Annotated in this window: 41 protein-coding genes (1 of these 41 cut by a window edge); 17 read left to right on the forward strand and 24 right to left on the reverse strand. The window is 71.9% G+C overall.

Annotated features, from left to right (window positions below):
• Positions 1-42 precede the first annotated feature (42 nt).
• The 8 genes from HS99_RS23240 to HS99_RS23275 all read left to right on the forward strand — a co-directional run bounded on the left by HS99_RS23240 (position 43) and on the right by HS99_RS23275 (position 12395).
• Entirely contained in the window at positions 43-798 is a 756-nt protein-coding gene (locus HS99_RS23240; protein WP_030557954.1) for a G1 family glutamic endopeptidase, read from the forward strand.
• A 212-nt stretch (positions 799-1010) separates the two neighbouring features.
• The gene (locus HS99_RS23245; protein ID WP_232790742.1) at positions 1011-2006 is read left to right on the forward strand and encodes a carbohydrate kinase family protein; all 996 of its coding nucleotides are present in this window, start codon (positions 1011-1013) and stop codon (positions 2004-2006) included.
• Between the two features lie 19 nt (positions 2007-2025).
• Complete coding sequence (locus HS99_RS23250; RefSeq protein WP_050366382.1) at positions 2026-4239, forward strand: trehalose-6-phosphate synthase; 2214 nt, start codon at positions 2026-2028, stop codon at positions 4237-4239.
• Positions 4240-4376: 137 nt separating this feature from the next.
• Positions 4377-5660: an MFS transporter gene (locus HS99_RS23255; RefSeq protein ID WP_030290485.1), complete on the forward strand. Its 1284-nt coding sequence runs from the start codon at positions 4377-4379 to the stop codon at positions 5658-5660.
• Entirely contained in the window at positions 5657-6799 is a 1143-nt protein-coding gene (locus HS99_RS23260) for an aminotransferase class V-fold PLP-dependent enzyme (RefSeq protein ID WP_030557958.1), read from the forward strand. The genes HS99_RS23255 and HS99_RS23260 overlap by 4 nt, the downstream gene beginning before the upstream one ends.
• Positions 6800-7104: 305 nt before the next feature.
• Positions 7105-9645 (forward strand): tetratricopeptide repeat protein, encoded by a 2541-nt coding sequence (locus tag HS99_RS45145; protein ID WP_030557960.1) that lies wholly within the window; start codon positions 7105-7107, stop codon positions 9643-9645.
• Positions 9642-11072, forward strand: coding sequence for a leucyl aminopeptidase (locus HS99_RS23270; protein WP_050366384.1), 1431 nt, complete (start codon positions 9642-9644; stop codon positions 11070-11072). Before HS99_RS45145 ends, HS99_RS23270 begins: the two co-directional genes overlap by 4 nt.
• Positions 11073-11267: 195 nt before the next feature.
• A complete protein-coding gene (locus HS99_RS23275) occupies positions 11268-12395 on the forward strand; it encodes an NADH:flavin oxidoreductase (RefSeq protein WP_030290481.1) in 1128 nt (375 codons plus the stop codon).
• A 172-nt stretch (positions 12396-12567) separates the two neighbouring features.
• Here HS99_RS23275 and HS99_RS23280 read toward each other — a convergent pair whose 3' ends face one another.
• The 5 genes from HS99_RS23280 to HS99_RS23300 all read right to left on the reverse strand — a co-directional run bounded on the left by HS99_RS23280 (position 12568) and on the right by HS99_RS23300 (position 23947).
• The gene (locus HS99_RS23280; protein ID WP_030290480.1) at positions 12568-13902 is read right to left on the reverse strand and encodes a GH1 family beta-glucosidase; all 1335 of its coding nucleotides are present in this window, start codon (positions 13900-13902) and stop codon (positions 12568-12570) included.
• A 533-nt stretch (positions 13903-14435) separates the two neighbouring features.
• The gene (locus tag HS99_RS23285) at positions 14436-16841 is read right to left on the reverse strand and encodes a ricin-type beta-trefoil lectin domain protein (RefSeq protein ID WP_030557963.1); all 2406 of its coding nucleotides are present in this window, start codon (positions 16839-16841) and stop codon (positions 14436-14438) included.
• 93 nt (positions 16842-16934) lie between these two features.
• Positions 16935-19244, reverse strand: coding sequence for an RICIN domain-containing protein (locus tag HS99_RS23290; protein ID WP_078938858.1), 2310 nt, complete (start codon positions 19242-19244; stop codon positions 16935-16937).
• 872 nt (positions 19245-20116) lie between these two features.
• Entirely contained in the window at positions 20117-20875 is a 759-nt protein-coding gene (locus HS99_RS23295; protein WP_030290478.1) for a DeoR/GlpR family DNA-binding transcription regulator, read from the reverse strand.
• A 252-nt stretch (positions 20876-21127) separates the two neighbouring features.
• Positions 21128-23947 (reverse strand): TIM-barrel domain-containing protein, encoded by a 2820-nt coding sequence (locus tag HS99_RS23300; protein WP_078938800.1) that lies wholly within the window; start codon positions 23945-23947, stop codon positions 21128-21130.
• A gap of 307 nt (positions 23948-24254) precedes the next feature.
• Here HS99_RS23300 and nagA point away from each other — a divergent pair, with 307 nt between their 5' ends.
• Positions 24255-25475 (forward strand): N-acetylglucosamine-6-phosphate deacetylase, encoded by a 1221-nt coding sequence (gene nagA / locus HS99_RS23305; RefSeq protein ID WP_370863289.1) that lies wholly within the window; start codon positions 24255-24257, stop codon positions 25473-25475.
• Between the two features lie 218 nt (positions 25476-25693).
• Here nagA and HS99_RS23310 read toward each other — a convergent pair whose 3' ends face one another.
• From HS99_RS23310 to HS99_RS42705, 4 genes are read right to left on the reverse strand one after another with little or no spacing between them, the layout of a single operon-like run.
• Positions 25694-26536, reverse strand: coding sequence for a class II fructose-bisphosphate aldolase (locus HS99_RS23310; protein WP_030557968.1), 843 nt, complete (start codon positions 26534-26536; stop codon positions 25694-25696).
• The gene (locus HS99_RS23315) at positions 26536-27468 is read right to left on the reverse strand and encodes a 1-phosphofructokinase family hexose kinase (protein WP_030557969.1); all 933 of its coding nucleotides are present in this window, start codon (positions 27466-27468) and stop codon (positions 26536-26538) included. Before HS99_RS23315 ends, HS99_RS23310 begins: the two co-directional genes overlap by 1 nt.
• Positions 27465-28391, reverse strand: coding sequence for an ROK family protein (locus tag HS99_RS23320; RefSeq protein ID WP_030290474.1), 927 nt, complete (start codon positions 28389-28391; stop codon positions 27465-27467). Before HS99_RS23320 ends, HS99_RS23315 begins: the two co-directional genes overlap by 4 nt.
• Complete coding sequence (locus HS99_RS42705; RefSeq protein ID WP_030290473.1) at positions 28388-29260, reverse strand: SIS domain-containing protein; 873 nt, start codon at positions 29258-29260, stop codon at positions 28388-28390. Before HS99_RS42705 ends, HS99_RS23320 begins: the two co-directional genes overlap by 4 nt.
• A gap of 510 nt (positions 29261-29770) precedes the next feature.
• On the opposite strand from HS99_RS42705, the gene HS99_RS23330 reads away from it, so the two are divergent.
• Genes HS99_RS23330 through HS99_RS23340 form a run of 3 tightly spaced genes read left to right on the forward strand, consistent with a single transcriptional unit; the run spans position 29771 to position 32864 of the window.
• Complete coding sequence (locus tag HS99_RS23330) at positions 29771-31030, forward strand: extracellular solute-binding protein (protein WP_030290472.1); 1260 nt, start codon at positions 29771-29773, stop codon at positions 31028-31030.
• Between the two features lie 29 nt (positions 31031-31059).
• Positions 31060-32016, forward strand: a complete 957-nt coding sequence (locus HS99_RS23335; protein ID WP_030557970.1) for a carbohydrate ABC transporter permease — start codon at positions 31060-31062, stop codon at positions 32014-32016.
• Complete coding sequence (locus HS99_RS23340; protein WP_046385497.1) at positions 32016-32864, forward strand: carbohydrate ABC transporter permease; 849 nt, start codon at positions 32016-32018, stop codon at positions 32862-32864. Before HS99_RS23335 ends, HS99_RS23340 begins: the two co-directional genes overlap by 1 nt.
• Positions 32865-33127: 263 nt before the next feature.
• Here HS99_RS23340 and HS99_RS23345 read toward each other — a convergent pair whose 3' ends face one another.
• The 5 genes from HS99_RS23345 to HS99_RS23365 all read right to left on the reverse strand — a co-directional run bounded on the left by HS99_RS23345 (position 33128) and on the right by HS99_RS23365 (position 40759).
• Positions 33128-35614, reverse strand: a complete 2487-nt coding sequence (locus HS99_RS23345; RefSeq protein ID WP_030290469.1) for an RICIN domain-containing protein — start codon at positions 35612-35614, stop codon at positions 33128-33130.
• 90 nt (positions 35615-35704) lie between these two features.
• Positions 35705-37591, reverse strand: a complete 1887-nt coding sequence (locus tag HS99_RS23350) for a DUF5107 domain-containing protein (RefSeq protein ID WP_050366386.1) — start codon at positions 37589-37591, stop codon at positions 35705-35707.
• A gap of 11 nt (positions 37592-37602) precedes the next feature.
• Complete coding sequence (locus tag HS99_RS23355) at positions 37603-38448, reverse strand: carbohydrate ABC transporter permease (RefSeq protein ID WP_198429402.1); 846 nt, start codon at positions 38446-38448, stop codon at positions 37603-37605.
• 47 nt (positions 38449-38495) lie between these two features.
• Entirely contained in the window at positions 38496-39461 is a 966-nt protein-coding gene (locus HS99_RS23360; RefSeq protein ID WP_223885887.1) for a carbohydrate ABC transporter permease, read from the reverse strand.
• Between the two features lie 2 nt (positions 39462-39463).
• Positions 39464-40759: an ABC transporter substrate-binding protein gene (locus HS99_RS23365; RefSeq protein ID WP_141763792.1), complete on the reverse strand. Its 1296-nt coding sequence runs from the start codon at positions 40757-40759 to the stop codon at positions 39464-39466.
• Between the two features lie 286 nt (positions 40760-41045).
• Between HS99_RS23365 and HS99_RS23370 the strand changes: the two genes are divergently transcribed.
• The 5 genes from HS99_RS23370 to HS99_RS23390 all read left to right on the forward strand — a co-directional run bounded on the left by HS99_RS23370 (position 41046) and on the right by HS99_RS23390 (position 46531).
• On the forward strand, positions 41046-42065 hold the full coding sequence (locus HS99_RS23370; protein ID WP_030557974.1) for a LacI family DNA-binding transcriptional regulator: 1020 nt from the start codon (positions 41046-41048) through the stop codon (positions 42063-42065).
• Between the two features lie 42 nt (positions 42066-42107).
• On the forward strand, positions 42108-44507 hold the full coding sequence (locus HS99_RS23375; RefSeq protein ID WP_050366388.1) for a glycoside hydrolase family 95 protein: 2400 nt from the start codon (positions 42108-42110) through the stop codon (positions 44505-44507).
• 305 nt (positions 44508-44812) lie between these two features.
• Positions 44813-44998 (forward strand): hypothetical protein, encoded by a 186-nt coding sequence (locus tag HS99_RS23380; protein ID WP_030290462.1) that lies wholly within the window; start codon positions 44813-44815, stop codon positions 44996-44998.
• Entirely contained in the window at positions 44988-45602 is a 615-nt protein-coding gene (locus tag HS99_RS23385; RefSeq protein WP_030290461.1) for a cytochrome b N-terminal domain-containing protein, read from the forward strand. The genes HS99_RS23380 and HS99_RS23385 overlap by 11 nt, the downstream gene beginning before the upstream one ends.
• Positions 45599-46531: a hypothetical protein gene (locus tag HS99_RS23390; RefSeq protein ID WP_030557977.1), complete on the forward strand. Its 933-nt coding sequence runs from the start codon at positions 45599-45601 to the stop codon at positions 46529-46531. The genes HS99_RS23385 and HS99_RS23390 overlap by 4 nt, the downstream gene beginning before the upstream one ends.
• A gap of 295 nt (positions 46532-46826) precedes the next feature.
• Here the strand turns inward: HS99_RS23390 and ddaH are convergent, their stop codons facing one another.
• The 10 genes from ddaH to HS99_RS23440 all read right to left on the reverse strand — a co-directional run.
• Positions 46827-47657 (reverse strand): dimethylargininase, encoded by an 831-nt coding sequence (ddaH, locus tag HS99_RS23395; RefSeq protein WP_030290459.1) that lies wholly within the window; start codon positions 47655-47657, stop codon positions 46827-46829.
• A gap of 99 nt (positions 47658-47756) precedes the next feature.
• Positions 47757-49040, reverse strand: a complete 1284-nt coding sequence (locus tag HS99_RS23400; RefSeq protein WP_030290458.1) for an MFS transporter — start codon at positions 49038-49040, stop codon at positions 47757-47759.
• On the reverse strand, positions 49037-50323 hold the full coding sequence (locus HS99_RS23405) for an ATP-grasp domain-containing protein (RefSeq protein WP_046385496.1): 1287 nt from the start codon (positions 50321-50323) through the stop codon (positions 49037-49039). Before HS99_RS23405 ends, HS99_RS23400 begins: the two co-directional genes overlap by 4 nt.
• A 43-nt stretch (positions 50324-50366) precedes the next feature.
• Positions 50367-51200: a phosphodiesterase gene (locus HS99_RS23410; protein WP_030290456.1), complete on the reverse strand. Its 834-nt coding sequence runs from the start codon at positions 51198-51200 to the stop codon at positions 50367-50369.
• Complete coding sequence (locus HS99_RS23415; protein WP_030557981.1) at positions 51190-52449, reverse strand: ATP-grasp domain-containing protein; 1260 nt, start codon at positions 52447-52449, stop codon at positions 51190-51192. Before HS99_RS23415 ends, HS99_RS23410 begins: the two co-directional genes overlap by 11 nt.
• Before the next feature lie 33 nt (positions 52450-52482).
• On the reverse strand, positions 52483-54150 hold the full coding sequence (pyrG, locus tag HS99_RS23420) for a CTP synthase (RefSeq protein ID WP_063737913.1): 1668 nt from the start codon (positions 54148-54150) through the stop codon (positions 52483-52485).
• A 70-nt stretch (positions 54151-54220) separates the two neighbouring features.
• Positions 54221-55573, reverse strand: coding sequence for a cation:proton antiporter (locus tag HS99_RS23425; protein ID WP_030553492.1), 1353 nt, complete (start codon positions 55571-55573; stop codon positions 54221-54223).
• A complete protein-coding gene (locus HS99_RS23430; RefSeq protein WP_030283427.1) occupies positions 55560-56090 on the reverse strand; it encodes a dCTP deaminase in 531 nt (176 codons plus the stop codon). The genes HS99_RS23425 and HS99_RS23430 overlap by 14 nt, the downstream gene beginning before the upstream one ends.
• Positions 56087-56650, reverse strand: coding sequence for a hypothetical protein (locus HS99_RS23435; protein ID WP_030283426.1), 564 nt, complete (start codon positions 56648-56650; stop codon positions 56087-56089). Before HS99_RS23435 ends, HS99_RS23430 begins: the two co-directional genes overlap by 4 nt.
• Positions 56647-57671: the 3' portion of a hypothetical protein gene (locus HS99_RS23440; RefSeq protein WP_030553494.1), read on the reverse strand. It continues 61 nt past the right edge of the window; the window shows 1025 of its 1086 coding nt (coding positions 62-1086); its start codon lies beyond the right edge, outside the window; it ends in the stop codon at positions 56647-56649. The genes HS99_RS23435 and HS99_RS23440 overlap by 4 nt, the downstream gene beginning before the upstream one ends.

Below are 57671 nucleotides of genomic sequence, written 5' to 3' on the forward strand. Positions count from 1 at the left end.
GTCGGCGTTTGGTCAACTCCGCCCCCGCACAAGGGACTAGTCATGCCCAAAGTCCGCCGGCACGCTCTCGTCGCCGCCGCTTCCCTGCTGGCACTGCTCGGCAGTGCCTCCCCGGCGCTCCCCGCCGCTCTGCCCGTCGCCGCCCCCGTCCTGGCCCCGATCACCGCGCACCACCACGGCAACGGCGTGCTGCACGGCACCAGCTCCAACTGGTCCGGGTACGCGGCCACGGGTGGCAAGTTCACCAGCGTCAAGGCCAGCTGGGTCCAGCCCGCCGTCTCCTGCACCAGCGCCGACGCCTGGTCCGCGTTCTGGGTCGGTCTCGACGGCGACGGCAGCAAGACCGTCGAGCAGATCGGCACCGAGGCCGACTGCTCCAGTGGCTCTCCGGTGTACTCCTCCTGGTACGAGATGTACCCGTCCTACCCGGTGAACTTCAGGAACTCCGTGCAGCCCGGCGACCACTTCACCGCGAGCGTCACCACCGACGGCGCCGGTTCCTTCACCCTCACCCTGACCAACGCCACCGCCGGGTGGACCCGCTCCGTCAACAAGACCCTCCAGGACGCGACCCTGGCCTCCGCGGAGGTGATCGCCGAAGCCCCGTCGAGCCTCTTCGGTGTTCTCCCGCTGGCCGACTTCGGCACCGTCGACTTCACCGGTGCCGACGTCAACGGGCAGAACCTCGGCGCTTCGAACGCGTCGAGCATCGACATGGCGGAGGGAGGCGTCACCCGTACCACCACGTCGGAGGTCGGCAACGGCACCGACTTCTCGGTGACCTGGCACCACAGCTGACGCTCCTCCGGTAGCACCGTGCCGTCGGCCAGCCCGGTGGTGGTCGACGGCACCGCACCAGAAGGAGCCCCGCCGGGAGCCTTGCGCCGAACCGTCCGTGCCCCGAACCATCCACGGACCGAACCGACCACACGCCGAACCATCCGCGCGCAGAACCACCTGCCGGACCCGCCCCAGGGCCGTATGCTCACCGGATGGAGGCCAACCCAGCGGTGCGATCGTACGAAGTGCTCGTCTCCGGGGCCTACTTCGCGGATCTGGTGTTCCACGGTCTGGCCCGGCCGGTGCAGCCGGGCACGGAGGTCTTCGCCGACGGCTTCGGCCTGGTGCCGGGCGGCGCGTACAGCCTGGCGATGGCGCTGCACCGACTGGGACGGCGGGTCCTCTGGAGTGCGGACTTCGGCACCGACCCGTTCAGCGCCCACGTGCTGGCCTGCGCCAGGCAGGAAGGGCTGGCCGAGGGTGCCTTCCGCCACCACCCCTTTCCGGTACGCAGCCTGACCGTCGCCCTCGCCTGCGCCGACGACCGGGCGATGGTCAGCTTCCAGGACCCGGTCGACGCCCAGCCGCTCGCGCCCCTGCTCGGCCGCCTGCGCCCGCGCGTGCTGGTGCTGCCCCAACTCCGCTGGGACGAGGACACGGTGGTGGGACTCCGGGCGGCGCGACAGCTCGGCACGCTGGTGGTCATGGACTGCCACGACACCCCGGCGACGCTCGACGACCCGGCCGTGCGCGAGGCCCTCGCCCTGGTCGACGTCTTCACCCCGAACGACGCGGAAGCCCTCCGCCTGACCGGTGCCGACGGCCTGAGCGGCCTGGACGGCGCGATCGCCGCGCTCACCGCCCTGGTGCCCACCCTCGTGATCACGCGTGGCGCGCAGGGCGCGGTCGCGGTCCGGGAGGGCGAGCGGCACGACGCCCCGTCGGTCCGCTCCGGCGCCGCAATCGACCCGACGGCGGCGGGCGACTGCTTCAACGCCGGCCTGGTGCACGGGCTGCTCAACGGCTGGAGCCTGCCCGACTGCCTCGCCGCGGCGACCCTCTGCGGAGCCGCGGCGACCACCGCCCCCGGCTCCAGCGCGGCCCTGGACGCCGCGGAGCTCGCCCACCAACTCGACCGCCACCTCGACCGGCCGCTCGACCAGGACCAGCACCGGCCGTCGCGGGCAACCACCAACGTGGGACGAACACTTCACCACCGGACGTGATCGTGTTAGCGTCCCTCGGATGTCGAGGATTCTGGTCACCGATCTGGACGGCACACTGCTCGGCGGCACCCCGGACGACCGGATCCGATTACGGGATGCCCTGGCCCGTCACCCCGAGGTCACGACGGTCTTCGCGACCGGCCGGGGACCGGCCTCGATCCGTGAGGTCCTCCGGGATCCGCTCGTCCCCCGGCCACGGTGGATCATCGCCGACGTGGGCGCCACCGTCATCGACGGCACCGACTTCACCCCCGTCGACCCGGTGCAGGAGCAGCTGCGGGCCGGCTGGCCTGGCCCCGACCGGGTCCGCGCCGCACTGCGCCGCTTCCCCGCGCTCGCCTACCAGCAGGGCGTCGTCCAGAACGGCCGCTGCTCCTACCACGTGGACCCGGACGGGCTCACCGACGAACTCACCGGGGCCGTCGAGGCCCTCGGTTGCACCTGGGTGTACTCCGCGGACCGCTACTTCGACGTCCTGCCGCCGAGTGCCTCCAAGGGCAACGCCCTCCGCGCCCTGGCCGCGAAGCTGGGCTGGCAGCGCGAGCACATCCTGGTCGCCGGGGACTCCCTCAACGACCTCTCGCTGTTCCGCCTGGGCACCCACGCGGTGGTGGTCGCCGGGGCGGAACGCGCCCTGCTCACCGCCCTCGCCGAGGACGCCCTCGTCCACCGCGCCGACCGGGCCGGGGCGGGCGGCATCCACGCGGCGCTCCGGAAGCTCCGCTGGCTCTCCGCCGACCGCGACCCCGACCCCGACCCCGCGCCCGGCTCCACCTCCCGCCCCGGCTCGCGGCACGCCGTCGGTCCGAACTCGCTCGTGGTCGCCTACCACCGCCCCCCGCTGCACTGGAACGGCGACGACTGGCAGCCCCCCAGCAGCCCCAACGGCATCCTGCCCACCCTGAGCAGCGCCTTCGCCGACGGCCTGCCGGGCGTCTGGGTCACCGCCCTGACCGGACGCGACCGGCTCGCCCCGCTCCCGCAGCCCACCACCCTGCCGCTGTCCCCCGTCCCGCTGGACACCGCCACCTGGCACGGCTACTTTCACCGCGCCTGCAAGGAGACGCTCTGGCCGGTGCTGATGTCCGAGCCGGACCGGTCCGTCCACGACGAACGGGCCTGGGCCGACTACCGCAGGGTCAACGCGCGCTTCGCCGAGCACATCAGCGGCCAGGCCGCGCCCGGCGCCACCGTCTGGCTCCACGACTACAACCTGTGGCTCGTCCCCGGCCTGCTGCGCCGCCTCCGCCCCGACCTCAGAACCGGGCTGTTCCACCACACCCCCTTCCCGGCCCCCGAGGTCTTCGACACCCTCCTCGTCGCCGACGAGCTGCGCCGGTCACTGGGTTGCCTCGACTGGGCGGGCTTCCACACCGAGGACTTCGCCGAGCGCTTCCGCCGGACCCTGGCCGGACGGTCCGACCCGCCGCACACCGCCGTCCACCCCCTGGGGATCGACCGGCCGTTCGTCGAGGAGCTCGCCCGCCGCCGCGCGGCCCACCTCCCCGCGGCCCACCTCCCCGCGGCTCACCGCCACCCGGCCTCCGGCCGCCTGGTGCTGTCGGTCGAACGCCTCGACTACGCCAAGGCCCCGATCCAGAAGGTCGACGCCATCGACCACCTGCTCTCCCAGCGGCCCGAGCTGCGAGGCCGGCTCACCTTCCGGCTGGTCTGCCCGCCGCCCGAGCCCGGCATCACCGCCTACGACACCACCCGCCGCCGCCTCGAACAGCGTGTCGCCGACGTCAACGCCACCTGGAAGAAGGGGACTTGGCTGCCGGTCGACTACCTGCCCCGCGGCCTGTCCGCCGCCGAGGTGATCGACGAGTACCTGGCCGCCGACGTCCTCTGGGTGACGTCCCTCCAGGACGGGATGAACCTCACCGCCAAGGAGTTCACCGCCGCCCAGGCCGCCCTGCTCACCGACCCCCGCTCGCGCACCGGCCCGGGCCCGGGCGTCCTGGTGCTCTCCCGCCACACCGGCGCGGCCGCCGAACTCGGCCCGGCCGCCCTGCTCACCGACCCCCGCTCGCGCGACGACCTCAGCGCTGTCCTCGCCCGCGCCCTCGACCTCGGCCCCGCCGAACGGCGCGCCCGGATGGACCGGCTCTCCCGGCTCCTCGGCCACGAACGCCCGGCCGACTGGGCCGCCCGCATCGTCGACGGCATCCGCACCTGCACCCCCGGCCGCACCCCTGCCGGCACCCCCGACCCCGCCGCACCAACGGCCTGACTCCGCCAATCCGCCGATCCGCCAACACCTGCACGGTTCACGGCCCGGTCCGAGCGTTCTCATGAACTACCTCTTGCCCGTGGAGGCTTGGTGAGGGAATCATGACAGCCCTCACACAAGCGGGGAGTTGAGACCTCATGGGCGCCGTGATGGCCGGCACCGAAGTGGCACGGCAGGCGGCCTCGGCGAGTCGCCGTCAGCTGGCGGTCCTCCTGACCGCCAAGACGATCTCGGACATCGGCTACGCGCTCGACTTCATCTGCCTGTCCGTCTTCGTCTGGGAGCACAGCCGGTCGACGCTGGAGACCGGGCTGGTCAGCGTGGCGCTGTACTCCGGTGCGATTGTGGGCGGCCGACTCGGGCACCGCTACGGGGACCGCTGGGACCGCCGTCGGATGATGATCGGCGCCGACCTCGCCCGGGCCGGCATGCTGGCTCTGCTGGCCGTCCTGCCGACGGGCGTGCAGAACTGGTGGCTGTACCCGGCGGTGGTGGTGATCGGCACCGGGCGCTCGGTGTTCGAGGCCACGCTGTCCGCCGCCACACCCGTGCTGGCCGGCCCGCGCACCCCGTCGGTGAACAGCGCGCTGGCCGGCCTCAAGGGGGTGGCCTTCATGGTCGGCATGGGACTCGCCGCCGTCCTGGTCCCGGTGGCCGGGTACCGCTGGGTGTTCGGGCTGGACGCGGCCAGCTACACGCTCTCCGCGGTGGTGCTGCTCGCACTGCGCCTGCGGATGCGGGAGCCGGACGGCCGTGCCGCCGCGGCCCGGGACCGCTCCGGCGCCTGGCCGCTGCTGGTGGCGGCCGGCGTGGCCGGCCTGGTCGTGCTGCGCGGGCTGGACGCGTTCGGCAGCGCCTCCCAGCACGTCGGACTGCCCCTGCTGGGCACCGAGCTGCGCCCGACCGAGCCCGCCGTGGTCTCCGGTGCGGTGTGGGGCAGTTGGGCGGCCGGGTTGCTGCTGGCGAGCTTCGTGCTGCGACCGCTGGCGAAGCGCCTCGTCGAGCGCGCGCCGGCCCCGGTGTACTGCGTCGCCACCATGGTGATGTCGCTGGGCTTCATCGGGGTGTTCTGGCTCGACGGCTGGTGGCCGCGGCTGCTGGCGGCCGCCGGGGCCGGGCTGGGCGACGCGCTGAGCGAGATCACCTACAAGCAGTCCCTCCAGCAACTGCCCGACGGGCGGCGGGGAAGGGCGTTCGGGCTGTCCCAGATCACGGTCAACGCGGGCTTCATGTCCGGCCTCCTGGTCACGAGCCTGGTCCTGCAACCGGACTGGGTGGCGCAGTGGGTGCTGCTGCTGCACGGCGTGCCGCTGCTGGTGGCCGGCTGGATGGCGGTCGGCGCGGCCCGCACCGCCCGTACGGCCGCCCGCGCCGTCGGCACGGTCGGGCCCGCCGCCGGCACGGTCGGGCCCGCCTCATGAGCGGGAGACGCCGACAGGGCGGTCCCACCGGCGACGTCTACCTCGACTACGCCGGGCTGGGCCGGCTGCGGCCCGCCGCCGTCGCCGCCATGCGCACCGCCCTGGACGAGGTGCTTCCGTACGGCAGTGCCGAGGTCGGCCGCCTGTTCGGCGCCCGGAACGCCGCCCGGCAGTCCGTCGCCCGGCTGCTCGGCTGCACGCCCGAGGAGGTCGCCTTCGTCCCGAACACCTCGACCGCCATCCACCTGGTGGCCGACGGACTGGACTGGCGACCGGGCGACCAGGTCGTGCTGTTCGACCGGGACTTCCCGGCGAACGTCCGGCCCTGGCTGCGACTGCGCCGCTACGGCGTCGAGCCGGTCTGGGTGCCGATGCGTGACGGCGGCTACCGGATCGAGGACGTGGCCGCGGCCGTCGGCCCGGCCACCCGCCTCGTGGCGGTCAGCCACGTCAACTTCGCCACCGGCTTCCGCTCCGACCTCGACCGGATCTGCGAACTGGCCGCCGAGGTCGGGGCGCTGGTCTGCGTGGACGCCGTGCAGAGCTTCGGCGCGCTGCCGCTGTCGGTGGCCGGGACCCCGGTGGACTTCCTGGCCGCGGGCGCGCACAAGTGGCTGTGCGGGCCACCGGGCACCGGGGTGTTCTACTGCCGGGCCGACCGGCTGGAGCTGCTGCGCTCCACGCCCACGGGCTGGTTCGGCTACCAGGGCGCCGCGGAGGTGTCCAAGGGGCCCGGGCACCTGCGCTACGACCTGCCCGAGCGGGCCGCGACCGCCCGGGTCGAGGGCGGGATGTACGACCTGGTGGGCATGGCCGGGCTCGCCGCCGCACTGGCCGAGCTGGAGGAGACCGGCATCACCGCGGTCGCCGAGCGGGTGCGGACCCTGGCCGACCGGCTGCGCACCGGGATCGCCGGGCTCGGGTACGAGCCGGCGCTCCCGCCGGACGGCACCGGGCACTCGGGCGTCGTGAGTTTCACCGGGCGCCGGACGGAGGGCGTGGATATCGTCCGGCGATTGACGTCGGCCGGAATACACGTCTCCGTTCCGGACGGCTGGGTCCGCGTCTCCCCCCATTTCTGGACAAGCGATGAAGAAGTGTCGGAGATTCTCTCGGAGCTTGCCGTGCACAAGCCTTGACGGCACCGTTCCGGTCCGCGAAGAATATCGCTCAACCGCTTCGCCGGTCCGAATAATCCGGACCGGCCCGTGAAAAGAGAGGGGTTGCGAAATGGCTTACGAGACCTGGGAGTCCCTGGAGGACGAGGTCGAGATCAGCACTGGTGCGGCGGACTGCTGGACCTGTCTGATCGACGACGCCGGCGTCTGATTCCGGCACTCCACGAATACCCCGCGATGGAATTCATGGCTCGCTCGGAATTCCATCGCGGGGCATCTTGCCGATCGCCCGGAGCCCGGCCCACGAAAAGCAGAGGAACTACCGCGTGAACCGGTGGGAATTCAGTCACGGAATCGTCGGTGTCAACGCTCCGAGTTGGCTCACCTACGAGGTGCACCGCCCGTACTTCGACGGCGCCGAATCACCGGCCACGGTCATTCAGGCACGGTCTGCGGTCCTCGCCGCCCGGCGTTTCGAGAACCGCTCTCCGGGCGCGCTGCGGTTCGGCATGACGATGCCCGCGAGCTACCGCCGGCTGCTGGTGCAGGAGTCCCGGCTGACCGCCTACCGGGCGACGGTCCCGACCGACCTTCCCGACGAACTGGCCTCCCCCGCCTGGCGGCGGATGACCGGGGCGTACCGGCGGCACGCCGAGCTGGACCAGCTGGACCGGTCCGGCCTCGCGCACTGGCTGGTCGCGGTCTGCCTCCCCGCCGCGGTTCTCGAAGTCGTCCCGGCGGACCTCGACCCGGCGGCCTGTCAGGACCAGGTGACGGCCGCCGTGCAGGCCGCCCGCGCGGCCGCCCTGTTCGGCTCCGAGGGCCTCTCCGAGCGGACCACGGCCGCCTACCGGGTGCTGGCCGACCACCCCGCGCCCACCGTCGCCCACGTCCAGGCGGTGGCCGGCTGGGGCTACCTGCTCGCACGCCACGCGGGGGACGATTCCGCCGCGCCGCTCTTCCTCGGGCGCGCCCGGGAGTTGCTCAAGGACATCGCGGGCGAGCTCACCCGCTTCACCCACACCGTCCTGACCGCTCGGCTGGCACTGCGCGAGGTGATGTACGCCGAGCGGCAGCGGGACTTCGGCAGCGCCCGGGCTCTGCTGGCCGACGTCCGGGCGAGCGTCGCCGAGCTGACCGCCCCCGACGGGGACGACGAGCTGGTCCTGCTGGAGACCCGCCGGCGGCTGCTCGACCGGCACCTGGAGATCGCCGTGCGGACGGGCGACACCGAGGCCGAACGCGCCGCCGTCGAGGAGGGCGTGGCCCTCGACCCCTGGGACGTGAAGATCCGGATGCAGGCGGCACAGGCCCACGAGCGCGCGGGCGAGCACGAGCAGGCGCTGGCCGGCTACCTGCACGCCGCCCGGCTCGGCCCGTTCGGCACCGGCTTCGCCCTGCTGCGGGCCGCCGACCGCGCCCGCGAACTCGGGCACACCGAGTTCGCCCGGGTTCTCAACGAACGGGCCTTCCGCGCCGCCCCGCGCGCCGGCGCCACCCGGGACGCGCTGCTGGACGCCTGCCGGCGGGACGGCGACCGACCCCTGGCCGAACTGACCGAGCGGGCCGCCACCCGGGACCGGGAGCGGCCGTACGCCAACAACTGGCACTACCGGATGTACGCCTCGTACTTCAACCTGGGCGAGTCCGAATCGCCCGGCCTCTACGCCCGGCTGCCCAGCCTGGCCTACGAGTTCGCCGAGCGCGGGGGCGAGCGCGGGGCCGAGCGGGCCGAGGTCAACTGGCAGCGCCTGATGCCGCCCGCCTTCCGGGGCAACCTGATCCGCGAGTCCGGGCTGACCGAGTTCGCGGTCGACCACCCCGCCGACCTGCCCGAACACCTGCGCACGCCGCGCTGGAACCGGCTGTGCGAATGGCTGGACGACTTCGGCGGTCAAGGACCCGAGCGGCAGCAGCAGGTCGCCATGGTGCTGTACCGGCTCGGATTCGCCAAGCTCGTCCTGGAGTTGATCCCCGCCGTGCCGGTCGACCGGCTGCGGACCCCGGCCGAGCTCCGGCTGCACCACTGGCGCGACCTGGTGCGGTACGTCGCCTCCGTCGGCACCCGGGTGGCCGCCCCGGAGACCTCCTTCGCCATCGCGGAACACCCGGCCTGCCCGACCAACCTCCGGTTCGTCATCGCCGTGGTGGCGGTGGTGTTCCACGCCCGCGAGACGCGTTCGCTGGAGGAGGCGACGCGCTGGCGTGAGATCGGCGCCCGGGCGCTGGAGGAGCTGCTGGCGGAACCGGACCGCTCCCCGTTCGAGAAGATGATGGCGGAGAGCCGGTTCTACCGCAGCGTCAGCTTCGTTCCGTTCCTGGCCGGGGACCGCGGCTGGCTGGCCCGCGACATGGACCGTGCCGAGGAGCTCGCCCGGGCGGTGCCCGCCGAAGGGCCGTACCAGGAGTTCCTCAAACGGGAGAACCTGCGGGCCTGCGTGGAGAGCCGCTCCAAGGAGTGCTACGCCTTCGGCGAGGACGAACGGGGCGACCGGCTGGTCGCGGAGGCGCTGGCCCTGGACCCGTACGAGCCCAAGACCCACATCGAGGTGGCGGAGGGCCTGCTGCGGCGCGACCTCCCCCGGGAGGCGGCCGACAGCTACCTGCGCACCGCCCGGCTCGGCCCGGTCTCCACCGCGTTCGGCTACGCGTCGGCGGGCGAGTGCTTCCGGCGGGCCGGGCGGCCGGTCCTCGCCGAGGACTGCTTCCTCCAGGCCCTCCGGCTGGACCCGTACGCCATCTCCGCGGCCCGCGGCTGGGCGGCGGTCGGCGCGGCCAACGGCATGGGCGAGCTGGCCCGCACGTACCTGGCCGACCTGGAGGCCTGGGGAGCGGCCCGGCTCGCGGCCCGACGGGAGCGGCCGTGAGCGTCACCTGGGTGCTGCGCCCGGACACGGGCCCCGAGGCGGAGGCCGAGGCCGAGGCCGTCGTGCGCCCGGTGCGGGCCGGCGAGCCGCCCGCCGACCTGCCCGCCGCGTACCTGGCCGGCACCGGGTTCAGCGGCGAGGTGGGCCAGGTGCTGCAACTGCCCGGCGCGCCCGTGACCGTACTGCTCGGTGTCGGGCCGCGGGCCCGGCCCGACCGGGACGCGATCCGGGCCGCTGCGGCCGGGCTCGCCCGAGCCACCTCCGCCTACCGGCGGCTGGCCGTCCACGCGCCGAGCCCGGACCTCCGGCCGCTGGTCGAGGGCTACCTGCTCGGCGGGTACCGGTTCACCCGGTACCGGAGCGGCGCGGCCGCGCCGACCGACCAGCTCATCGAGGTGCTCGCCCCGGAGACGCCGGACGCCGCCCGCGGCCTGTTCGAGGGCCGCCGACTGGCAGAAGCCGTCCTCCTGGCACGGGACCTGGTCAACGAACCCGGCGAGGCCCTCACCCCGCCCGCCTTCGCCGAACACGCCGCCAGGATCGCCGCCGAGACCGGGCTGGACTGCGAGGTCTGGGACGGCCTGCGGATCGCCGACGAGCGGCTGGGCGGACTGCTCGGGGTCAGCCGGGGCTCCCTGGTGCCGCCCAGGCTGGTCAAGCTGGGCTACCGGCCGAAGCGCTGGACCGAGCGGATCGCCCTGGTCGGCAAGGGCGTCACCTTCGACGCCGGCGGCCTGTCCCTGAAGCCCAACGCGCACCTGGCCGGCATGAAGGCCGACATGGCCGGAGCGGCCGCCGTCCTCGGCGCGATGTCCGTCCTGGGCGCGCTGGACTGCCCCGTCGCGGTGGACGCCTGGCTGCCGCTTACCGAGAACATGCCCAACGCCGATCCGATCCGGGTCGGTGACGTCCTGGTCATGCGCGACGGCACCACCGTCGAGATCTGCCACGCGGACGCCGAAGGACGCCTGATCATGGCTGACGCACTCGTCCTGGCCGCCGAGACCGGACCACAGGCGATCATCGACATCGCCACCCTCACCGACGCCGCCGCGATCGCCCTGGGCCGCCGGGTCGCCGCACTGATGGGCACCGACGACACGCTGATCGAGCGCCTGCGCGCGGCCGGCGCCCGGGCCGGCGAACCGCTCTGGCCACTACCGCTCCCCGACGCGTACCGGCCCCAACTCCGCTCCCGGATCGCCGACCTGGTCAACTACACCCTCGGCACCCGGCACGGCACCGCCCTGCTGGCCGGCCACTTCCTCCGCGAGTTCGTCCCGCCCCACATCCCGTGGGCCCACCTCGACATCCAGGGCACCGCCCTCTCCGACACCGACGACGCCGAATGGCCCGCAGGCGCCACCGGCTTCGGCGTCCGCACCCTCGCCGAACTCCTCACGGCCCGCCCCGGCCCGACTGCCTGACTGCACGGGCGCCTTCTTCCGTCGGCGCGGAGGCCTGGAGTGGCGTGGAGGCGAGGGGGCGCGGGGGCGCGGAGTGGCGCAGATCACGGCAGGAGTCGTGCGGTGGGCGAAATGCGGGGGCCGTCGAGGTGGTTGGCACGGGCAACCGTTTTCGTCCCGGCACAGTCCACTGCCCGCCATCCGCGAGGAATCCCCATGACCGTCACCGAGCCCTCCGTCTCCCGCACGACCGAGATCCTCTCCCGCCCCGTCAGGATCAACGGGCTGACCGTGCCCAACCGCATCGTGATGGCGCCGATGACGCGCAAGTTCTCCCCGGGCGGCGTGCCCGGCGAGAACGTGCGCTCGTACTACGCGCGCCGAGCTGCGGCGGGCGTCGGTCTGATCGTCACCGAGGGAACGTACGTCGGCCACGAGTCCGCCGGTCAGAGCGACGACGTCCCGCGCTTCCACGGCGAGGAGCAGCTGGCCGGGTGGGCCCGGGTCGCCGAGGACGTCCACGCCGCGGGCGGCACGATCGTGCCGCAGCTCTGGCACGTCGGCATGGTGCGCAAGCAGAGCGACCCGCCCTTCGCCGGTGCCCCCGCCGTCGGCCCGTCCGGCATCCGGCTGGACGGCACCGAGGGAACCGGGCGGGCGATGACCCGGGCCGACCTGGACGCCGTCATCCACGCGTTCGCCGAAGCCGCCGCGGCCGCCGAGCGGATCGGCTTCGACGGCGTCGAGCTGCACGGCGCCCACGGCTACCTGCTCGACCAGTTCCTGTGGGCCGGCACCAACCGCCGCACCGACGCCTACGGCGGCGACCCGGTCGCCCGGACGAAGTTCACGGCCGAGCTCGTCGCCGCGGTGCGCGAGGCCGTCTCCCCCGAATTCCCGGTGATCTTCCGCTACTCGCAGTGGAAGTCGGAGAACTACGACGCCCGCCTCGCCGAGACCCCCCAGGAGCTGGAGGCGATCCTCGCCCCGCTCGCCGAGGCCGGCGTCGACGCCTTCCACGCCTCGACCCGCCGCTACTGGACCCCCGAGTTCGACGGCTCCGACCTCAACCTGGCCGGCTGGACCAAGAAGCTGACCGGCCGCCCCACCATCACCGTCGGCTCCGTCGGCCTCGACGGCGACTTCCTGGCCGCCTTCGCCGGCCAGGACTCCCCGGTCCAGGGCATCGACAACCTCCTCGACCGCCTGGAGCGCGACGAGTTCGACCTCGTCGCCGTCGGCCGCGCCCTCCTCCAGGACCCCGAGTGGGCCGCCAAGGTGCTCGACGGCCGCTTCGCCGACCTCCGCCCCTACGACGCCTCCGCGATCCGCAGCCTGAGCTGACCGCCGCACCCGCTGGTCTTGCGGGACGGGCCTTCGGGAGCGGGCCTTCTGACGGCCCCTGCTCCCCGGCGGTCGCCACCCGGAGCGGCCGCACACCTACCGGCGCGGAGCGGGAAGTCGGCCCGTCCGACTTCCCACTCCCAGGGCGACCCACCCACCTGGGCTAACCCGCCTACCTCGCCCGGTGGTTGGCGATCAGGTCGCGGTACCAGGCGTACGAAGCCTTCGGGGTGCGCCGCTGCGTCTCGAAGTCGACGTGCACGAGGCCGAACCTCTGACGGAACAGCCCCTCGGCCCATTCGAAGTTGTCAAGCAGGGACCAGGTGTAGTAGCCACGGACGTCGACGCCTTCGGCAACGGCCTCGGCGACGGCGTCGAGGTGGGCGGACATGAAGTCGATGCGGGGCTGGTCGGGGGTGGTGGACTCCTCGACGGAGCAGCCGTTCTCGGTGATGGTGATCGGCGGGAGGGCCTTGCCGTACGACTCGCGCAGGTGGAGGAGGAGTTGGCGGAGGGCGTCGGGGACGACGGGCCAGCCGAAGGCGGTGTGGGGGGCGTCGGGGATGTCGACGAGGGTGAAGGGGAGGCCCGGGTCGGTGGGGGCGGCGACGCGGGTGGGGTTGTAGAAGTTGAGGCCGAAGCCGTCGAGGCCGGGGGTGTGGATGAGGTCGCTGTCGCCTGGGTGGACGGCGCCGTAGATGTCGTCGGGGACGCCGAGGGCGGAGAGGTCGGGGTAGCGACCGAGCAGGACGGGGTCGGTGAACAGGCGGTTGTGGAGATCGTCGTAGGCCGCGGCGGCGGCCAGGTCGGCGGGCGAGGAGGAGGCCGGCTGGACCGGGGTGAGGTTGTTGGAGAGCATCACCTCCAGGCCGCGCTCGTGCAGGACCGAGGCGGCCAGGCCGTGACCGAGGAGCTGGTGATGGGCGGCGGGAAGCGCCTCGAACATCAGGGTGCGGCCGGGGGCGTGGGTGCCCAGGGCGTAACCGAAGACGGTGTGGACGAAGGGCTCGTTGAGGGTGATCCACGCCGGGACGCGGTCGCCGAGGCGGTCGGCGACGACGGCCGCGTACTCGGCGAAGCGGTACGCCGTCTCGCGGTTGAGCCAGCCGCCGAGGTCCTCGAGTGCCTGTGGGAGGTCCCAGTGGAAGAGGGTGGGGAGGGGGGTGATGCCGGCGTCGAGGAGTGCGTCGACGAGGCGGTCGTAGAAGGCGAGCCCGGCCGGGTTGACGGTGCCGGCGCCGGTGGGCAGGACCCGGGGCCAGGCGATGGAGAAGCGGTAGCCGTCCAGCCCGAGGCCCTTCATCAGCTCGATGTCCTCGAGGTACCGGTGGTAGTGGTCGCAGGCCACCGCACCGGTGAGGCCGTCGCGGACGGCGCCGGGGCGGGCGCAGAAGGTGTCCCAGACGGACGGGCCGCGGCCGTCCTCCCCCACCGCCCCTTCGATCTGGTAGGCGGCGGTGGCGGCGCCCCAGCGGAACCCCGCCGGCAGGTCGTAGCGATCCGGCATGGCAGCCTCCTGACAAGAATGTGAGGAGCCCTCATGTTATCGGCGCGACGCCAAAGCACCAGAGGACGGTCGACCACGCCCGAAGACCCCACGATCGCTCTCCCAGAGTTCGCTTGCCCCTTAGTCAAAGAAGCACTTCCGGAGACACTCGTCTGCACTGTCCGAATCCCTCATGGCAGGAACTCGACATATTCCACGCGTCAGCGGTAGTCCTCTGGGTGACCACCTTCTGCGTCGTGCTCTGCCACGTGCTGTGCGGGCTCTGGACAGGAACGTCGACGGCGCCTGTCGGTGCGGCCCTCGTGGTCGCGGGCGAGGCGGCGTGAGCGCATCAGACACGCGGTTGGGTCGGCCGCGCGGCGAGGTGCCTGCCCGTGGCAGGTCCTTTTCCGCGCGGCCTCCCGCCGAACCGGACATGCCGGTCTCCCGGTCATCCGGCTCTCCAGTGATCACAACGTGAATAATCCGGCCGTTCGCGCCGCACGGATGCGGTCATGACGGCCGGAAGGGGACGGGTCCGGGCCGTCAGGGAACTACGGCAGGGTCCACCGCTGGTTGGCGCCGCCGTTGCAGTCCCAGATCTCCAGCGGGGTGCCGTCGGCGGTGGCCCCGGCGGGGTCGTCGAGGCAGCGGCCGGACTGGGCGCTCATCAGGCTGCCGTCCGGCTGGGGCGCCCACTGCTGGTTGGCGCCGCCGTTGCAGTCCCAGAGTTCGACCGGGGTGCCGTTGGCGGTGCCACCGCCGGTGACGTCCAGGCACTTGCCGTTGTGGGTGAGGGTGCCATTGGTGCGGGTCCACACCTGCTGGGCGCTGCCGTCGCAGGCCCACAGCTGCACGGCGGCGCCGCTGGTCCCGGCGGTGGGTCGGGCGCAGGTGCCGGGCAGAGCGGAGGCGATCGGTCCGGTGTGGGTGGTGGGGGTGCCGGGGGTGAGGGCGAAGTTGTCGAACTGGTCGGTCTGGTAGCCCGTCACGCCGAGACCGGCGCGTCCGTTGGTGAAGCTGGTGTCGGTCGTGCTGCCCACGGCGGTGCCGTCGATGCTCGCGGTGAGGGTCGCGTTGTCCAGGGTGAGCGCGACGGTGTGCCAGCGGCCGGTGCCGAGGGCGGTGGTGGTGCCGCTCGCGAGGGTGGTGAAGTGCCAGCTGGTGTCGCTCTTGTCGATGGACCAGGCGCCGGTGTCGCTGACCCGCAGGTGGTAGGCGTTCAGGCCGTTGTTGTTGCGGCCCTGCTGGTTGACCCGGCCGAGGAGTTCGACGGTGCTCGACTGCTCGAACATCGTGTCGGCGGTGACGGTGTAGTTGGACCAGCTGCCGTCGCCCATCATCGTGTACGGGGCGTTGTACGGCTCGTCGGTCCAGTTGATCGGCCTGGTCGGGGCCATCTGGCGCAGGCAGGTGCCGGTGCGGCCGCCGCCGCAGGCGACGGTCTGGAAGGCGCCGTTCATGTCCGCGAAGTACTTCGGCGAGGTGGTCGTCGCGGGCGTCTCGAAGCCGTCGGCGTAGGGCAGCTTCATCGGCGCGGCAGGCGGCGGGGTGGCGGTGCCCTTGCCCTGGCCGGTGGTGGTGGTCACGGTGTAGACCCGGCCGGGCTGCAGGGTGAGGGTGTACGTGCCGTGGGCCGGAGTGACGTCCTGCTGGTGGACGAACCAGTCAGCGGGGTTGGTGGAGTTGAGGTCGGTGGACCAGACGTGGACGTTGCCGGTGGACAGGCCGCCCTTGACGGTGAAGCTCGCGGTCTGGGCGGCGGTGGCGTCCAGGGTCTCGATCACGGTGCTGTAGTCGCGGTTGTTCACGCCCTTCAGCGTGACGTAGCTGCCGTTGGTGCGGGCACCGCCGAGGTAGCCGCTCGCGGAGTCGATGTAGCGCCAACCGGGCTTGGTGAACTGGGTGGTGTGCGCGGTGACCCAGGTCGTCTTGCCGATGCTGTAGGTGCCGGACCAGGGCTGGTTGGCGATCGACATCCCGTCGGTGGAGAAGAACAGGTCGGGGTAGAGCGAGGCGATGACCGGCCAGTTGATGAACGAGGTCATCTTTCCGTCGAGGTAGCCGCGGTTGATCCCGCGCGCCACCGCCGGGGCGCCGCCGTCGGCGTCCTCGGAGCCGTTCTCGCTCGCCCACAGCGGCTTGCCGAGCGCCTGGGCGTTCGCCGGGCTGGGGCAACTGCTGAAGTCGCTCATGTACCCGCAGGGGTAGTGGACGCCGACGACGTCGACGGCGTTCTTGAATGCCGGGTCGGTGGCCATGGCGTCGGCCACGTCCCAGGTGTCGTCGGCGGCGACGACCTTGGTGGCGCCGTAACCGCGTGCCACGAGCGCGCTCTTCAGGTTCTCGTACCAGGCCTTGTCGAAGCCGCGCTCGTTCCACCCGCCGAGGTATGACACGTTCAGGTGGTGCCGGGTGGCGCAGCCCATCCAGTCCATCAGGTAGTTGACGCTGTCCTGGGACCAGAAGTGGCCGCCGCTGCCGGTGTTGCCGATCCAGCCGGGGGCGCCCCAGGAGAGGCCGTAGAACTTGATGTCGGGGTTGCGGGCCTTGGCCTGATCGGCCAGCCACCACTCGTAGCCCTGGTTGCAGTCGACGGTGCCGCGGGTGTGCTCAATGCTGGGTTCGGCGCCGTCGGTGGAGTTGGTGTCGCCGCCGATCTCCAGCTTCAGCACCTGCAGCGAGGCTCCGTACCCGGGCTTGAACAAGTAGTCGAGCAGTTGGCTGCGCTGGGGCTCCGGATAGTCCACCAGCAGGCGGGAGTTGCCGCCGCCGCCGGAGATCGCGCCGACCCCGTCGAAGGTGAGGCCCGGCTTGGTGCCGTCGATGGTGACGGCGGTGGGGGTGGGGGTGGCGGCCTGGGCGCCTGACGGCGCGATCAGGCCGCCCAGCGCGCCGGCGAGGACGAGCGCCGCGCTCAGGGCGGTGCGCCAGGTCGATGACAGGTGTTGACGGCCCATGGGCGTCTCCTGGGTGTGGGGAGGGGTGGCGGTCCGTGCCGGGCGCCCGCAGGCGCCCGGCACGACGTGGGGGCAGGGGCTTCGCCGGTCCCGTTACGAGACGGTCCACTCCTGGTTGGCTCGGCCGGTGCCGCAGGTCCACTGGACGACCTGGGCGCCGTCAGCGGTGGAGGCACCCGTGACGTCCAGGCACTTGCCGCTGTTGGCCGACACCAGCTGGACGCGGGCCCCGGCGACCGGGACGAGGGTCCACTGCTGGTTGGCCTTGCCGGCCCCGCAGGTCCACTGGACGACCTGGGCGCCGTCGGCCGTCGAGGCGCCCGTGACGTCCAGGCACTTGCCGCTGTTGGCGCTGGTCACGGTGTGGGTGGCCGGTGCGGCCAGCGGCGTCACGGTGGTGTTGGCGAAGTCGGCGTGCTGGAAGCCGCCGACGCCCAGGCCGATCTGGCCGGTGCCGTGGCCGGCGTCGGCGACCGAGGCGACCTGCACGCGGTCGATCGACGCGGTGATGTTCTGTCCCTGCACGGCCAGTGTGAGGTTGTGCCAGGTGCCGGCACCGGCGCCGGGGTAGCTGCCGCTCGCCAGCACGGTGTCGGCTCCGGCGCGGTCCTCGGTGAACAGGCTCCAGGCGCCGGTGTCGTCGATCTTCAGGTGGTAGCCGGAGCGGTCGTGGTCGACGTGGTCGATGCGGCCGAGCAGTTCGGCGGAGGTGTCGGCCTGTTCGAGGACGACGTCGGTGCTCGCCTGGTAGTGGGCCCAGGACGGGTCGCCCAGGAGGGTGAGCGGGGTGTAGTTCATGTCGTCGTGCCACGGGATGGGCGCCCGGGTGATCACCTGGCGCAGGCACATCGGGGTGGTCGCCCCGGACGGGCAGGGCGCGGTCTCGAAGGCGCCGGCCCAGTCATGGAAGTAGCGGGCGGTGGCCCCCGTGGTGTACCCGCTGAGGTCTGCCCGGTAGGGCAGCGGCATCGCGGTGGACGGGGGCGCCACGGCGGTGCCCTTGCCCTGGCCGGTGGTGGTGGTCACCGTGTAGACGTAACCGGGCTGCACGGTGAGGGAGTACGAACCGCCCTTCGGCGTCAGGTCCTGGGTGTGGACGAACCACCTCGACGGATCGGTGGAGTTCATGTCGGTGGCCCAGACGTGCACCGGGCCGGTGGACAGGCCGCCGGCGACCTTGACGTTGACGGTCTGCGCGGCGGTGGCGTCGGTGGACTCGATGACCGTGCTGTAGTCCCGGCCGGACTTGAGCGTGACGTAACTCCCGCCGTGCGGGTCTCCGTTGGCGCCGGCACCGGCGAGGTAGCCGCTGGAGGCGTCGAGGTACTGCCAGCCGGGCTTCGCGAACTGGGTGGTGTGCGCCATCACCCAGATGTCGCGGCCCACCGCGTAGTTGCCGGACCAGGGCTGGTCGGCGGCCATCAGGCCGGCACCCGCGTAGGGCAGCTCCGAGGGCCAGGAGCTGACCACCGCCCACTTGATGTCCGAGGTGATCCGGGCGTCGAGGTACTCGCGGTTGACGTTGCGGGCCAGGGCGGCCGGGTCGGCTCCGTAGCTGTCGTTGTCGTCCTCGGAGGCCCACAGCCGCTTGCCCAGCCCGGTCGCGGTGCTGCTTCCCGGACAGGCCGTGTAGACCGGCGTCGAGTGCCAGCAGGTGCCGTGCAGGCCGATCACTCCGACGGCCTCGGCGAAGGCGGGGTCGCTCGCCATGTCCGCAGCGATCGACCAGTGCTCGTCGTCGCTGTCGGAAGCGACCAGGACGGTGCCCTGGTGGCCGTGGCCGTCCAGGTCGGCACGCAGCCTCTCGAACCAGGCCTTGTCGTAGCCGCGCTCGTTCCAGCCGCCGAGGTAGCCGACGTTCAGCCCGTGCTGGTGGGCGCACCCGAGCCAGGACTCCAGGTAGGCGATGTTGTCCTGGGACCAGATGCCGCCGTTCAGCCAGCCTGGCGCGGCCCATTCCAGACCGTAGAACGTGATCTTGGGGTTGCGGGCCTTGGCCTGCTCCATCAGCCACCACTCGTACCCGCGGTCGCAGTCGACCTTGGTGGAGGTGCGCATGTGGGACGGCTCGGGGCCGTCGGAGGAGTTGGCGTCGCCGCCGATCTCCACCTTCAGCGTCTGCAGGGAGGCGCCGTAACCGGGCCTGAACAGGTAGTCCAGCACCTGGCTGCGCTGGGGTTCGGGGTAGTCGACCAGCAGGCGCGAGGTGGCGCCGCCGCCGCTGATCGCGCCGAGCCCGTCGTAGGCCCGCCCCGGCGAGGAGCCGTCGATCGTCACGGACTGCGCCGTGGGGGCGGGCGCGGCCTCCACGGCGGGCGCGGCCGCGACGACGGTGGCGACGCCGAGTGCGAAGGCCGCCAGGGCGGTGACGCCCCGGCGGAACGGATGGGGTGGTGTGCTCATCGACTGCTCCTGCTCCTCGGGCCGGGCCGGCAGGGGGATGGGGGTCCCCAGCACCGGAGTCACGGACGAACCGCCGGGACGGGCGCTGGCGGGTGCATGCGGACCGCCGGGGAGGACAGTAGACCCAGCTTTCAACAACAATCAACAACTTCGAATGAAATGCAACACTTCCGGGGCGCCATGCCCACCAAGCCGGACAGTTGATCCGTGCCGCCAGGCAGGGCCACCACCGATCACCGCCACTACCCTGCCGCGTGCCATTGACGCCGCTCCGGCTTTGCTCGAAGCTGTCCAGGGCGACAACCTGCCAATCGGCAGTTTGCTCGAACACACCCATGACCTGGGCCGATCCAGGAGGTCGCACTCGATCCAGCGACTCCGGGCCAAACCCCGCGCCAAGCCGGGAGCGCAGCGACATAACGAGATGGCCTCAATAGCTCCCAGAGGGAACAATGAGCTTGACTCACCTCGTGGCCGGGCGCTTTCTCTCGTCCATCGCGTTCGATCGCAATGCTTTATGATCGATTCTGTTGCTTCTCGCCGGTGGCCGCCTGGCCTCGATCACCGCGCTGAGCCTGGTCACCTCCTTCGGCCTGGCCGCCTACTCCACCGGGCAGACGTCCTCCAACGGCGCGGACGCCCCGGTCGCGCCCGTGGCCCGCAAGGTCTCGATCACCTACCTGCAGAAGCAGGGCAACCATCAGTACTTCGTGGACGAGGCCGCGGGTGCCAAGGCCAAGGCCGCCGAACTGGGCGCCGACCCGAAGGTGGTGAACCTCGGGCTCCGTCACCGCCCTGCAGAACGCGCCGCGTCGAGCCGCCGGTGCGGCGGGCGGGCACCGGCCCACCACACCGGCGTCGCGAGAACCGCGTCAGGCCCGGTGCACCTTCACCCCGCAGTCCGCGACGGCCTTCTCCTGGGCGTCCGTAAGGCCGTCGTCGGTCACCAGCTCGTGCACGTCCGAGAGCGGGCAGATCGAGGCGAAGGTGACCCGGCCGATCTTGGTGCTGTCGGCGAGGACGATCGACCGGGTGCCGCTGCGCAGGAAAGCGCGGTCGGTCTGCGCCTCCATCTCGTCGTGGGTGGTGCAGCCCTCCTGGGCGGTCAGTCCATCGACACCGATGAAGGCGATGTCGACGTGGTACTGGGAGAGCATCCGGTCGGCCGCGGGCCCGACCAGTTCGTAGCTGGCCGAGCGGGCGATGCCGCCGATCACCACCAGCCGGACCTCGGGGCGCACGATCAGCTCCGCCGCGATGTTCACGGCGTTGGTCACCACGGTCATTCCACCGCGTTCTGCCAGGATGCGGGCGAGTTCGGTGGTGGTGGTGCCGCCGGTGAGGCCCACCACGGCGGCGTCCGGGACGAGTCCGGCCGCGAGGCGGGCGATCCTGCGCTTCTCCTCCTGCTGCTTCCCGCTGCGGTGCCGTAGCGGGAGTTCGAGGTTGACCGCCCCTGTCACCGCCCCGCCGCGGGTGCGGTGCAGCAGTCCCTGGTCGTGCAGTTCCTGGAGGTCGCGGCGTACGGTCGCGCCCGAGACTCCGAGCAGTTCGGCCAGTGCGTGCACATCGACGCTCCCGGCCGCGGCGACATGGGACAGGATCCGGGCGGCGCGATCAGCTTTGAGCATGAACGGAGTGTAGCTCCGGCCTGAACCGGCCGCCCGGACTCTGCGGTTTCCGGCATCGCCGCTCGTCAGCCGAGGTGGCGGCGGAACGCGCGAAGCCACTCGACATGCCGTGCACTGATCAATTGTGTGCACGGGCGGAGCGACGAGGGTGCGAGCCGAAGCGGAAGAGGGAGCGGGTCCGAAGGGACCGCCGGACGGCAGCCGTGCACGGGCGCACCGGGGATCCGGGCGCCCGCACACGGAGCGGGGAGCCTACGGCACCGGTACTCCGGTCGCGCCGAGTTCCGCGGCACTGGTCCAGGGGCCGCGGTCGCCGGCTTCGCTCAGGGCGCGGAGCCTCAGGTACCGGCCGGACACGGCGGGGAACGACGCCGTCTTCGGTGACGCGGTGTCCGCCCAGGTGCCGGTGGCCACCGGGGTGCCCCAGGACGCGGGCGAGTCGGATACGTAGACCTCGTACCGTCCGATGCGACCGTTGACGCCGCCGTCCTGGCGGGGCAGGTAGCGGAACGAGTCGACGGCGTAGCGGGCGCCGAGGTCGATCTGGATCTCGTGCGGCAGCGGGTCAGGGGTGCCGGAGGACCAGGCGGTGTGCCAGATGGTGCCGATGTCGCCGTCGATGGCGTTGGCGGCGGCACTGTTCCCGGCGGAGGTCTCCTGACTGTCCGCGGAGATCAGCTTCCAGGTCGACTTGTCCAGGACGGGCGAGCCGCCGGCGTCGGTGGCGGGAGTGGGGAGGGTGGCGCCGGCCAGGGTGACGGTGAATGCCCCGGACCGGTTGCCGGCCTTGACCCACAGGACGCCGCCCCGGTCGGCGGGGTCGAAGTACCAGCCGGTCTCCGCCGCGTCGTACGCCGCCTTGGAGGAGACCCGGGCCAGGGACGTGGAGCCGAGCGCCACGGTGGTGGGCGCGCCGGCGAGGTGGACGTTGAGCTCGTAGCCGCGGCTGTCCGGCTTGCCGGCGTAGGAGCCCACGCTCGCACCGACGTTCACGGTGACGGTACCGGTGCCGGAGTTCGGCGCGTCCACGGTGACCTGCTGCCTCGCCGAGGCACCGCGCTGGTAGGCGCGCGTCACGCCGTCGTCCTCGTACAGGCTGAACTTCGACGTCCCGGCGGGGTACAGATCGTAGGTGAGCGTGGAGACCGGCTTCTCCCCGGTGTAGTTCATCTGCGGCCACATCGGGACGATGCCTCCGCCCCTGACGAACACCGGAGTCTCGTCGAGCGGTGCGGCGTAGCCGTTGAGCGTGGTCGGGCCCTGGTAGACCTTGCCGGTCCAGTAGTCGGTCCACGTCCCGGCGGGCAGGTAGATGCCGTCCCGGGTGGTACCGCTGGAGGTCATCGGCGCGACCAGGAAGGAGTCGCCGGCCATGAACTCGCCGGAGGTCGCGTTGCCCTGCGCCACCGGGTCGTTCGGGTACTCGAGCACCAGGGCGCGGGTCGAGGGCACACCGGTGGTGCTGGCGACCTGGCTCATGGTGTACATGTACGGCATCAGCCGCATCTTGGTCTGCAGGGCCTTGCGGTTGGCGGACAGGTAGGGCTCGGAGAACCGCCAGGGCTGCTTGTCCTGATAGCCGGCCTGCGGGTTGGTGGCGCCCCAGCCGGACATCGTCATGAACGCCGGGGTGAAGGCCTTCCACTGGAGGTCGCGGGTGTAGGTCTCCGGGCTGCCGCCGAAGATGCCGTCGACGTCGCCGGAGGCGTAGTTGAGACCGGACAGCCCGGCGCCGACGACGGCGGGGACGGTCCAGTCCATGGTGGGCCAGTCGCCGTTGGTGTCGCCGGTCCAGACGACGGCGTTGCGCTGGGTGCCGGCCCAGCCGTCGACGGTCCACACGAAGCGGCGGGCGTCCGAGTTCTTCTCGATCCCGGCGACGGCCTGGTTGACCCCGTCGAAGGCGTACTTGTAGCCGCCACCGATCCAGGCCACGTCGGTCTTGACGCCGCGCGAACCGTCCACGCCGACCTCGGTGGCGATGTCGTTCAGGCCGGTCGAGGTCCACAGGCCGGTGTGGAAGCCGAGCCCCTGGAGGTCGCCGACGGTCTGCTTGAGGTCGGTGTAGCCGCAGCCGTAGCCGTCGTTGGGCAGGATCCAGCCGGAGGGCATGTCCGCGTTCCGGGCGTCCTGCGCGTAACCGACAACGTCGGGCGTGGTCTGGTGGCGCGCCCGGGTGTGGTCGCCGTTGTAGGCGGGGTTGGAGGCGTTGAAGCAGTCTGCGTTGCCCAGCTCGAGTCCCCACATCGGGGCCAGGAACGGCTTGCCGGTCACGTCGGTGTAGGCGCCCAGCACACCCTTGAGCGAGTCGGCGACGAAGTAGTAGGCGTCGAAGCGGTTCTCGTCCTCGGTCGTGGCGACCGGGTCGGTGAACGCGTACGAACCGGGTGCCCAGGTGTTGCGCAGCACGCCGTAGCCGTTGGAGGACATGTAGAACGGCGCCGGGCTGGCGTTGGTGTTCCGCTTCCAGGTGTTGTCGACCGAGATCGGCACCGTCATGTCCCGCAGCGCCCACGGGCCCAGCCGCAGGCCGGTGCCGTAGAACTGCTCGGTCGCGCCCCGGGCGAGGTGCTGGGTGGTCTGGGTTCCGGTCCAGGAGGTCGGCGAGGATTCCCGCCACAGGAGCGTGCCGTCGGGCCGGTAGGCGGCGAAGGCCAGCGACTTCTTGGCGGCCCGCAGGGTGACCGAGCCGGTGGCGATCTCGTAGTAGGCACCGCGGTCGGCGGTGCGGACGGCGGGGGTGCCGAACGAGGTGTTCAGGGCGATGTCGGCGCCCGCCGGGTCGGTGAACCTGCCGTCGGGCGCGATCTGGATCCGGAAGACGTCTGCGCGGACGAACTCCACCCGCACCGCCGCGCCGGAGGATGTGGCGATGGTCGCGGTCGCGCCGGTGTGGCTGAAGCGGGTGATCCGGCCGGCGGTGCTCGATGCGGCCGTCGCACCGGGAGCCACGCCGACCAGGGCCGTGGACAGGACGGCCACCACCACCGCGGCGGGCAGGGGGCGATGACGGAGGACGCGGCTGACCGCGCGGGTCAGCCGACTTCTGACGGTGCCGCTCGATGGAGGCATGGGGGTCCCTCGGGTCGGGAGTCAGGGGCGGGAAAGAGCCAGACCTGCACACGGATTGCACCGGCTGTGCGCGCTAATGTCAATGAGTTGCGCATTTCAATCAGAAATGAGCATCTTGCGTGCAGGGCCAATCGGTGCCGAACTCGGCTTCAGGACGCCCGGCGGGCGGTCCCCCTCCGCCGTGACCGCCCGCCCCGGCGCCGAGGCGGCGGCCGGTGTCGCGAGCTCGGGGTCATCGACCAACAAGCGGCGTTCCGCCCGAGCGCCTGACATCCCACCAGCCGCTCCGTTTAAAACTGACTATGATTTGGAACATTCAAGCAACTTCAAGCAGCACCTGGAGACGAACGTGAGCGTGGCGGAGCACATCGCCCTGGCCGGCGCCCGACTGGTCCTGCCCGTCGGCGTCGTCGAGGGGGACCGCCTCGCCGTCGAGGGATCCCGCATCGCAGCCATCACGAGCGGTGGGACCGAGCCGGGCGACCTCGACCTGACCGGGTACACCGTCGTGCCCGGCTTCGTCGACCTGCACGTCCACGGCGGCGGCGGCGCCTCCTACGCCTCCGGCATCGCCGAGGAGGCGCTGCGCGCCGCCCGCACCCACCTGGAGCACGGCACCACCACCACGATCGCCTCGACCGTCACCGGCGAAATCGACGAGGTCGCCCGCCAGGCCGCCGTACTCTCCGAACTCGTCGAGGACGGCGTCCTCGCCGGCATCCACTTCGAGGGCCCGTTCATCTCGCCGGGCCGCTGCGGGGCCCACCGCGCCGACCTGCTGCGCGACCCCGACCCGGCCTTGGTCCGCAAGCTCGTCGACGCCGCCCGCGGCCACGCCAGGATGGTCACCCTCGCCCCCGAACTCCCCGGCGGCCTCGACTCCGTACGCATGCTCGCCGACCTCGGCGTCATCGCCGCCGTCGGCCACACCGACTCCGACTACCCCACCACCCTCGAAGCCATCGACGCCGGCGCCACCGTCGCCACCCACCTCTTCAACGCCATGCCCGCCATCGCCCACCGCGCCCCGGGCCCGATCGTGGCCCTACTGGAGGACGAACGGGTCACCGTCGAGCTGATCAACGACGGCGTGCACCTGCACCCCTCCGTCCTCGGCCTCGCCTACGGCACCGCCGGCGCCTCCCGCGTCGCCCTGATCACCGACGCCATGGGCGCCGCCGGCATGGGCGACGGCCTCTACCCCCTCGGCCCCCTCCAGGTCCAGGTCAAGGACGGCGTCGCAATGCTCCCCGACGGCAGTTCCATCGCGGGGTCGACGCTGACCCTTGATCGCGCCTTCCAAAGGTCGGTTCAGGTTGACAACTTGACGCTCAACCAAGCCGCCGAGTCGCTCTCCACCACTCCGGCCCGCCTCCTCGGCCTCGCCGACTCGATCGGCACGCTGGAGATCGGCAAGCTCGCCGACCTGGTCGTGGTCGACTCCGGCACCCTCGACCTGGTGGCCGTGATGCGCCACGGCCGGTGGGTCCTCGGCGACGAGAAGTTCGCCGTCGTGCGGCCTGTCTGAGCATTCATGCAGTAGTACCGGCGCGCGATGGCGGCATCGTCGGCGGAGAGCACGGCGGGACGGCGGGACGGCGGTGCGCACGCATCGGCGGGCAGTTCCGCCAGCGGCCAGGTCGCCGCCCGCCTCGACGGCGGACGGCGACCACGGGTCATCAGACGGGCAGGACCCAGATCGCGAGGCCCGCCCCGTTCGGGACAGGCCTCGTCTCGTCACCGCCCTCAGGCCGTCGGTGCCTTGAGGACGCGCAGCAGGCGGGTGACCTCTGCCGCCATGGCGGTGCGTCCGGAGCCGAGGTAGCGGCGGGTGTCGACGAGCGACGGGTCGTCGTCGAGGGTGCGCCGCACGGCGCCGGTGAAGACCTGGTTGAGGTGGGTGGCGATGTTGACCTTGGTCATGCCGTGCTCGACCGCGCGGGTCAGGTGCTCGTCGGCCACGCCGGAGGAGCCGTGCAGGACCAGCGGTACCGGGACGGCCGCGCGCAGCCCGGCGATCAGGTCGAAGTCGAGGACGGCGTCGCGGGTGAGCATGGCATGAGAGGTCCCGACGGCCACCGCGAGGGCGTCCACACCGGTGGCGGCGACGAAGGCTGCGGCCTCGGCGGGGTCGGTCCGGGCGCCGGGGGCGTGGACCCCGTCCTTGCCGCCGACCTCGCCGAGTTCGGCCTCCACCCACACGCCCGCCGCGTGGCAGCGGGCGACCACCTCGGCGGTGGCGCGGACGTTCTCCTCGCAGGGCAGCACGGAGGCATCGAACATGACGGAGGAGAAGCCGAGTTCGACGGCCTCGGTCACCAGGTCGGCGGAGGTCGCGTGGTCGAGGTGGACCGCGACCGGCACCGAGGCGGTGCGGGCGGTGGCGAGCACCGCGGACGCTATCGGGGTGAGCGCCCCGTGGTAGCGGACGGCGTTCTCGCTCAGCTGCAGGACCACCGGGGCACCTACGGCCTCGGCGCCCGCCACGATGGCCTGGGCGTGTTCGAGCTGGATGACGTTGAAGGCACCCACCCCGCGCGCGGCGTCCGCCGCGGGGGTGACGATGGTGCCGGTTCCGGCCAGGGGCATCAGGAACTCCTCTGAGAGTGGAGGGGTTGAACGTCCACCAGTGCCCGTAGGCGGCGGTGGACGTCGGGGTCGAAGTCGCCGGCCAGCGGGGCTGCGACGGCGGCGGCGGACAGCGCCACCGCCTCGGCCAGCCGCTCCGGCCAGGGGGTGGCGTCGACCAGGCCGAGGGTGAGGGCGGCCACCGCGGCGTCACCCGCTCCGGTGGGGTTTCCCGCCAGTTGTTCCGGCGGCATGGCCCACCAACTCCCCTGCGGTGTAACGGCGATGAGGCCGTCGGGGCCGAGCGAGGCGACCACCGCCCCGGCGCCGGCGTCGACCAGCGCACCCGCGGCGGCGACGGGGTCCGCCAGGCCCGTGGCGGCGGCGAGTTCATCGGCGTTCGGCTTGACCAGGTCGGGGCCTGCGGCCAGCGCGGCCCGCAGAGCGGCACCGTCCGCGTCGACCACCGCCGGGACCCGGTGTGCGTGCGCCAGCCGCACCAGCCGGCCGTACGCGTCCTCGGGCGCGCCCGGCGGCAGGCTGCCGGAGAACACCGCCGCCGAGGCCTGGGTCAGGAGTCGGTCGACGTGATCGAGCAGCCGGGCCCAGTCCTCGGTCGGAACGGCCGGGCCCGGTTCGAGCAGGATGGTGGTGTCTCCGGCGCTCTCGTCCACCACCGCCACCGTGCGGCGGGTCTCCCCCGCGATCGGCAGCAGGCGTTCGGGCAGGCGGGCGGCGGCGAGGTCGCGCCGCAACGTCTCGCCCGCCGCCCCTCCGGCGAATCCGGTGACCACGGTCTCGCGGCCGAGGGCGTGCAGCACCCGGGCGACGTTGATGCCCTTGCCGCCGGCCCGCTCGGCCGTCGACCGGACGCGGTTGCTCCCTCGCGGGCGCAGCCGGTCGACCCGGTAGGTGACGTCGAGCGCGGCGTTGAGCGTGAGGGTCAGAATCACCGGCTGACCTTCGGGTGCGGCAGGTCGTGGGCCAGTAGGTCATGGGCCAACAGGGCGGCCCCCTGGCAGCCGGCCTCATGACCGAGTTGGGCGGGCAGGAGCTGCGGCAGTGTCTGGAAGGTGAGCCGTTCGGCGACCGCCGCGCGCAGAGGGGCGAAGTACGGGTCGCCGGCGCGGGCGAGGCCGCCGCCGATCACGATGCGTTCGGGGTCGAGCAACGTGATGGCGGCGGTCAGGGCGTCGGCGAGCGCCTCGATCGCTTCGTTCCAGACCATGACAGCGGTCTGGTCCCCGGCGACGGCGCGCTCGCCGACGTCCTTGGCGGTGACCCCGCCCTCCCCGGTGGCGGCGGTGTAGCGGCGGGCGATGGCGGCCGCCGAGGCGACGGTCTCCAGGCAGCCCCGGCCTCCACAGGGACAGGCCGGCCCGCCGGGCCGGACCACCAGGTGTCCGAGTTCCCCGGCCCGTGCGTGGCTGCCGGTCACCGACTGCCCGTCGGACATGAGCGCCGCCGCGATGCCGGTGCCGACCGGGACGAAGAGGAAGTCCCGGCTGCCGCGTCCCGCACCGATGCGCGCTTCGGCCAGGCCGCCGGCCCGCACGTCGTGGCCCAGCGCCACCGGAAGGCCCAACTCCTCGGCGAGCCAGTCCCGAACGGGCAGTCGGTGCCAGCCGAGGTTGGCCGCGAGGACGACGGCGCCCGCCGCCTCGTCAACGATGCCCGGCACCGCGATGCCCGCCGCCGCCGGGCGGTGCCGGTCGGCCAGCTCGCGGGCCGCCGACAGCACCGTCTCCAGGACCGCGTCCGGGCCGCGCTCGGCTCCGGTGAACCACCGGTCCGTCTCCCGCAGGACGCCGTCCTCGCCCGCCGCGCCGCCCTTGATATAGGTGCCGCCCACGTCAAGGGCGATCACTCTGGTCACGGCTGGGCCAGCACGATCGAGCGGGTCAGGTTGCGCGGCTGGTCGGGGTCCAGGCCGTCGGCCTTGGCGAGTTCCACAGCGAGGCGCTGGGCGCGTACCAGGTCGGCCAGTGGGTCGAGGGTGGTCACCGAGGTGACGGCGCCGATGCCCTGCACCTGCTCCAGCAGTCCGGTCGGCGGCTCGCCGAAGAACCAGACCACCCGGTCGGGGGCGGCGATGCTGATCGGGCCGTGCCGGTACTCCATCGCGGGGTAGGACTCGGTCCAGGCGCCGGAGGCCTCGCGGAGCTTGAGCGCCGCCTCGTTGGCGAGGCCGACTGTCCATCCGGTGCCGACGAAGGTGAACTGGCCTGCCGCTACGGCGCCTTCGGGCAGGTTCTCGGCCAGCGCCCGCGCGGCCTGCTCGGGCAGGTCGGCCGGGGCCAAGCCGAGGTGGCCGCGCAGCAGCGCCAGCGCCGTGGTGGCGAAGCGGGTCTGCACCACCGACTTCTCGTCCGCGAACTCCAGGTCCACGACGGTGTTCGCGGCCGTGACGATCGGCGTGTCGAGGTCACCGGTGAGCGCCACGCTCGGGATGTGCCGGGCGCGGGCGAGGGCGGCGAGCACCTCCGTCGTCGTGCCGGAGCGGCTGATGGCGACCAGCCGGTCATAGCCGCGGGCGGCCGGGAACTCGGAGGCCGCGAACGCGTCGGTCTCCCCGAGCCCGGCGGCCTCGCGCAGCGACGCGTACGCCTGCGCGATGTACAGGGACGTTCCGCAGCCGATCACGGCCACCCGTTCACCCCGCTCCGGGAGACCCGCGGGCTCCAGCTCCAGCGCCCTGCTCCAGCTCTGGGGCTGACTGGCGATCTCCCGCTCGACGTGGCTCATTCAGGACTCTCCTCGGTAGGGGCTCGGGGCGGTACTCGGGCGTCGATCCGTCCCGAGCGCTCGCTCAGACTGCAAGCAGAATGCTTGAAACTGATCTATTCATAGCTCAATACGTCATCTATGAGCAACGCTCATCGCGGGAAGCACCGACTCGCCGCCAGCCACTGGCGCGACAGGAGTGGACTGGTCGCAGGAGTGGGGGCCTTGCCCTCCGACTGACTGAAGTCGATGCCGCCCTCGACCCGTTGCGCGACGCGATCGACACGTCGAGCGACTTCAGACGGCCCGATTTCCTACGTCAGGACATCGGCCCCTGCGGCTCCCTCGACTCTCGACTGCAACGCTTCGGTAACACGGCTGGCCTGCCAGGTTGGCAACGGTGCACACTCTGGTAGCGCCGATGATCGATATTGACAAAATATCGAGCGAACAGCGCATCTTCGCGCAACTGCGCGATCCCCCACCAGGGCCGCCGCTGGGTCGGCCCCAGCTGCAAAGGCGGTATCAGAGATGAAGCGGCGTCTGCTCTCCCTGTCGGCGGCCACCCTGGCCGGAGCGCTCGCGCTGTCGGGGTGCAGCAAGGGGTCGAATTCCGGTTCGACCTCCGCCGACGGCGTCACGACGATCAAGTTCGTCGCGGCCGACTACGGCTCCAACGGACAGAACCCGACCCAGGCGTACTGGCAGGGGGTCATCTCCGCCTTCGAGCAGCAGAACCCCAAGATCAAGGTCGACCTCCAGGTCATCAACTGGAACGACATCGACACCCAGGTCAAGACGATGGTGCAGAACGGCAACCAGCCGGACATCCTGCAGACCGGCGGCTACGCCGACTTCGCCAAGAACGGCCAGCTCTACCCGGCCCAGGACGTCCTCTCCGCCGGCACCACAGGCGACTTCCTCCCCGCGATGGCACACGCCGGCGAACAGGAGGGTACCCAGTACGGCATCCCGTTCATCTCCAGCGCCCGGATGTTCCTGATCAACAACGAGCTCTTCAAGAAGGCCGGCCTCGACCCCGCCAACCCGCCCAAGACGTGGGCCGACATCACCGCCGACGCCACCGCGCTGAAGAAGGCCGGCGTCGAGATCCCGCTCGGTGTACCGCTGGGCAAGGAGGAGGCCCAGGGCGAGTCGTTCATCTGGATGCTGGAGAACCACGGCGGCTACCAGGACGACAAGGGCAAGTACGTCATCAACTCGCAGGCCAACATCGACACCTTCACCCAGCTCAAGAGCTGGGTGGACGCCGGCCTGACCGAACAGAGCCCCGCCTCCGTCAACCGCACAGACCTGGCCAAGGACTTCGCCTCCGGCAAGGTCGGCATGCTCAACGGCATCCCCACCCAGCTGAACGACGTCAAGAACATGGACGTCACCTGGACGTCGATGCCCGGCAAGGACGGCGCCTCCAAGGCCACCCTCGGCGTCGCCGACTGGGTGATGGCCTTCAAGAAGGGCGGCCACAAGGAGCAGATCAAGGCCTTCCTCGACTTCGCCTACAGCAAGGACAACACGGTGAAGTTCGACAAGGAGTACAGCCTGCTGCCGGTTACCCAGTCCGCGCTCACCGCACTCCAGGCCGACCCGGACCAGAAGGCCCTGACGCCGTTCCTGCAGATCCTGCCCACCGCGGTCTTCTACCCGCTCAGCGACCCGACCTGGCCCGCCGTCTCCGCGCAGGTCAAGACCCAGATCGGCAGCGCGGCCACCGACCCGAAGAAGACCCTCGACGCGCTCCAGCAGGCTGCCCAGCAGGCCGGCGAGTGACCGGCGCGACCGCGAAAGGAATCCCCGCCGTGTCCTCTCGCAGCACCACAGACGTCCGGCCGGGCGCCCCCTCTCGGCCGCCCGCACCGAAGGCGGGCCGGCCCGCCGGGCGCCGTTCCCTCTTCTCCCGGCTCGGGGCACTGCCCTGGCTGGCCCCTGCCGTCGTGCTCATCCTGGGCGTGGTCGTTTGGCCGGTCGTCGAGATGGTCAGTACCTCGCTCCGCAGGATCGACACCACGGGCACGGACCACGGCCCGGCCGGACTGGTCAAGTACCACAAACTCTTCAGTGACCCCCGACTGCCCGGCGTCCTCACCTGGACCGCGGTGTGGACGATCGCCGTCGTCGGCCTGACCATGCTGATCTCGCTCGCGCTGGCCCAGTTGTTCAACCAGAACTTCCCCGGCCGCCGCCTCACCCGCTGGGCGCTCATCGCCCCCTGGGCGGCCTCCGTGCTGATGACCGCGATCGGCTTCCGCTGGATGCTCGACCAGGTCGCCGGCGTGTTCAACCGCCTGCTGCTCGACCTCGGCCTGATCGACCACTCCCGGGCATGGCTCGGCGATGCCGCCCACGCCAGGCCCTGGCTGGTCCTCGTCGCGGTCTTCGTCTCGCTGCCGTTCACCACCTACACCCTGCTCGCCGGGCTTCAGACCGTCCCCGGCGAGGTCTACGAGGCCGCCCGGGTCGACGGCGCCACCCCCTGGCAGACCTACCGCAAGGTCACCCTGCCGCTGCTGCGCCCGGCCTTCCTGGTCGGCCTGGTGATCAACCTGATCAACGTCTTCAACTCGTTCCCGGTCATCTGGGGCATGACCCAGGGCGGCCCGAACGCCGACACCGCCACCACGACCGTGCTCATGTACATGCTGCGCGGCTACGACGTCGCCGAGTCCGCCGCCATGTCGGTGGTCAACTTCGCCATCGTGATCCTCATGGTGGTCGTCTTCCTCAAGGTCAGCCGCTGGAACGGGGAGGAAAGCTGATGACCACCGTTCAGTCGCTGTCGACGGCGCGCCGTCCGCGCGCCCGCACCGTCCTGTTCACCACGCTGGCCTGGGCACTCGCCGCGCTCTTCCTCCTGCCCTACGTCGAGATGCTGATCACCGCCGGCCGTCCGGCCGACCAGCTGCGCAACAACTCCTACCTGCCAACGGGCTTCGACTGGTCCTCGTTCACCAAGGTATGGACCGACACCACGCTCGGCCAGAACCTCCAGGTCACGCTGACGGTCGCCGGCGGCTCCACCCTGCTGGTGCTCCTGGTCGCCCTGCCCGCCGCGTACTACACCGCCCGGGTCCGGTTCCGTGGACGCAAGGCGTTCCTGCTGCTGGTACTGGTCACCCAGATGTTCCAGCCCACCGCCCTCCAGGTCGGCCTCTACCGCGAGTTCTACACGATGGACCTGCTGGACACCCCCATCGTCCTGGTGCTCGCGAACGCGGCCTTCAACCTGGCCTTCGCGATCTGGATCCTGAGCGCCTACATCGGCTCCATCCCGATGGAGTTGGAGGAGGCCGCCATGATCGACGGAAACAGCCGGATCGGCGCGCTCTTCCGGGTCACCCTGCCGCTCGCCCTGCCGGGCGTGGTCACCGCCGTGATCTTCACGTTCATCTCGACCTGGAACGAGTTCATCATGGGCCTGACCCTGACCAACTCGCCCGACCGGCAACCGCTCACCGTCGGCATCAACAACATGATCGGCGCCTACAGCGTGCAGTGGAACTACGTGTTCGCCGCCTCGCTGGTGGCCATCGTGCCGGTGGTCGTGCTCTTCGCGGTGATCGAACGCCACGTCGTCTCCGGCCTCACCGCCGGCTCCGTCAAGTAGCGCGGCGCGCCCGGCCCCTCGCACCACGCCCTCATCACCCGATGGGCGGGACGGCCTCCCCCGAGGGGCTCCCGCCCATCGGCGTCGCAGAAGGTGAACGATCACGCGGAAGCGGGCCGGCGAGCCCTTCGTCCACATGGACCATGACGTCCTCCTGGGGTGCGGTGCACGTTCGTGCGTCGGGTCGGAACGGATGGGGTGCCGGGCTCCCGGGGTGGCAGCCCCGGGAGCCCGGCGTCAGACCCGCCCCCCGGGCGGGCCGGTCAGGTGATCGACCACCGCTGCAGCGGCGAGCCGGTGTCCGGCTGCTGGGTCACCGGGGCGCCGTCGGTGGTCGAGGCGGTGGTGAGCGGCAGACCGCTGTGGGCCGAGGTGACGGCGTAGGAGCCGTCGGCCGTCAGTCGGACGTTCCAGTGCTGGTTGGCGGCGCCGGTGCACGGCCACTGGATCACCTCGGCGCCGGCGGCGGTGGAGCCGCCGCTGACGTCGGCGCACATCGACGAGAGGCCGTTGACCAGCTCGTACGAGCCGTCGGGCTGGAGGCGGAACTGCCAGAGCTGGTTGCTCGCGCCGGACGCGGCCCGGGTGACGAGCTGGTTGCCGGCGGTGGTGCTGCCGTCTGCGTCGTCGAGCGCCTTGCCGCCCGTGGTCAGCGTGCGGTTGCCGCTGAGGTCCGGCTCGACGGTCCAGGTGAAGGTGGCCGAGGCGCTCGCGCTACCGGAGGCGGCCGTGACGATGACGGTGGACAGGCCAGCGCCGCCCGGGGTGCCGGTGATCAGGCCCGAGGGGCTGACGGAGAGCCCGGCGGGCAGGCCGGTCGCCGCGAAGGCGAGCGGCTTTCCGGCGCTGTCGGTGGCGCCGAGCTGCACCGAGACGGCCCTGCCCACGGTGCCGGACTGGTCACCGGGAGCGGTGAGCAGGACGGTCTCGGGGGCCGTCCCGGTCGGGGCGAAGGCGAGGGCCTGCTCGGCCGCCGTGCGGCCGCCGCCGACCGTGCTGCCGGTGGCATCGCTCCAGGAGCGGGCGGGCACGGTCTCGGCGAGCCGGCCCGAGGCGCCGGACATGCCGACCACCAGGCCGCTGTAGCGGTTCACCAGCTGGAACCGGCCCTTCCCTGCCTTGCTGGGGAGGATGAACCACTGCTGCCCGACGGTGGCGTTCCCGCCGGCGGCGCCGGCGGCGGTCAGTCCGGAGCCCCAGGCCCGGCCGGCCGTCGAGGCGGAATCGACGCCCAGCAGCTGACCGGTGGCAGCGTTGGCGATCCGGTAGGAGCCGTCGCCTTCGGCCAGGAACCTCCAGGACGCCCGGGCGGAGCCGCCGGCCTTGGCCGTGGAGGTGACCGCGGAGGCGCCCGCGGCCTGGACGAGCACCCGGCCGTTTCCGCTCTGGATCCGGTAGGTCCTCGTCAGGTCGACCGGCGGGGCGGCCGGCGCGGAGGAGCCGATGGTGATGTCGGCGTACTCGCCGTCGGAGGTGGCGCAGGCGATGGAGCAGTAGGACCGGAAGGTCCTGCCGATGACGGTGCCGCCGGTGCGGCTGGCCGGGTCGAGGATCCAGCGGTACCAGGAGCCGGAGGTGTAGCCGCTGCCGCTGTCGCCGATCAGGCTCCACTGCTGGGTGGCAAGGTCCTTGGTGGCGTAGAACTGCTGCGGGGCGGTGCCGGAGACCACCTCGGGTTCGCCGATGTACAGGCCCAGGTACGCGTCGTAGGCGATGTTCATGATGAACAGCGGTGACTTGGGCGGGAGTTGGCCGGCCTTGACCTGCTGGTCCACCGAGCCGGGGGTGCTCGGGTGGTAGTCGTTCACGGGCGGGGTGTACCCGGTCGGCGCCGTCGGGGTGACCGGCACCATGTTGCTCTCCAGGCCGCCCTGCCCGGGCTGGGACCAGGTGCCGTCGTACCACTTCTGCCACGAGCCGGGCGCCATCTTCGCCGAGATCGGGGCGCGCGCGACGTGGGCCAGGCCGCCGTTGCCGCCGCCCACGCCGGCCTTGGGGACGATCCGGGAGCCGTAGTAGACGTAGAAGTAGCCCGAGGCGGTGTCGACGAACAGGCGGGGGTCGCCGTCGCCGTAGTCGTAGGTCTGGTTGGGGAAGGCGGTGTTGTCACCCCGGGCAGTGCTGTACGGGGAGCTGATGACGTGGTCCTTGATGGTCCAGGTCCGGCCCTGGTCGGTGGAGACGGCGTAGTCGATGGCGTCGTAGTGCAGGCCGTCGCCGAAGGGCTGCGGGGTGAACTCGTTGTGCACCAGCCCGTACCAGTCGCCGGTGTCCGGGTCGACCCAGACACCGACCAGGTCGCAGAAGTTGCGCTGGGAGTAGCCGGAGCCCTGCGGTGCGGCGGTGGACCGCACGCCGGTGACGCTGTTGTTGCACCGCGAGGTGGTGTCGTCGTTGCGGTCGTTCGGGTCGGCGGGGTCGACGGCGTCGCTGATCGGTGACCTGGTGGCGCTCTCGAAGTCCGCGCCGGTGTAGAAGCTCCACTGCCGGGAGTCCTTCGCGCCGTACAGCGAGTGCGACTGCTGGAAGTAGAAGGCGCCGTCCTTGTCGGTGTAGACACCGGCCGGGGTGTCGTCGGGGTAGGCGTACGAGCCGGTCCCGCCGATCGAGACCGTGTACGTGGCGGAGGCCGGTTTGCCGGGGGCCGGCTTGTCCGCGGCCGCAGGGGCGGCGGCCAGGGCGCCGGCGCCGAGCGCCGCCAGCACGGTGGCGGTGAGGGCTCGGGCCCATCGGGTGCGTAGAGGTGACACTGGTACTCCTCTTCCGTGACGGGGCGCACCGTTGCGCCCCTGCTGTGGGGGTGCGGAACGGGAGAGTGGTCCTGGAGGGGTGGCGGGCGGTCAGCCGTCCGCCATGCGGAAGTCGTACTGCGGGGGCACCGCGGTGCCGGGGTGGACGGCGAGCCAGAGGGTGTCCAGGGAGAGCTCGCCCTCGCGCATGGTGTCGACCTGGATGCCCTCGGCGAGCAGTCGCCGGACCCGGTCGTCGTCGCCGCAGGCGTGCGCCGCCTCCGCCTCGGCCAGCCTGATCCGCCCGTGAGCCCGGTCGGCCGGGGACAGCTCCCCGATCAGCGCGAGCGCCTCGGCGGGACGCTCGGCGCGCCGCAGCGAATCCAGCGTCTCGATCGTCAACTCCCTGAGCTCCGGGCGGAGTCGGTGGGCGGAGCGCATCAGGTCGGCGGCCTCCTGCGGGTCCGGGTCGAGGAAGGCGAGCGATCGCAGCGCCCAGGGCGAGGCCTGCGCGGCGACGGAGCGTTCGAAGGCCTCGCGGGCGGCCGCCCGCTGCCCGGCGGCCAGGCGCAGCAGGCCGAGCTGGTACAGGGCGTGCCAGTCGGCGGCGTTCCCTTCCAGCAGCAGCCGCCAGTGTGCCCCGGTGACCGGTTCGGCGGGTGGGTCGCACACCGGGAGGGTGCCGGTCTTCAGGAGTTGCAGCCACGGTTCCTGGGCGGCGGCGGGGTCGCCGAACGGCAGGGCGCGGGAGGCGGGCAGGGCGCCGGCCTCGATCTCCAGCGCGGCCCAGCCGCCGCCCTCGGCCAGCACCTCCTCGGGCTCGGCGAACCCGTCGGCGAGCGCGTCGGCCTGCTCCAGCGCCGACGGCGGGACCAGCCGGTCCAGCGCCGCCCCTGCGGCCGACCGGGCGTCGTCCCAACTCCCGTGCACGGCCTCGGGGTCGGCTTGCAGCAGCCCGTACGCCTCGGTCCAGGACCAGGTGGCGCCGGCGGGCATCGGCAGGTGCTCCAGCTGGGTGCGGGCCAGGCCCGCCTGGATCTCCAGGTAGGCGGCGTCGGGGCCGGAGAGCCACTCCTGCCAGTGCTTGCCGCCGGTGCCGGTGCCCCAGCAGAAGAGTTTGCGTCCGCGCAGCCGTGCGGTGGAGGTCTGGACGAGTCCGGTGCCGGCTCCGTCCAGGGCGGCGATCCAGGGGCGTTCGCCGGCCGGGAGGTCGAGGAAGTAGTCGGCGGCGCGCGGTGTCCGGCCGGGGTAGCTGCGGTCCGCGCCGTCGACCTGCGGGAAGGGGACGCGGCGCAGGTCGCTGACGTAGTCGCAGTGGAAGGCGTGGTCGGCCGGGCCGAGGACACGGACCTCCTCGTGTTCGGGCACGGCGATGTTGGACCACCAGTAGACCGGGGTCTCGGTCGGCGCGGGATTGTGCACCGCGATGTGGACGTACAGTACCGGGGAGCCCGCGGGCAGCCAGGCGTCCATCCGCAGGACCAGCCGCCGCAGCCGCTCGAAGGCGTACATCCGCAGCACCGGGGTGCCGTCCGGCGCGGTCAGCCGGGCGGCGTGCAGCGGCTCGCAGGTCAGCGGCCAGTGCCCAGTGGTGCCGAGGTTCCACTCCACGCCGCCGGCCACCCAGGCGTCGCGCAGGGCGAGATTCGCGGGCTGCAGGATCCGGTTTCGGTGCAGCAGCTCCCGCCCGGTGGGGCGGTGGACGAGGGACCACAGCCGCCCGCCGAGGGAGGGCAGGAAGGTCGCGGTGAGGGTCTCGTTCTCCAGTACCGCGCAAGGGAGTTCGCGTTCGGTGCGGACGCGGCCGTAGTCGCCCTGCCGGGTGTACGGCAGCAGGGTGCCGGGCACCCCGTAGGCCAGGTTGCGGCGCATCTCGTCGTCGACGCCGGCGCCCGCGCCGGCTTGCCGGGGGAGGCCGTGCAGGATCGGCAGGGTGCCCCCGACCGGGTCGGGGGTGCCGTCGATTCGGAGCGGGCCGGTGCGAAGAGTCGAGGTCACGCGGGAAGACGTCACTTTCCGATCCCAACCGTCATGCCCTGGATGATCCGCGAGCCCATCCAGGAGAAGAGCGCGATCATCGGGGCGAGGATGATGCAGACCCCGGCGAACATCGTGCCGAAGTCCAGTCCGTTGAACTGCTGTGCCGCGACGAACGAGGAGAGCGCCACCGGGAGGGTGATCGTTCCCTGGCTGTTCGTCAGGACGAGGGCGAACAGGGTCTCGTTCCAGGCGGTGATGAACTGCAGGAGGAAGGCGGTGACCAGCCCGCCCCGGGCGACCGGGAGCACCACCTGGACGAAGGTGCGCACCGGGCCGGCGCCATCCAGGACGGCGGCCTCCTCCAGCACACCGGGGATGCCGCTGAAGAAGCCGGTCAGCAGGAAGACCGTGAAGGGCATGGCCAGGCCGACGTAGACCAGCCCGAGGCCGAGGTCGCTGTCCGTCAGGCTCACCCGGGACAGGCCGACGAACAGCGGCACCACCAGGACCTGGCCGGGCACGCCGAGGCCCATGGCGAAGGTCATCGTCAACGCCGAGGAGGTCCGCGAGCGGCGCCGGGCGAGGGCGTACGCGCAGGGCGCCGCGAGGACGACGGCCGCCACCGAGGAGAGGCCGGCGGTGAGCAGGCTGTTCAGGGCCGCCCGCGCGAAGCCGCCCTCGTCGAGCGCGGTGGTGTAGTTGTCGGTCTGCGGGCTGGTCGGCAGGCCGAAGGCGTGGTGCAGGATGTCGGGGCCGCTGCGCAGCGAGGTCAGGAGGATCCACAGGACCAGCAGCAGGTCCGCGGCGACGACGAGCCAGACGGCGCCCGTGCCGATCCTGCTCGCGAGTCCGGCGGCCGGGTTTCTGCGTCGCACGGGTGGTGACCTTTCCGGTTGCGGTGTGGGGGCCGGGGCGCGGCGGGTCAGTACTCGACCGGCTCGCGGCGCAGCAGGCGGCGCAGCACGACGGTGATCAGGGTGACCATGACCAGGCTGGCCATCGCGGCGGCGGTGGCCGTGCCCAGCCGGGGGACGGTGCCCTGCGGGAACGCCTCGGTGTACACGTACACGGCGGTGTTCCAACTGCTCACCGGCGGATAGGCGTTGGTACTGCCGCCGTAGAGCAGGATCAGCTCGAAGATCTTCACCGAGCTGACCGTCCAGAGCACCGCGCAGACCGCGATGACGTCCCAGGCGCACGGCAGGGTGATGTGGCGGAAGCGCTGGAAGGGGCCGGCACCGTCCAGTTCGGCCGCCTCGTAGAGGTAGTCGGGGATCTGGTCGACGGCCGCCATGATGATCGAGGTGTAGTAGCCGGTCGCCGTCCAGACCAGGGTGCCCAGGACCATCGGGAGCAGGTTGTCCGTCGACAGCCACTTGGGCGGCGTGGTCACCCCGAACAGCTTCAGCGCCTGGTTCACCGGGCCGGTGGGCGAGAACAGGAACCCGGCGGCGATGCCGAAGACCATGCCGTTGACGAGCGAGGGGAAGAACAGCACCGACCGGGCGAACAGCCTGGCCCGCATCTCGCGCAGCACCAGGGTCAGCGCGAAGCTGAGCACGAAGGTGATCGTGCCTCCGATGACCATCAGTTCGAGCGTGTTGACCAGGGAGGTGCGGAACCTCGGGTCGCGGAACAGCAGGATGTAGTTCTGCGGGCCGCGCCAGTCCATCGCGCCCATGCCGTCCCACTTGTACAGGCTGGTCCACAGGGCGTAGCCGACGGGTGCGATGAACAGCACGGCGTACACGGTCAGCGCGGGCGCGGTGAACGGCCAGAACATCCGGCGGCGTTGGCGCTCCAGCGGGCCGACGCCGGCCCGGGAGGCGGGCGCGGACCGGCCCCGGGGGGCGCCCGTCCGGAGCGGATCGTCGATCGTCGTCGCCACCGTCAGCCCTGGGTCTGCCAGTAGGAGACCTGGTCGGCCTTGCACTTGGCGACGAACTGGGCGGCCGTCGTCTTGCCGTGCCACAGGTCCAGGTAGTTCTCGTTCAGGACCTTGGGCAGCCAGCTGCCGGACACCCCGTCGAAGCCGAGGCGGACGGCCGGGGCGTCGAGGGCCTTCTGGACGTCGGCCAGTTCGGCCGGCGCGGGGATGTCGGCCCGCGGCGTGAGGTTGAGCGCGGTGGTGGAGATCCCGGCCAGGTGCTTCTTCTGCAGGAAGAAGGCGATGAACTTCTGCGCGGCGGCGGCGTTCTTGGCGCGCTTGGGGCTCGCGAAACCGATCAGGTTGGCGTCCGGGGTCTTCGCGGTGGGCGGCAGCATCGACGCCATCTTCCAGCCGGCCGGGACCTGCTTGGCGACCTCGGCGGTGACGTAGTTGCCGTCCATGTAGAAGGCGGCCTTGCCACTCGCCCAGTTGGTCTCCTGGGTCGGGTACTTGGTGGCGTCGTAGCCCTCGATCAGGTGGCCGCCCTTGACCAGTTGCTCCACCTGCTGCGCCGCGGTGAGGACGGCCGGGGCGTCCCAGGTCGCGCCGGACTTGTCGGCGGCGAGCTGCGAGACGTTCACGCCGGCCCCGTTGAGCAGGTAGTCGAAGTACAGCGCGTTGCTCCAGGGGTCCTCGCCCTCGGAGGCGATGCACGCCTTCCCGGCCGCCTTCAGGGCGTCGCAGACCTTGAGGAGACCGGCCCAGTCGGTGGGCGGGCTCGGCATCGCGGCGGCGATCGCGGGGTCGGCCGCGTTGTAGAACATGGCGTTGGTGACGATCTCGTACGGGATCACGTAGTGGTTGGAGCCGGACGGGTCCTTAGGCAGCATGTCGAAGTACTTGGCCGGGAGGACCTGGGAGACCGGGAAGTCCTCCCCCGGCACCTGCAGCTGGAGCACCGGCGAGAGGTCCAGCGCCTGATCGGCCGCGGCGGTGGTGCCGTAGACCTTGTCGTCGGACTCGTCCCACAGGTCCGGTGCCTGGTTCGCCGCGATCGCCGGGCCGATCTTCTTGGCGATGTCCCGGCCGGCCCAGGTGATGTTCACCTTGGCGCCGGTGGCGGCGGTGAAGTCGTCGATCGCGGCCTTCAGGACCTTGGCCTGCGGCTCGTCGGCGCGCCACATCGACCAGTAGGTGAAGCCGCCCGAGGCCTTCGCGCCGTCCCCGGAGCCCCCGCAGGCGCTCGCGCCGAGCGCGAGTGCGGCGGCGGTGGCCGCGCCGACGACGCGACGTGCGGACATGGTCGTTCTACCCATGGGTGGTTCCTCTCGGAGGCGCGAGATTCCGTGCGGACGGGTCGTCAGCCGGGGCCCGAAGGGCGGGGGGAGGCGCTGGATGGCTGGGACGATACGGGCGGGTTGACCGGTAAATCAAGAGCCCTTGCGAAATCCCGGTTCCTCGTGCGGCATGCGGTCCCTGATCGCGCGACGTTTCCTCAAGTCACGAAACGGACATGGCATTTGACTTGGGCTTGACGCCCCCTCACCGGTGTCCTACGTTTCACCGGAAGCAACTTGACCGGTAAACTCGAAGGATCCAGTCATGGTGACGATGCAGGACGTGGCCGAGCGCGCCGGGGTCACGAAGCAGACCGTCTCCAACGTCATCCGGGGGCGGGGGGCCGTGAGCCTGCCGACCGCCGCCCGGGTGCGCGCCGCGATCGAGGAACTGGGGTACACCCCCAACCTGGTCGCGCGCTCCCTCGCCACCGGCGCCACCAGGACGGTGGGCCTGTTCGTCCCCACCGTGACTGGCTCCTTCTACGCCGACATCGTCGAGGAGGTCGAGGACGTCCTCGACGCGAACGGCTACCACCTGCTGCTCTGCACCACCCGGCTCGACGGCGAGCGCGCCAAGCGGCACCTGGCCGGGCTGACCAGCCGTTCGGTGGACGCGCTGCTGATCGCCGGGGACCGGGACCTGATCGACCATCTGCCACTGCTGGCGGAGGCCGCCTTCCCGGTGGCCCTGTGCGCCTGGGAGACCGACGCCCCCGACCGCTTCCCGGTCGTGACCATCGACTACGAGCGGGCGGGCTTCCTGGCCGGGCGCCACCTGCGCGAGCTCGGGCACGAACGCGTCGCCGTACTCGCCAGCCCCGACCACGCCCCCCGGGTGGCGGGCTTCCGGCGCGCCTTCACCGCCGACGGCCTCACCGTCCCCGACGGCGCCGTCCACCTGGCATCCGAGCCCACCCCCGCGGGCGGCTTCGCGGCGGCGACGGCGGCGCTGACGGCCGATCCGAGGACCACCGCGCTCTTCGCCACGCACGACGTCCTCGCCCTGGGCGCCCTGGAGGCCGCCCGGGCCGCCGGCCGCTCCGTCCCGCACGACCTGTCGATCGTCGGACACGACGACAACCCCGAGGTGGGCGTGGCCCGGCCGGCCCTCACCAGCGTCGCCATCCCCAAGCGGGAGATGGCCCGCGAGGCGGTCGAGCTGCTGCTGCGCGCCCTCACCAAGTCGGGGGTCCCGACCAACTCGATGCACCTGCTGCGCCCCGAGCTGGTCGTCCGGGACAGCACTGCGCCGGTCGGCTGCGCGCCGGCCGATGGGCCGTGACAGCCGGGCACGCTCCTCCCACTCCCCGAAAGGGCGATCCACGTGTCGACGGACTCAGTCTCCGGCTACGACCGCCTCCGCTACCGCGGGCCGGCCACCTCCTTCCTGGAGGCCCTGCCACTGGGCAACGGGCGCCTCGGCGCGCTGTTCCACGGCGGCACCGACCGGTCCGGTGCGGCGGAAACCATCCACCTCAACGCCGACACCCTGTGGTCCGGCGGCCCCGGCCCGCGCGACCGGAGCGGCGCGGCGGACCACCTCACGACGCTGCGCACCGCGGTCCTGAGCGATCGCGACTACGCCCGCGCGGAAGCGGTCGCCACCCGCATGCAGGGACCGTACTCGCAGGCCTACCAGCCGCTCGCCACGCTCCATCTGGAGCTCGGCGACGGGACGGTGGACGACTACCTGCGCACACTGGACCTCGACGAGGCGGTCCACCGGGTCTCGTACCGGACCGGCGACGCGGAGACACTGCGCGAGTCCTTCGTCTCCGCGCCGGCCGACGTCCTCGCCACCAGGATCACGTCCTCCGTACCCGGGCGGATCCACCTCACCGCCCGGTTCAGCACACCGCATCCCGACCCCCGCCACGACGGCGCGGACGCGGACGGACTGGTCGTCTCCGGCCGGGCCCCCGCCCACGTGGCGTTCGGCGAGGAGGACCCGGTGCGCTACCGGTCCGGCGAAGGCATGGGCTTCGCGGCCGGCCTGCGGGTGATCGCCACCGGCGGCCTCGTCGAACGGGACCAGGACGCGGTTCGGGTGACCGGCGCCGACGAAGTGCTGCTCCTGGTAGCCGTCGAGACCGGGTACCGCGGGCCGGCCGAGGTTCCCGCCGGCCCCGACGACGGGCCGGTCGAGCGCCTCGGGAAGCGCCTGGACCTGGCCCGCACCCAGCCCTACGAGCAGCTGCTCGCCGATCACCTCGCCGACCATCGGCGGCTCTTCCGCACCACGGCGCTACGGCTCGGCGACGGCCCACCGAGCGGGCTGCCCACCGACGAACGGCTCGCCGCCGTACGGGCCGGTCACCCCGACCCAGGCCTGGCCGCCCTCCAATTCGCCTACGGCCGCTACCTCCTGATCGCCTCCTCACGCCCCGGAACCCAGCCGGCCACCCTGCAGGGGATCTGGAACACCGAGACCGCACCGCCGTGGAACTCGAACTGGACCACCAACATCAACCTGCAGATGAACTACTGGCACGCCGAGACCACCGGGCTCTCGCAGTGCCACGAACCGCTCTTCGACCTGATCGCCGACCTGGCCCGGACCGGCGCCCGGACCGCCGCCGCCTACTACGGCGCCGGCGGCTGGACCGTCCACCACAACGTCGACCTGTGGCGCTGCGCCAACCCCGTCTCAGGCTCGCCCTCCTGGGCGAACTGGCCGATGGCCGGCGCCTGGCTGTGCGCGCACCTGTGGGAACACCACCTCTTCACCGGGGACCGCGAGTTCCTGGCCGAACGCGCGTACCCGTTGATGCGCGGCGCCGCGCGCTTCCTGCTGGACTTCCTCACCGAGGACCGGGACGGACGACTGGTCACCTGCCCGTCCACCTCCCCCGAGCACCACTTTCGGCTGCCCGACGGCACTCTCGCCGCCGTCTCCGCCGCGGCCACCATGGACCACTGGCTGACCGCCGAGCTGTTCGCCGCCACCGCCCGCGCCGCCCGTCTCCTCGGGGTGGACGCAGGCCTGGCCGAGGAGTTGGACGCGGCCCGCGACCGGCTGCGTCCCCCGCCGACGGGCGAGGACGGGCGCCTGCTCGAATGGTGGGAGGACCTCCCCGAGGAGGACCCCGGCCACCGCCACCTGTCCCACCTCTACGGCCTCTACCCCGGCAGCGCCATCGACCCGCTCACCGACCCGCAGGCCGCCGAGGCGGCGCGACTCGCCCTGGCCCGCCGCCTCGACCACGGCGGCGGATCCACCGGCTGGAGCCTGGCCTGGGTGACCGCACTCGCCACCCGCCTCGGCGACGCCGACCTCGCCCACCGCGGCGTGCGTGGCCTGCTGACCGACTACTCCGCCCCCAACCTCCTCGGCCTGCACCCGCCGGACCTCTTCCAGATCGACGGCAACTTCGGCGCCACCGCCGCCATCGCCGAGATGCTGCTGCAGAGCCACAACGGCGTGCTGCGCCTGCTCCCCGCCCTGCCCGAGGCCTGGCCCACCGGCCGGGTCCGGGGGCTGCGCGCACGCGGCGGGCTCACCGTCGACCTCCGCTGGGACCAGGGCCGCCTGACCGAGGCAGCCGTGCACAGCACCCGTCCGCAGACCCTCGACCTGCTCCTCCCCGCCGGCACGCCGGAGCCCACGGTGACCGACCCGGCCGGCAGGCCCGCCGCCGCGACGCTCACCGTCACCCCCTCCGGACCACGCCTGGCCATTCGGCTCGGCCAGGAGGGAACCCACCGGATCCGCACACCCGGCTGAACGGGCGCCGGGTGCCGCGTCCCCGTGCCCCGCACCCCGGCCGGACACCATCAGCGAGCGGCAACACCCGTGCGCGGCACACCCTCGGACGCTCAGCTGAGGGGCGGCGCCGGTCAGCTTGCGCCATTCGGAGGCGGTCGGGCTCCCCGGGAGCCGGGCCGCCTCCGCCCCGGTCGGCGGGGCCTGCCGACCGCGTCCCCCGCGCGGCGCCGATCCTCGCGCGTTCGGCCCACTGCGCGTGCGGGCGCGCACCAGCCGCGTCAGGCTGGCGCCAGATCTTGTTCAGCGGTCGGAAGGGAACGGCGATGACAGCAGCGCCGACGACGGGCGCCTTCGCGGCGCCCGTCGACCTCAACCACCCGGGTCACTACCTGCACTGGGGAGTGGTCCAGATCTCCGTGGCGAACCTGGTGGTCATGTGCCTGATGGTGACGCTCTTCGTCGCCGCACTGCTGCTGCCCTTCCCGCGGGGGCGGCGCGATGACGAGTAGCTGGACCGGGGCGGTGCGGCGGTATGCCCTGCGGAGGCTGCCGTCCGAGAAGCTCATCCCGGAGACCCAGCCGGTCTACATGGCGTCATGGATCTACGTCTTCGGTGTGCTCACCGTGTCGGCGCTGGTGGTGGTGCTGGTCTCCGGCGGTGTGCTCGCGCTGATGGGCCCCGGCTGGTGGCACGTCTCGGGTGTCGGTAGGTACGTCAACAGCGTCCACTTGTGGAGCGTGCAGCTGTTCATGGCCGTCATGGTGATCCACCTGTGGGGCAAGTTCTTCATGGCCGCCTGGCGCGGCCGTCGGGTCCTGACCTGGATGACCGGCGCCGTGGCCTTCCTGGTCTCGCTCGCCACCGCTTTCACCGGCTACCTGGTCCAGCAGAACTTCGACTCCCAGTGGATCTCCGGGCAGGCCAAGGACGCGCTCAACGCGACCGGCATCGGCGCCTGGTTCAACGTCTTCGACTTCGGCCAGATGCTGATGTGGCACGTCCTCCTGCTCCCGCTCGCGATCGGGCTGCTGTCCGTCTGGCACATCCTGCTGGTCCGCGTCCGCGGCATCGTGCCGCCGATCGGCGCCACCGCACCCGGGGACGGGCGGTGAAGTCCGCCCAGGTGCCCGAGTCGGACGCCTTCCCCACCCGCCGCTACGACCTTGTCAAGGAGTTCACGATCGCGTTGGCGGTCACCGTCCTGCTCAGCGCGGGACTGGCCGGCCTGTTCTCCTCCCCGAACGTGCCACCGACCACCCTGGCGTCCTGGTCCACCGCTGCCCCGAACGACTTCACCGCGACGGCTGTGGCCGAACTCGCCGGCACCAGCACCTCCGCGCAGTACGGCCCGCCCTACAACCACGTCCCGGGGGCCGGCCAGAAGATCGGTCCGCTCGGCCTGCAGCGGGCCGCCGGCGTCCGCATCCCCGTCGACCCGGCCGAGGACTTCGTGCTGCGCCCCCTGCGACAGGCCCCGGAGCAGCCGGAGGTCACGGCCGCGCTCGCCCAGTGGAACGCCGCGTCCGCCGACCAGCAGCAGTCCTGGAGCTCGGCCTACGCGGACGCCCTGAACAAGGCACCCGACGGCGATCCGGCCAAGGCGGCCCCTGGCGACTACGGCCCGGTGCCGGTACTGACCGCCCGCCTGCTGACGCTCGCCCGGGCGGGCTCACTCGACGGGCAGTTGCTGTCACCCGGCCGCTTCTACCAGACTGCCTACACCAAGCCGATGCTCTTCCTCGCCGACGGCTTGTACCTGTCGGACCGGGCCACCGAACAACACCTGACCGGCGCCCAGTGGGGGATGATGAACGAGACCGGGAACTACCCCGGGCAGGCGTGGCTGTGGCTCTCCACCTTCTGGTACCAGATCGACCCGTTCAAGAGCTCGAAGAACGCCGATGCCGAGATCTGGGCCATCATGGCCGTGCTCAGCCTCGCCCTGATCCTGGTGCCGTTCATCCCCGGCATCCGGTCCGTTCCCCGCTGGACCCGGGTCCACCGCCTCGTCTGGCGCGACTACTACCGCACGCGGCGCTGACCGACCGGGCCGGCGCCCCGCCGTGGTCCCTCCCGACCCGCGGCCGACGCGGGCCGGGCGGCGGCCGAGGAGTGGCCCCGCCCACGGGCCGGGAGCCGCCTGCTCGGGTCACCGCCGACTTCGGTGACGACCCGGGCGAACCAGCAGACTGTACGGCTCACCTTCCCGGGACCCGCCGAGGTGAAGGAGCTGACGCTCCGCGTGCGACAGACGACGAGCCGGTGTCGAGTGCAGTGCACGCGAGAAGGCCGGGGCCCGGTGGGGCCCCGGCCTACCGGCCTGCGGATCGGTCGGGTCAGCGCAGTTCGAGCGTGCAGCACTTGACGCTGCCGCCGGCCTTGAGCAGTTCGGTGAGGTCGACGCCGATGGGCTCGAACCCCCGCTCGCGCAGGCGCGTCTTCAGCTGGACGGCGGCGTCGGGGAGGAGGACGTGGCGGCCGTCCGACAGGGCGTTGAGGCCGAAGACCGCGGCGTCCTCGGCGGTCGCCAGGATGGCGTCGGGGAACAGCTCGCGCAGCACCTCCTGGCTACCGGGGGTGAAGGCGTCCGGGTAGTACATGATTTCGTTCTCGGAGAGTACGGCCAGTGCGGTGTCCAGGTGGTAGAACTCCGGGTTCACCAGGGTGAGGCCGATCACCGGGAGGCCGAAGTACTCCTGGGCCTCGGCGTGCGAGCGGGGGTCGGTGCGGAAGCCGGTCCCGGCGAGGACCTTCCGGCCGACGACGAGGTAGTCGCCCTCGCCCTCGTTGATGTGCTCGGGCCACAGGACGTCGGTGTACCCGTGCTCGGTGAACCAGGCCAGGTAGGCCGGGCCTTCGGCGGTCCGCTCGACGTGACGGAACCGGGCGCCGAGCACCCGGCCGTTGACGACCGTGGCGCCGTTGGCCGCGAAGACCATGTCGGGCAGGCCCGGCAGGGGCTCGATCACCTCGACCGTGTGGCCGAGGCTCTCGTAGAGGTTCTTGAGTTCGGTCCACTGCGCGAACGCGAGGGACGTGTCCACCGGCTTGGCCGGGTTCATCCAGGGGTTGATCGAGTACGTCACGTCGAAGTGCCGCGGCGGGCACATCAGGAAACGCCTCGGAGTTGCGGTGCGGGTGACGGTGGTCACGTCTGCGACTGACACGGTTCTCCTCGTGGGGGTTCTTCGGAAACGGCGGCGGTGCGGGTTCGCCGCACGGGCGCCGGAGGGGTTGTGGCTCGGGTTCGGGGCCGGGCCGCGTCGTCAGCCGGAGGAGTCCGCGAGTGAGGACGTGGTGCCGACGCGCCCCACCGCGAACCAGGCGGGGATCAGGGCCAGGACGGAGACCGCTCCGATGATCAGCCAGGCGGTCCGGCCGAGACCGCTCCACAGGGCGACGCCCGCGGCCGGTCCGATGGCCGAGCCGATGCCGAACATCGCGTGGGCGGCACCCAGGTAGCGCCCGCTGGCCGCGGGCGGGGCCGCGATGGCCGGGTAGGCGAACATCGTCGGGCCCTCGATGATCTCGGCGAGCGTCCACAGCAGGGTGCCGACGACGAAGACGGCGAGCCCGCCCGGCAGGGTGTACAGCGCCATACCGGCGCCGAGCAGACAGAACCCGACGGTCAGGACCGTGCGCACGCGCCAGTTCTGTACGACCTTCGTCATGAGCAGTTCGAAGCAGATGACCACGGCGCCGTTGATCGCGACCATGACGCCGTACCAGAAGGTGCTGAAGCCGGCGTCCCGGACGGCCAGCGGAAGCGTGCTCAGGTACTGGATGTAGACGGCGGCGTTGAGCAGCATCGCCACCAGGTAGGCGACGTACCGCCGATCACGGAGCACGGCGAGGTAGCCGCCCGCCGGACGCTCGGTGGCGGGCGCGACGGGGGCGGCGGACGCGGAGGCCGCGGCCCGTTCCGGCTTCGCCGGGGCGGAACCCTCGCGCGGCAGCGCCAGGAGGACGATCAGCGCGTAACCCAGTGCGGCGGCGGCCTCACCGTAGAACAGCAGGTCGTAGGAGACCGCGACCAGCATGGTGCCGAGCAGCGGCGCGGCGGTGGTACCGACGTTGAGGGCCAGCCGGTACATCGCCGAGATCATCACCTGGCGGTTCTTGGGGATCAGTTGGGCGATGAACGCCGCAGCCGCCGGGCGGTACACCTGGCTGATCAGGCCTGCCAGCCCGACGGACGCGAGGAGCGCCGGGTACATCCGGACGTGCAGCACCGCGACCAGCAGCACGGCCGTCCCCACCATGCCCAGGAGGATGGTCCGCCGGGCGCCGATGCGGTCGGTGAAGGTGCCGCCGAGCAGCACGCCCAGCACCGACCCGGCACCGTAGACACCGAGCGCCACACCGCCCTGGACGTCGCTGAAGCCCCTGCTGGTCATGAACAGCACCAGGAAGACCTGGATGAAGGACCCGAGCTTGTTGACCAGGACGCCGAAGAGCACGGCCTTCACGGCGAACGGCGACTCGGCGAAGGTGGCCAGGACACCTGCCTGACGGGTGTCGGAAGGCCCGGCGGTGGCAACGTCCGTCATGACGCCCCGCCACCGGCCCGACCGTCGGCGGCCCGCTCGACGATCCGCAGTGCCGCCGCCGCCGCGTCCAGCGCCGTCTCGCACTCCGCAGCCGTCGGTGCCACCGCCGTGGCGAGGGCTACCCGACCGGTCAGCAGGCCGCGCGGCGGCGGCGAGACGACGTCACCGGGGGCCGCGAGAACGACTGTGCGGTCGATCTGCGGGGGCAGCGCCGACGCGTCGAACTCCACCCGGTCGATCACCGTGTCGTCGTGCTCGACGTAGAGGAAGCGCACGGCCCCCACGAGGTTCCGGTCCGCGGTGAGGTCCGGCTCCCGGCCGCAGGCCACCGCGGCCGCGACCAGACCGGGGTCGATGCCGGAGGCGAGCCGGCCCAGGTAGGGGATGAGGTCCCCGCCGAGCCGGGCGTTCACCTCGATCACCTTGGCGGCGCCGGAGGGCGACAGCTTGAGCTCGGTGTGGGTCCAGCCGGTGGTGAAGCCGAGCGCGGTGTGGACGTCCTGGAGCACGTCGAGGAACTCCGGGTCCGCGAGCAGCGGGTCGTCGTGCGAGACCGTGTGCCCGGTCTCCTCGAAGTACGGCGGGAAGCCGGTGCGCTTGTGGCCGACGAACAGGGGCCGCACCTTGCCGTCGACGATCACCGAGTCGACGCTCACCTCGGGGCCGTCCAGGTACTCCTCGACCAGCACCGCCTGGTCGTAGTCGGGCATGTGCGGAACGGTCGCCTCGGCGGCGAAGTCGAAGCACGCGGTCATCGCCTCGGCGGAGCGAACCAGGGACACGCCGTAACTGGCAGCCGCAGCACGGGGCTTGACCACGACCGGGTAGCCGATCCGGTCCGCCGCGGCGAGCGCCTCGGCGGCCCCGCCCACGAGCGCGAAGCCTGGCTGCGGCAGGTCGGCCGCGGCCAGGGCGGCCCGGGTCTGGTGCTTGTCACGGCACCGCCAGACCGCGTCCGCGTCGGTGGTCGGCAGGCCCAACCCGGCCGCGACGGCGGCCGCCTGGTGCACCCGGGCCTCGTCCCAGCTCAGCACGCCGTGCACGGGTTCACGCGCGGCGACGGCCGCCGCCGCGGCGGACACGTGCTCCAGGTCGGTGGTGGGGACGACGGTGCTTCCGACCAGGTAGGGGCTCTCCCAGCTGGGTTCCGTGGTGTTGACGAGGTGGATCCGGTAGCGGGTGCTGATGGAGGCGAGCAGGTACTCGCGGTACTTCTGCGGACCGGTCGATATCAGAACCAGCAGGGGGGAGGTTCCGGCCGGGTGCTCGTGGGGTGGCTTCATGGGTTCTCCAGGTTGGGCGGGGCGGGGACGGGCTCGCGGTGGGTCACGACGGCGCCGGCCGGGTCCGGACGTCGCCGAGAACGGTTCTCGCGTGGCTGGTCAGCCGTCCGTTCCGCAGCACGTGGAAGGCGAGCGCGGGCGGGGCGTCCAGGGTCTTCCACAGCTGCCCCGGCTCCTGCTCCCAGGGCATGAGCGCGCTCGAGGCGACGCCCGGTGCGCAGACCAACGGCAGGTCGGCGAACCGGGTCACGGCCATCGTGTGGGCGTGACCGCACAGCACTCCGGCGACCTGGGGGTGGCGCCGCAGGACGGCGGCGAACCGGTCCGCCTCGCGCAGCCGGATCCCGTCGATGTACGGGAGGCCGAGTTCCGCCGGCGGGTGGTGCAGGGCGACCAGCGTGGGCCGGTCCGGTGCCTCGGCCAGGGTCTCGTCCAGCCAGCGGAGGGTCTGCGGCCGCAACAGCCCGTCGGCGCGGCCGGGCACGGACGAGTCGCACAGGACGATCCGGGTGCCGGCGACGTCCCGGACCTGGTCGACCGGCGCGCCGTCCCCGGTGCCCTCCCCCTCGCCGCCGCCGTCGAGCAGGATCCTGCGCAGCGCCCGCGCCTCGTCGTGGTTGCCGGGGCACACGAGCACCGGGAACCGTTCGTACAGCGGGGCGAGCACGGCCCGCGTCCGTACGTAGGCCTCCTCCGTGCCGCGGTCCGCGATGTCACCGGTGATCAGCACTGCGTCGATCTCGCCCGGCAGTTCCACCAGGTAGCGCACCATCCGCCGGACCCGCTCCTCGGCCCGGGGCCCGTCGTCCAGGTGGAGGTCGCTGAGGTGGGCGAGCACGGTCGGACGGTCGGCGTCGTCCGAGGGGCTAGGCGACATCGTAGAAGCCCTCGCCGTCGAGGTAGCGGGCCGTCATGTAGTCGTGGGTCACGATGCCCTCGACCTCGTGCAGGAGGTGGACCAGCATCGGGTAGGTCATGTCGTTGACCGTGCGGGCGACCCTCTCACCGGGCCGGACCTTCAGCAGCAGGTCGTGATAGCTCTCCAGGGCCTGCAACTCGGTCAGCCGCGGGTAGCCCAGGAGCTCTCCGGTGTGCGGGGAGACCATGTTGACGCAGACGGCGTGCCGGGCGACCTCGTAGCCGGTCTCCCACCGCGACAGGAAGGACTCGGGGTCGACGTACGCCGCCACCGTCCACTCCAGCTGGCTCTCGCCGATCGCCGCGCGGGTGAGCAGCGGCAGCATCGCCCCGCACACCCGGGCGCCGGTCTCGACCAGCCGCGGCCCCTGGGGCGTCAGCTTCAGCTCGGTGTGCGCGGGTCCGTTGTGCACCCCGAGCGCGTCCAGCACCTGGCCGGCGTAGGCCACCAGCAGCTCCTGCTCGGGGCCCTCACGCACCATCAGCTGCGAGCCGCCGAGGAGGTCGTGCACCCCGTTGACACCGAGGTGCTGGGTCTTCCAGATGTCGCACACGTAGTGCTTGCCGTCGAGGCTCACGGTGTTGACGTAGTACTCGGCGCCCACCAGGTACTCCTGGGCGACCACGGCGTCGTTGTGGTGTCCGGTCGCGCTCTGCATCCCCATCAGGCGCTCGAAGGCGGCGCGGACCTCGTCGGCAGTGTCGCAGAAGGAGACCCCGTCGTTGAGCGCACTGCGCACCGGCTTCAGCACGACGCGCCGCGGCTGCGGCCCGTACCAGGCCAGCAGGGCGTCCAGGTCGGTGGCGAGGATCTGGTCCGCGGCGGGCACTCCGGCCGCCCGTACGGTCTCGACCATCCGGAACTTGTCGCGCCGCGCAGGGCTCAGGGCGGTGCCGTTGGTGCGCAGGCCGAGCGCCTCGCTGAGGGTGTCGGCCAGCTCGACGCCGATCTCGGCGCCGGCCAGCAGGGCCACCGGGGCGTACGGCTCGACGGCTGCGAGGGTCTTCTCGGTGTCGCCGCCGTGCAGGACGGTGCCGATGAAGTCGTCCGGGTTGAAGGAGGCCGTGAAGACGGCGGGCGGGCTCTCCTGGCTCTGGACGTGCAGGCAGTCGTAGCCCCGGGCGTGGAAGAGCGGGGCCAGGTGGCTGGCGGTGGAGTAGGCGTCGACGATGGCGACGACGGGTCGGGACTGCGCTGCGCTGGTCATGACGGGGTCTCCTTGCGTACGGGTGAGGTCGGGTCAGTCGACGAGGACCGGGTCGGCCGGGGCGGTCTCGGTCGCGATGGCGGTCTTGGTGTCGATGGCGGCCTTGACCAGGCCCGCGAACAGCGGGTGCGGGCGGGTCGGGCGGGACTTCAGCTCCGGGTGGGCCTGGGTGGCCACCAGGTACGGGTGCACCTCGCGCGGGTACTCCACGTACTCGACCAGATCGCCCTTGGGCGACAGGCCCGAGAACTGCAGGCCGGTCTTCTCCAGGTCCGCACGGTAGGCGTTGTTCACCTCGTAGCGGTGACGGTGGCGCTCCTCGACGTACTGCTCACCGCCGTACACCTCACGCACGATCGAGCCCTCCGCCAGCTTGGCCGGGTACAGGCCCAGACGCATCGTGCCGCCCAGATCGCCCTTGCCGTCCACGATGGCCAGCTGCTCCGCCATCGTGGAGATCACCGGGTGCCTGGCCGCGGCGTCGAACTCCGTCGAGTTCGCCTCCGGCAGACCCGCAAGGTTGCGCGCGGCCTCGATCACCACGCACTGCAGACCCAGGCACAGCCCCAGCAGCGGGACCTTGTTCTCCCGCGCGTAGGTGATGGCACCCACCTTGCCGTTGACGCCCCGGTCCCCGAACCCGCCGGGAACGCAGATCGCGTCCACGTCACCCAGCTGCTCCCGCGCGCCCTCCGGGCTCTCGCAGTCGTCCGAGGTCACCCACTTGATCTCGACCCGGGCGTTGTTGGCGAAACCACCGGCGCGCAGCGCCTCGGTCACCGACAGGTAGGCGTCCGGCAGGTCGATGTACTTGCCGACCAGGGCGACCTTGACGATGTGCTGCGGCTCGTGGACGCGGCGCAGCAGGTCGTCCCAGGTGGTCCAGTCGACGTCGCGGAAGGGCAGGTCCAGGCGGCGTACGACGTAGGCGTCCAGGCCTTCGCCGTGGAGGACCTTGGGGATGTCGTAGATCGACTTGGCGTCGATGGCCGCGACCACCGCTTCCTCGTCGACGTCGCACATCAGGGAGATCTTGCGCTTGATGGCCTGGGGGACCTCGCGGTCGGCGCGCAGCACGACGGCGTCGGGCTGGATGCCGATGTTGCGCAGCGCGGCGACGGAGTGCTGGGTGGGCTTGGTCTTGAGCTCGCCCGAGGGGCCGATGTAGGGCAGCAGGGAGACGTGCACGAAGAACACGTTGTCGCGGCCGACCTCGTGGCGGACCTGGCGCACGGCCTCCAGGAACGGCAGCGACTCGATGTCGCCGACCGTGCCGCCGACCTCGGTGATCACCACGTCGACGTCCTCGGTCGCCATCCGGCGGATCCGGGACTTGATCTCGTTGGTGATGTGCGGGATGACCTGGACGGTGTCGCCCAGGTACTCCCCGCGGCGCTCCTTGGCGATGACCGTCGAGTACACCTGCCCGGTGGTCACGTTCGCCGAGCCGTGCAGGTTGGTGTCCAGGAAGCGCTCGTAGTGACCGATGTCCAGGTCGGTCTCGGCGCCGTCGTCGGTGACGAAGACCTCACCGTGCTGGAACGGGTTCATCGTCCCGGGGTCCACGTTGAGGTACGGGTCCAGCTTCTGCATCGTCACGCGCAGGCCGCGGGCCTTGAGCAGCGCGCCCAGGCTGGAGGCGGTCAGCCCCTTGCCGAGCGAAGAGGCGACACCCCCGGTGACGAAGAGGTGCTTGGACATCGTGGATGAGCGTTTCAGCGTTCCCAAGAGGAGACTCCGTGGTCGGGCGGGGAGGGCGGGGCGGCCGGTGCTAGCGGCCGGCGGTGGAGCTGAGCGGCCGGTCCGGGAGCCGCGCCGGTGGGAGCTCGTCGTCCCGGTCCAGGCTTCCCTGGTTGATGGCGCGTTCGAGCCACCAGCCCGCGAGGAGCGAGGTGACGACCGCGGTGAGCACCAACGAGGTGAACACCGACGGCGAGCCGATCCCCGTGTCGAGGGCGACGGTGGCGAGCACGATGCCGGGGCCGCCGCGGGCGTTCATCGCGACCGCGAGGTGGACGGCGTCGGCGGCCGGCCGCCTGGCCAGCCGGGCCCCGGCGTAGACGCTGACGGCCTTGACGACGCAGGCCACGGCGAGGAAGGCGACGAAGAACGCCGGGTCGAACTGGCGGATCAGGTCGAGCTTCAGCCCGACCACGGCGAAGTAGACGGGGACGAAGAACCCGGTCGCGAAGCTCCGGATGGCCTTGATCGCCTCGTCCGCCGCCGGGCCCGAGGCCGTACCCGCGGCGCCCGCCGTCAGGCCGGAGATCAGTCCGACGACGAAGGCGCCGTACATCGGGGCCACGCCCAGGTAGAGGCAGGCGGCGGCCGAGGCGAGGACGGCGGAGACCCGGACGGCCAGCGGGGCCACCGGCCCGCCGCCGGACGCCGTCAGGCGGCGGCGCAGCAGCAGGCCGACCAGTGCGACCAGTGCGAGGAAGCCCACGGACGCCAGGGAGTGGTAGACGGCCGAGGCGTTCGCCGAGCCGATGCCGAGCTCCGAGGCGAGACCGAAGCCGTTCGTGGTGCTGCCGGCCACGATGCCGACGGCGACCGAGATCACCACGTTGAGGACGATGTCCTCCAGCACCGCGACGGAGAGCACGATCCGGGCGAACGGCGTCCTGGCGATCCCCAGGTCGAGCATGATCCGTGAGATCACCGGGATGCTGGTGATCGCGATGCTGCAGGCGAGCACCAGCGTCAGTGCCGTCCGGTTGCCCGCCGGGCCGAGCAGGTCGGAGGTGTCGAGCACGGAGGTCGCCACCAGGCCGAACGCGAACGGCACCACCATGCCCACCACGGCGATCAGTCCGACCGTACGGCCGTCCTTGCGGGAGAACACCGTCCGCATCTCGACGCCGGCCAGGAACATCAGCAGCAACATGCCCAGCTGGTAGACGAGTTCCAGGCAGACCGCCACCGGCCCCTGCTTGGGGAAGATCCAGTGCTGGACCTGGGGCAGCAGCTGCCCCAGGACCGTGGGGCCGAGCAGCAGCCCGCCGAGGATCTCCCCCACGACGGGCGGCTGCCGGAAACGTCTGAAGAGCCTGCCCGTCAGGTGTGCCGCCAGGAGCAGCAGCACCAGCGCGGACAGGATCTTGAACAGGTCAGTTTGCGCCATGGTGCTGATCCAGGCTCAGGCGGGAGGCGACGGCGGAGCGCGAGCCGGTGTACTTGCCGTGGTAGCCCACGGCCTCGCCCTGCATGGCCCAGAAGGCGAGCTTGCCGATCATCATGCCCGGGTAGACGCGCACGGGGTGGGCGACCTTCATCTCCAGGGTCCAGGGGAAGACGGCCCCGCTGTGCCCCAGGGGCGCCGAGAACTGGATCCAGATGCCGAGGGTGGACGCCGAACGGCAGGCGTAGAGCGTGGCCGCGTAGTTCGGGCTGCCCATGGCCTCCATGGTCCCGCCGAGGTAGAAGCGGCCGGGTTCGAGGACCATGCCCTCGGGGCCCATCTTCACGTGCTCGGCCTTCGGCGGCTCGAAGCAGTCGATGACGTCCTGCTCGTACCAGAGGATGTCCTCGGCGAGCCGGAAGCCGTAGCTGTTGGGCTCGATCCGCTCCGGGTCGTAGTCGTCGATGTGGATCCGGCCCGCCATGACCTCGGCGTGGATCTCAGGTCCGCTCAGGATCACAGCCAGCTCCCCAGCAGCTCGTGGACGGCGGCGCGGTACGCGTCGAGGCCCGCCCCGTTGTCGATGACGGCGTCCGGCTCGATCAGGTCGATCTGCCGGGTGGAACGGTCCGCCCGGGTCGGGTCGTCGCGCTGGTCGAGACGGCTCTGGCGCAGGGCCTCGTCGCACACGACGCGCAGGACGCGGAAACCGTGCGCCCGCAGGGCGGGAGCGTCGACGTGCGGGTCCCGCAGGTCGTCGTTGACGACGAGCTCGGCGTCGGTCCGCGCGAGGCGGCGGGTGAAGTCGTCGGCGAGCGACTCGGGCCGGATGCGGCGCATGGCGTCGGCGAGCGCCTCCATCAGGACCTGGTCCTGGGCGTCCTCGCGCAGGTCGGCGCCGGCCGTGCGGTACACCTGCTCCTGCAGGTGGTAGAGCGGCTCGGCGAGCTTGACCCGGGCGTAGGTCAGGCCCTTGTCCCGGGCGAACTCCTCGATCAGGCCGGCGCAGGTCGACTTGCCGACACCGGCCAGACCGATCACGCAGACGCGCAGCGAGGGGCGGGGCTGGTTGTCGGTCACGAGGTCTCCTGGGGGGCGGGCGAGTTGGCGGTGGCCGGGTCGAGAACGGCGTCCGGGTCGATGTCGAGCGTGCCGGTCAGCCGCACCATGGCCACCTGGTCCAGCGCGGTGCGGAGTTCGGCGAGGGACCGGTAGAAGCGCGCGTAGTCGGGCACCAGGTGGGACTGCCAGGTGAAGAAGGTGGTGTCCACCTGGCGGTCCACGATCTTGTTGAGGTGGGCCCAGCGCTCGTTGTCGTCCGTCAGGTGCCGGACGGCGAGCGGCTCGCCGGGACGGACCTCGGGCAGCAGGATCGCGGCCAGCCGCCTGGGCTCGGCGGAGAACTCGGCCCCGAGCCAGGACTCGAAGACGTCCGGGTCCATGAGGATCTTGTGCCCCGGCTCGTGGCCGTCGAGCCCGGGGTCGACCTGCTCGCGGACGAGCTGTTCGAGCCGCGCGTCGGCGCGGATCGTACCGACTCCGACATACGGGTAGTCGCGCCAGGGGTGCACGCTGATCCGGCCGCCGTCGAGCGTGCAGAACAGCTTGTCGCCGGTGAAGTAGGACCAGCCGGGGCGGCGCAGCGCGGACAGCAGGGTGGTGGTCTTGCCGGCGCCCTTGGGGCCGGCGACGATCACGGCCTCGTCCCCCCGCTGGATGCCGGAGGCGTGCAGCACGACGGTGCCGTTGTCCTCCTCGTGCCGGATCACCAGGTCCCGGACGAAGTCGAGCACCTGGACGGTGGAGGCCTCGGTGATGCGCAGCTGGAAGGTGTTGTCCTTGCGCGCGTCGACCGGGGCGTCGAGCAGTGTGGCGCGGTTGACGTACAGCCGGCGGCCGCCGCGGTCGACGATGTGCGCGTCGAAGTTGAACTCCGCGGCGTTGCTGCGCCGGATCACCGACTGCGGCAGCGTCCAGACCTCGGGGGCGATGTCGGCCGACGGGTCGTAGCCGCGGACCTCGATCCGGAAGGTCGGCTCGTGCGCGCCCTGGTCGGCGAGCAGGTGCCGGAAGAACCGCTGGATCGGCGCGAAGGCGGCCG

The sequence above is a fragment of the Kitasatospora aureofaciens genome (genome assembly GCF_001188955.3).
GTDB classification, from domain to species: domain Bacteria; phylum Actinomycetota; class Actinomycetes; order Streptomycetales; family Streptomycetaceae; genus Kitasatospora; species Kitasatospora aureofaciens.

Coding starts and splice junctions, on each gene's coding strand:
- HS99_RS23285 (WP_030557963.1), bottom strand. CDS start 16,841: ATGGGCCGTCAACACCTGTCATCGACCTGGCGCACCGCCCTGAGCGCG.
- HS99_RS23295 (WP_030290478.1), bottom strand. CDS start 20,875: ATGCTCAAAGCTGATCGCGCCGCCCGGATCCTGTCCCATGTCGCCGCG.
- HS99_RS23250 (WP_050366382.1), top strand. CDS start 2,026: ATGTCGAGGATTCTGGTCACCGATCTGGACGGCACACTGCTCGGCGGC.
- HS99_RS23410 (WP_030290456.1), bottom strand. CDS start 51,200: ATGTCGCCTAGCCCCTCGGACGACGCCGACCGTCCGACCGTGCTCGCC.
- HS99_RS23380 (WP_030290462.1), top strand. CDS start 44,813: ATGACAGCAGCGCCGACGACGGGCGCCTTCGCGGCGCCCGTCGACCTC.
- HS99_RS23290 (WP_078938858.1), bottom strand. CDS start 19,244: ATGAGCACACCACCCCATCCGTTCCGCCGGGGCGTCACCGCCCTGGCG.
- HS99_RS23415 (WP_030557981.1), bottom strand. CDS start 52,449: ATGACCAGCGCAGCGCAGTCCCGACCCGTCGTCGCCATCGTCGACGCC.
- HS99_RS23240 (WP_030557954.1), top strand. CDS start 43: ATGCCCAAAGTCCGCCGGCACGCTCTCGTCGCCGCCGCTTCCCTGCTG.
- HS99_RS42705 (WP_030290473.1), bottom strand. CDS start 29,260: ATGAGCCACGTCGAGCGGGAGATCGCCAGTCAGCCCCAGAGCTGGAGC.
- HS99_RS23280 (WP_030290480.1), bottom strand. CDS start 13,902: ATGCCGGATCGCTACGACCTGCCGGCGGGGTTCCGCTGGGGCGCCGCC.
- HS99_RS23365 (WP_141763792.1), bottom strand. CDS start 40,759: ATGGGTAGAACGACCATGTCCGCACGTCGCGTCGTCGGCGCGGCCACC.
- HS99_RS23370 (WP_030557974.1), top strand. CDS start 41,046: ATGGTGACGATGCAGGACGTGGCCGAGCGCGCCGGGGTCACGAAGCAG.
- HS99_RS23330 (WP_030290472.1), top strand. CDS start 29,771: ATGAAGCGGCGTCTGCTCTCCCTGTCGGCGGCCACCCTGGCCGGAGCG.
- HS99_RS23385 (WP_030290461.1), top strand. CDS start 44,988: ATGACGAGTAGCTGGACCGGGGCGGTGCGGCGGTATGCCCTGCGGAGG.
- HS99_RS23275 (WP_030290481.1), top strand. CDS start 11,268: ATGACCGTCACCGAGCCCTCCGTCTCCCGCACGACCGAGATCCTCTCC.
- HS99_RS23400 (WP_030290458.1), bottom strand. CDS start 49,040: ATGACGGACGTTGCCACCGCCGGGCCTTCCGACACCCGTCAGGCAGGT.
- HS99_RS23300 (WP_078938800.1), bottom strand. CDS start 23,947: ATGCCTCCATCGAGCGGCACCGTCAGAAGTCGGCTGACCCGCGCGGTC.
- pyrG (WP_063737913.1), bottom strand. CDS start 54,150: ATGTCCAAGCACCTCTTCGTCACCGGGGGTGTCGCCTCTTCGCTCGGC.
- HS99_RS23310 (WP_030557968.1), bottom strand. CDS start 26,536: ATGCCCCTGGCCGGAACCGGCACCATCGTCACCCCCGCGGCGGACGCC.
- HS99_RS23260 (WP_030557958.1), top strand. CDS start 5,657: ATGAGCGGGAGACGCCGACAGGGCGGTCCCACCGGCGACGTCTACCTC.
- HS99_RS23255 (WP_030290485.1), top strand. CDS start 4,377: ATGGGCGCCGTGATGGCCGGCACCGAAGTGGCACGGCAGGCGGCCTCG.
- HS99_RS23340 (WP_046385497.1), top strand. CDS start 32,016: ATGACCACCGTTCAGTCGCTGTCGACGGCGCGCCGTCCGCGCGCCCGC.
- HS99_RS23405 (WP_046385496.1), bottom strand. CDS start 50,323: ATGAAGCCACCCCACGAGCACCCGGCCGGAACCTCCCCCCTGCTGGTT.
- HS99_RS23425 (WP_030553492.1), bottom strand. CDS start 55,573: ATGGCGCAAACTGACCTGTTCAAGATCCTGTCCGCGCTGGTGCTGCTG.